Source organism: Massilia sp. GCM10023247 (genome assembly GCF_042653325.1).
In the GTDB taxonomy this organism is placed as follows: domain Bacteria; phylum Pseudomonadota; class Gammaproteobacteria; order Burkholderiales; family Burkholderiaceae_D; genus Telluria.
Genome location: NZ_JBHSIB010000009.1, coordinates 1 through 54,700 on the forward strand (window position 1 = coordinate 1; position 54,700 = coordinate 54,700).

Annotated in this window: 54 protein-coding genes and 1 tRNA gene (1 of these 55 cut by a window edge); 22 read left to right on the forward strand and 33 right to left on the reverse strand. The window is 66.7% G+C overall.

The features are described 5' to 3' along the window. The first annotated feature begins 196 nt into the window (after positions 1-196). Positions 197-583, forward strand: a complete 387-nt coding sequence (locus tag ACFPAH_RS07895) for a VOC family protein (protein WP_379743261.1) — start codon at positions 197-199, stop codon at positions 581-583. A 51-nt stretch (positions 584-634) separates the two neighbouring features. Here the strand turns inward: ACFPAH_RS07895 and ACFPAH_RS07900 are convergent, their stop codons facing one another. Continuing rightward, a complete protein-coding gene (locus ACFPAH_RS07900; protein ID WP_379743264.1) occupies positions 635-1,990 on the reverse strand; it encodes a hypothetical protein in 1,356 nt (451 codons plus the stop codon). Between the two features lie 195 nt (positions 1,991-2,185). Between ACFPAH_RS07900 and ACFPAH_RS07905 the strand changes: the two genes are divergently transcribed. Beyond that, positions 2,186-3,160 (forward strand): diguanylate cyclase domain-containing protein, encoded by a 975-nt coding sequence (locus ACFPAH_RS07905; RefSeq protein WP_379743267.1) that lies wholly within the window; start codon positions 2,186-2,188, stop codon positions 3,158-3,160. 13 nt (positions 3,161-3,173) lie between these two features. On the opposite strand, the gene ACFPAH_RS07910 is transcribed toward ACFPAH_RS07905, so the two are convergent. The 4 genes from ACFPAH_RS07910 to tssK form a co-directional block, all read right to left on the reverse strand. Next, on the reverse strand, positions 3,174-3,620 hold the full coding sequence (locus tag ACFPAH_RS07910) for a hypothetical protein (RefSeq protein WP_379743270.1): 447 nt from the start codon (positions 3,618-3,620) through the stop codon (positions 3,174-3,176). A gap of 108 nt (positions 3,621-3,728) precedes the next feature. Next, positions 3,729-5,156, reverse strand: coding sequence for a hypothetical protein (locus ACFPAH_RS07915; protein WP_379743273.1), 1,428 nt, complete (start codon positions 5,154-5,156; stop codon positions 3,729-3,731). A gap of 7 nt (positions 5,157-5,163) precedes the next feature. Then, complete coding sequence (locus ACFPAH_RS07920; RefSeq protein WP_379743275.1) at positions 5,164-5,427, reverse strand: PAAR domain-containing protein; 264 nt, start codon at positions 5,425-5,427, stop codon at positions 5,164-5,166. 92 nt (positions 5,428-5,519) lie between these two features. Beyond that, positions 5,520-6,860: a type VI secretion system baseplate subunit TssK gene (gene tssK, locus ACFPAH_RS07925; RefSeq protein ID WP_379743278.1), complete on the reverse strand. Its 1,341-nt coding sequence runs from the start codon at positions 6,858-6,860 to the stop codon at positions 5,520-5,522. Positions 6,861-7,069: 209 nt separating this feature from the next. Between tssK and tssE the strand changes: the two genes are divergently transcribed. From tssE to tssG, 3 genes are read left to right on the forward strand one after another with little or no spacing between them, the layout of a single operon-like run. Then, complete coding sequence (gene tssE / locus ACFPAH_RS07930) at positions 7,070-7,567, forward strand: type VI secretion system baseplate subunit TssE (RefSeq protein WP_379743281.1); 498 nt, start codon at positions 7,070-7,072, stop codon at positions 7,565-7,567. A gap of 1 nt (position 7,568) precedes the next feature. Continuing rightward, positions 7,569-9,413, forward strand: a complete 1,845-nt coding sequence (gene tssF, locus ACFPAH_RS07935; RefSeq protein ID WP_379743284.1) for a type VI secretion system baseplate subunit TssF — start codon at positions 7,569-7,571, stop codon at positions 9,411-9,413. Next, positions 9,377-10,462, forward strand: coding sequence for a type VI secretion system baseplate subunit TssG (gene tssG, locus ACFPAH_RS07940; protein WP_379743287.1), 1,086 nt, complete (start codon positions 9,377-9,379; stop codon positions 10,460-10,462). Before tssF ends, tssG begins: the two co-directional genes overlap by 37 nt. Positions 10,463-10,489: 27 nt before the next feature. Here the strand turns inward: tssG and ACFPAH_RS07945 are convergent, their stop codons facing one another. From ACFPAH_RS07945 to ACFPAH_RS07960, 4 genes are all read right to left on the reverse strand, one after another. Beyond that, positions 10,490-10,921 carry a DoxX family protein gene (locus tag ACFPAH_RS07945; protein WP_379743290.1) on the reverse strand — a complete coding sequence of 144 codons (432 nt, stop codon included), beginning with the start codon at positions 10,919-10,921 and terminating at the stop codon, positions 10,490-10,492. 92 nt (positions 10,922-11,013) lie between these two features. After that, on the reverse strand, positions 11,014-13,302 hold the full coding sequence (locus ACFPAH_RS07950) for a xanthine dehydrogenase family protein molybdopterin-binding subunit (protein ID WP_379743293.1): 2,289 nt from the start codon (positions 13,300-13,302) through the stop codon (positions 11,014-11,016). Continuing rightward, complete coding sequence (locus tag ACFPAH_RS07955) at positions 13,295-14,326, reverse strand: FAD binding domain-containing protein (protein WP_379743296.1); 1,032 nt, start codon at positions 14,324-14,326, stop codon at positions 13,295-13,297. Before ACFPAH_RS07955 ends, ACFPAH_RS07950 begins: the two co-directional genes overlap by 8 nt. After that, the gene (locus tag ACFPAH_RS07960) at positions 14,323-14,847 is read right to left on the reverse strand and encodes a (2Fe-2S)-binding protein (RefSeq protein WP_379743299.1); all 525 of its coding nucleotides are present in this window, start codon (positions 14,845-14,847) and stop codon (positions 14,323-14,325) included. Before ACFPAH_RS07960 ends, ACFPAH_RS07955 begins: the two co-directional genes overlap by 4 nt. Positions 14,848-15,133: 286 nt before the next feature. On the opposite strand from ACFPAH_RS07960, the gene ACFPAH_RS07965 reads away from it, so the two are divergent. The 5 genes from ACFPAH_RS07965 (at position 15,134) to ACFPAH_RS07985 (ending at position 18,682) form a co-directional block, all read left to right on the forward strand. Continuing rightward, a complete protein-coding gene (locus ACFPAH_RS07965; RefSeq protein ID WP_379743302.1) occupies positions 15,134-16,147 on the forward strand; it encodes a zinc-binding alcohol dehydrogenase family protein in 1,014 nt (337 codons plus the stop codon). Between the two features lie 210 nt (positions 16,148-16,357). Then, positions 16,358-16,924: a histidine phosphatase family protein gene (locus ACFPAH_RS07970; RefSeq protein ID WP_379743305.1), complete on the forward strand. Its 567-nt coding sequence runs from the start codon at positions 16,358-16,360 to the stop codon at positions 16,922-16,924. 78 nt (positions 16,925-17,002) lie between these two features. Further along, the gene (locus ACFPAH_RS07975) at positions 17,003-17,347 is read left to right on the forward strand and encodes a DUF6152 family protein (protein WP_379743308.1); all 345 of its coding nucleotides are present in this window, start codon (positions 17,003-17,005) and stop codon (positions 17,345-17,347) included. Next, positions 17,347-17,835 carry a hypothetical protein gene (locus tag ACFPAH_RS07980; protein ID WP_379743311.1) on the forward strand — a complete coding sequence of 163 codons (489 nt, stop codon included), beginning with the start codon at positions 17,347-17,349 and terminating at the stop codon, positions 17,833-17,835. Before ACFPAH_RS07975 ends, ACFPAH_RS07980 begins: the two co-directional genes overlap by 1 nt. A 67-nt stretch (positions 17,836-17,902) precedes the next feature. Then, on the forward strand, positions 17,903-18,682 hold the full coding sequence (locus tag ACFPAH_RS07985; RefSeq protein ID WP_379743314.1) for a glutaminyl-peptide cyclotransferase: 780 nt from the start codon (positions 17,903-17,905) through the stop codon (positions 18,680-18,682). Positions 18,683-18,686: 4 nt separating this feature from the next. Here the strand turns inward: ACFPAH_RS07985 and ACFPAH_RS07990 are convergent, their stop codons facing one another. The 3 genes from ACFPAH_RS07990 to ACFPAH_RS08000 all read right to left on the reverse strand — a co-directional run bounded on the left by ACFPAH_RS07990 (position 18,687) and on the right by ACFPAH_RS08000 (position 21,531). Next, complete coding sequence (locus ACFPAH_RS07990; protein ID WP_379743317.1) at positions 18,687-19,706, reverse strand: zinc-dependent alcohol dehydrogenase family protein; 1,020 nt, start codon at positions 19,704-19,706, stop codon at positions 18,687-18,689. A gap of 69 nt (positions 19,707-19,775) precedes the next feature. Beyond that, positions 19,776-20,240, reverse strand: a complete 465-nt coding sequence (locus ACFPAH_RS07995) for a DUF2269 family protein (RefSeq protein ID WP_379743320.1) — start codon at positions 20,238-20,240, stop codon at positions 19,776-19,778. A gap of 1 nt (position 20,241) precedes the next feature. Continuing rightward, positions 20,242-21,531: an SDR family oxidoreductase gene (locus ACFPAH_RS08000; protein WP_379743323.1), complete on the reverse strand. Its 1,290-nt coding sequence runs from the start codon at positions 21,529-21,531 to the stop codon at positions 20,242-20,244. Between the two features lie 59 nt (positions 21,532-21,590). Here ACFPAH_RS08000 and ACFPAH_RS08005 point away from each other — a divergent pair, with 59 nt between their 5' ends. After that, positions 21,591-22,037 carry a hypothetical protein gene (locus ACFPAH_RS08005; protein ID WP_379743325.1) on the forward strand — a complete coding sequence of 149 codons (447 nt, stop codon included), beginning with the start codon at positions 21,591-21,593 and terminating at the stop codon, positions 22,035-22,037. A 28-nt stretch (positions 22,038-22,065) separates the two neighbouring features. Beyond that, positions 22,066-22,575 carry a hypothetical protein gene (locus tag ACFPAH_RS08010; protein ID WP_379743328.1) on the forward strand — a complete coding sequence of 170 codons (510 nt, stop codon included), beginning with the start codon at positions 22,066-22,068 and terminating at the stop codon, positions 22,573-22,575. Position 22,576: 1 nt separating this feature from the next. Here the strand turns inward: ACFPAH_RS08010 and ACFPAH_RS08015 are convergent, their stop codons facing one another. Then, a complete protein-coding gene (locus ACFPAH_RS08015; protein ID WP_379743331.1) occupies positions 22,577-25,066 on the reverse strand; it encodes a TonB-dependent receptor plug domain-containing protein in 2,490 nt (829 codons plus the stop codon). A 161-nt stretch (positions 25,067-25,227) separates the two neighbouring features. Continuing rightward, positions 25,228-26,169: a DUF808 domain-containing protein gene (locus ACFPAH_RS08020; RefSeq protein ID WP_379743334.1), complete on the reverse strand. Its 942-nt coding sequence runs from the start codon at positions 26,167-26,169 to the stop codon at positions 25,228-25,230. Positions 26,170-26,370: 201 nt separating this feature from the next. On the opposite strand from ACFPAH_RS08020, the gene ACFPAH_RS08025 reads away from it, so the two are divergent. The 8 genes from ACFPAH_RS08025 to ACFPAH_RS08060 all read left to right on the forward strand — a co-directional run bounded on the left by ACFPAH_RS08025 (position 26,371) and on the right by ACFPAH_RS08060 (position 33,937). Then, positions 26,371-26,580, forward strand: a complete 210-nt coding sequence (locus ACFPAH_RS08025) for a BrnA antitoxin family protein (RefSeq protein WP_379743337.1) — start codon at positions 26,371-26,373, stop codon at positions 26,578-26,580. 84 nt (positions 26,581-26,664) lie between these two features. Beyond that, positions 26,665-26,949, forward strand: coding sequence for an HU family DNA-binding protein (locus tag ACFPAH_RS08030; RefSeq protein ID WP_379743340.1), 285 nt, complete (start codon positions 26,665-26,667; stop codon positions 26,947-26,949). A gap of 69 nt (positions 26,950-27,018) precedes the next feature. Then, positions 27,019-27,651: a LysE family transporter gene (locus tag ACFPAH_RS08035; protein ID WP_379743343.1), complete on the forward strand. Its 633-nt coding sequence runs from the start codon at positions 27,019-27,021 to the stop codon at positions 27,649-27,651. Between the two features lie 136 nt (positions 27,652-27,787). Continuing rightward, on the forward strand, positions 27,788-29,665 hold the full coding sequence (locus tag ACFPAH_RS08040) for a DUF6600 domain-containing protein (RefSeq protein WP_379743346.1): 1,878 nt from the start codon (positions 27,788-27,790) through the stop codon (positions 29,663-29,665). 114 nt (positions 29,666-29,779) lie between these two features. Next, a complete protein-coding gene (locus ACFPAH_RS08045; protein ID WP_379743349.1) occupies positions 29,780-30,046 on the forward strand; it encodes a DUF493 family protein in 267 nt (88 codons plus the stop codon). Between the two features lie 66 nt (positions 30,047-30,112). Then, the gene (lipB, locus tag ACFPAH_RS08050) at positions 30,113-30,826 is read left to right on the forward strand and encodes a lipoyl(octanoyl) transferase LipB (RefSeq protein ID WP_379743352.1); all 714 of its coding nucleotides are present in this window, start codon (positions 30,113-30,115) and stop codon (positions 30,824-30,826) included. A gap of 6 nt (positions 30,827-30,832) precedes the next feature. Further along, a complete protein-coding gene (lipA, locus tag ACFPAH_RS08055; RefSeq protein ID WP_379743355.1) occupies positions 30,833-31,819 on the forward strand; it encodes a lipoyl synthase in 987 nt (328 codons plus the stop codon). A 135-nt stretch (positions 31,820-31,954) separates the two neighbouring features. Next, positions 31,955-33,937: a helicase-related protein gene (locus ACFPAH_RS08060; protein WP_379743358.1), complete on the forward strand. Its 1,983-nt coding sequence runs from the start codon at positions 31,955-31,957 to the stop codon at positions 33,935-33,937. Between the two features lie 86 nt (positions 33,938-34,023). On the opposite strand, the gene ACFPAH_RS08065 is transcribed toward ACFPAH_RS08060, so the two are convergent. From ACFPAH_RS08065 to ACFPAH_RS08095, 7 genes are all read right to left on the reverse strand, one after another. Further along, positions 34,024-34,443, reverse strand: a complete 420-nt coding sequence (locus ACFPAH_RS08065) for a PaaI family thioesterase (protein ID WP_379743361.1) — start codon at positions 34,441-34,443, stop codon at positions 34,024-34,026. A gap of 166 nt (positions 34,444-34,609) precedes the next feature. Beyond that, the gene (locus tag ACFPAH_RS08070; protein ID WP_379743364.1) at positions 34,610-35,245 is read right to left on the reverse strand and encodes a hypothetical protein; all 636 of its coding nucleotides are present in this window, start codon (positions 35,243-35,245) and stop codon (positions 34,610-34,612) included. A gap of 236 nt (positions 35,246-35,481) precedes the next feature. Further along, positions 35,482-36,000: a peroxiredoxin family protein gene (locus ACFPAH_RS08075; RefSeq protein ID WP_379743367.1), complete on the reverse strand. Its 519-nt coding sequence runs from the start codon at positions 35,998-36,000 to the stop codon at positions 35,482-35,484. A 42-nt stretch (positions 36,001-36,042) separates the two neighbouring features. Next, positions 36,043-36,681: a BON domain-containing protein gene (locus ACFPAH_RS08080; RefSeq protein WP_379743370.1), complete on the reverse strand. Its 639-nt coding sequence runs from the start codon at positions 36,679-36,681 to the stop codon at positions 36,043-36,045. Continuing rightward, positions 36,674-37,270, reverse strand: a complete 597-nt coding sequence (locus ACFPAH_RS08085) for a phosphoheptose isomerase (protein ID WP_379743373.1) — start codon at positions 37,268-37,270, stop codon at positions 36,674-36,676. Before ACFPAH_RS08085 ends, ACFPAH_RS08080 begins: the two co-directional genes overlap by 8 nt. Positions 37,271-37,354: 84 nt before the next feature. Beyond that, a complete protein-coding gene (locus tag ACFPAH_RS08090; RefSeq protein WP_379743376.1) occupies positions 37,355-37,714 on the reverse strand; it encodes a YraN family protein in 360 nt (119 codons plus the stop codon). A gap of 1 nt (position 37,715) precedes the next feature. Beyond that, positions 37,716-38,975, reverse strand: a complete 1,260-nt coding sequence (locus tag ACFPAH_RS08095) for a penicillin-binding protein activator (RefSeq protein WP_379743379.1) — start codon at positions 38,973-38,975, stop codon at positions 37,716-37,718. Between the two features lie 12 nt (positions 38,976-38,987). On the opposite strand from ACFPAH_RS08095, the gene rsmI reads away from it, so the two are divergent. Continuing rightward, positions 38,988-39,905 carry a 16S rRNA (cytidine(1402)-2'-O)-methyltransferase gene (gene rsmI, locus ACFPAH_RS08100; protein WP_379743382.1) on the forward strand — a complete coding sequence of 306 codons (918 nt, stop codon included), beginning with the start codon at positions 38,988-38,990 and terminating at the stop codon, positions 39,903-39,905. A gap of 107 nt (positions 39,906-40,012) precedes the next feature. Continuing rightward, positions 40,013-40,089, forward strand: a tRNA-Pro gene (locus ACFPAH_RS08105). 126 nt (positions 40,090-40,215) lie between these two features. On the opposite strand, the gene ACFPAH_RS08110 is transcribed toward ACFPAH_RS08105, so the two are convergent. From ACFPAH_RS08110 to ACFPAH_RS08165, 12 genes are all read right to left on the reverse strand, one after another. After that, positions 40,216-41,124, reverse strand: coding sequence for a hydroxymethylglutaryl-CoA lyase (locus ACFPAH_RS08110; RefSeq protein WP_379743954.1), 909 nt, complete (start codon positions 41,122-41,124; stop codon positions 40,216-40,218). Positions 41,125-41,137: 13 nt separating this feature from the next. Continuing rightward, a complete protein-coding gene (locus tag ACFPAH_RS08115) occupies positions 41,138-42,067 on the reverse strand; it encodes a 2-hydroxyacid dehydrogenase (protein WP_379743956.1) in 930 nt (309 codons plus the stop codon). 16 nt (positions 42,068-42,083) lie between these two features. Next, the gene (locus ACFPAH_RS08120) at positions 42,084-44,126 is read right to left on the reverse strand and encodes an acetyl-CoA carboxylase biotin carboxylase subunit (protein ID WP_379743385.1); all 2,043 of its coding nucleotides are present in this window, start codon (positions 44,124-44,126) and stop codon (positions 42,084-42,086) included. A 66-nt stretch (positions 44,127-44,192) separates the two neighbouring features. Next, positions 44,193-45,227, reverse strand: coding sequence for a biotin synthase BioB (gene bioB, locus ACFPAH_RS08125; protein ID WP_379743388.1), 1,035 nt, complete (start codon positions 45,225-45,227; stop codon positions 44,193-44,195). A gap of 16 nt (positions 45,228-45,243) precedes the next feature. After that, positions 45,244-46,044: a dethiobiotin synthase gene (gene bioD, locus ACFPAH_RS08130; protein ID WP_379743958.1), complete on the reverse strand. Its 801-nt coding sequence runs from the start codon at positions 46,042-46,044 to the stop codon at positions 45,244-45,246. Positions 46,045-46,070: 26 nt separating this feature from the next. Further along, positions 46,071-47,255 carry an 8-amino-7-oxononanoate synthase gene (gene bioF / locus ACFPAH_RS08135; RefSeq protein ID WP_379743391.1) on the reverse strand — a complete coding sequence of 395 codons (1,185 nt, stop codon included), beginning with the start codon at positions 47,253-47,255 and terminating at the stop codon, positions 46,071-46,073. A 1-nt stretch (position 47,256) separates the two neighbouring features. Continuing rightward, on the reverse strand, positions 47,257-48,597 hold the full coding sequence (gene bioA / locus ACFPAH_RS08140) for an adenosylmethionine--8-amino-7-oxononanoate transaminase (protein WP_379743394.1): 1,341 nt from the start codon (positions 48,595-48,597) through the stop codon (positions 47,257-47,259). Between the two features lie 16 nt (positions 48,598-48,613). After that, a complete protein-coding gene (locus ACFPAH_RS08145; protein ID WP_379743397.1) occupies positions 48,614-49,399 on the reverse strand; it encodes an enoyl-CoA hydratase/isomerase family protein in 786 nt (261 codons plus the stop codon). Between the two features lie 11 nt (positions 49,400-49,410). Further along, positions 49,411-51,018 carry a carboxyl transferase domain-containing protein gene (locus tag ACFPAH_RS08150; protein ID WP_379743400.1) on the reverse strand — a complete coding sequence of 536 codons (1,608 nt, stop codon included), beginning with the start codon at positions 51,016-51,018 and terminating at the stop codon, positions 49,411-49,413. 20 nt (positions 51,019-51,038) lie between these two features. Further along, positions 51,039-51,485, reverse strand: a complete 447-nt coding sequence (locus ACFPAH_RS08155) for a YchJ family protein (protein ID WP_379743403.1) — start codon at positions 51,483-51,485, stop codon at positions 51,039-51,041. A gap of 80 nt (positions 51,486-51,565) precedes the next feature. Further along, positions 51,566-53,626, reverse strand: a complete 2,061-nt coding sequence (locus ACFPAH_RS08160; protein WP_379743406.1) for a PAS domain S-box protein — start codon at positions 53,624-53,626, stop codon at positions 51,566-51,568. A 114-nt stretch (positions 53,627-53,740) separates the two neighbouring features. Further along, a protein-coding gene (locus ACFPAH_RS08165; RefSeq protein ID WP_379743409.1) for an AI-2E family transporter crosses the window boundary here: on the reverse strand, positions 53,741-54,700 show its 3' portion. Its footprint extends 99 nt past the window's final position; only the last 960 of its 1,059 coding nucleotides appear in the window; the start codon falls outside the window, past its right edge — the gene reads right to left on this strand; the stop codon is at positions 53,741-53,743.

Consider the following 54,700-nt stretch of genomic DNA (forward strand, 5'->3'; position numbering starts at 1 on the left):
TGTCGCCGGCCGAATATGAAAAGCAGTATTTCCAGCGGCTCGCGAGTGTCTAGAAAACTCGTGGCGATTCATTCCGGCACAGCTGGAACGACAGGTATTCAATCATCGCTAAACGCTTTGGACAGGGAAATAACGGTAATATTTGCCGCTCAAGGCCAAACTGGCTGAAAACGACGATGAGCGCCCGAGGAAAACGATGGAAGACATTGCCGTCACGAGACTGATACCGAATATCTGTACAGACAGGATGGAGGAAACTCGGGACTTTTACATGAAGCTTCTCGATTTCGTCGTCGGTTTCGAGCATCAGGGGTGGTACATCCAGATGGCGTCGCCGACCAATCCCCAGCTTCAGGTCGGCATCATGCGCCGTGATCACGAGTTCACACCGAAGGCCTTCCAACATGCGGCACAGGGCGTCATCATCTCTGTTCAGGTCGACGATGCCGACGTCACTTACGCAGCGGTGCTAAAGCGCGGTTTCCGTATTACACAGGAACTGTGTGAGGAAGGCTTTGGCATGCGACGCTTTATGGTTGCCGACCCGAACGGGTTGCTTGTCAATATATTTTCGTTCCGATAAGGCCTTAGCTGGATCAGGCGCCAGCGCACTGCGCTCGCGCCCTGCCGCTCTTCAGAGCGATTTCAAATACTCCACCACATCCGCTTGTTCCCGTTCCGACAGGTTCAGGCGGAAGTGCGCATCGTAATGGGCCACGACCTGGCCCAGCGTCGCAAAGCGGCCGTCGTGATAAAAGCCCCCTTTGGTATGCGTCCACAGGCCCCTGAGCGGCGCGGTGCGATAGCGCCTGTCGGGAGCGCGGTTGGCCTGGAAATCGTCGATGCCGATCTCTGCCCCGGTGTGCATGTTCCAGCCCGGTTCGGTGAAGGTCGGCGGGACATGGCAGGTGGCGCAGGTCGCCTTGCCGTTGAAGATGCGCTGGCCGCGCAGGGCCGCGTTGCGATCGAAACTGCCGGCAGGGGGCTTGGGTGCGGCAAGCGCCAGTTGGTACATGTGCAGGGCCGGCAGTTTCGCGCTGACCAGGTCGGGGTCGTTGCGAACGTTGCCAAAGTTGTTGCGGGCAGCAACCGGAAACTGGGCCGGGTCATTCAGGCGCGGGTCGTAGAAGGTCCCCTTGCCGCGCATCGCCAGGTTGGCAACGAAGGCGTTCCAGTGGGGGACCGAGCCCCAGCCCGTCCAGGTATGCAAGTTGACGCCGGCCAGGCCAAATGCCGGGGGAAGCAAGACCGCGGCAGTTTTCCCGTCGGGACGGAATCCTTTTCCGTCGAGGAGCAATTCGGCGTCGAATTTTCCCGGGCCCCAGGCCGCCAGGACCGTGCGCACCTCGCTCTCGGTCACGTTGAGAATCCCGGCCACCGCGCTCAGGTCGGGCGCGAGGTTGATGAGCGCGCCCACGTTCAGGTCACGGTTGGCCCAGCCGTCGAGCCGGTGTCCAATGCCGCTTGCCAGCGCATTGTCGACGGTCGAGTGGCACAGGGCGCACTGCACGCCCACGGCGCGCAGCCTGCCGCTGCCGTCGAAGCGGCCCGTCACACCGACCACGGCATTTATTTTGAGTAGTGCCAGGGTGGTGGCGGGATCGTCGAGGTTGACCTTGCCCGCCTTCAGACTGTTGACCAGGGCCGGCGGCAATGCATCGACATCGACTTTCAAGCCGACCGCCAGCGCAGCCCTGGGGCTGACTCCCGGTCCGACACCACCGAAGCGCGCGCCCTGGATGGCCTGGTGCAGTTTGATCGTATCTCCCCAGAACGCCTCGTCGCCGAAGGTATCGAAGCGGAAGATTTGCCTGCCTTGTATGATGGCCTGCCTTGCGTCCCGCTCGACCTTGCGGTCAGCCCGAGTGAGCGCCTGCTCGCCCCTGTCCTCGTCGTTTGTCCTGGACTCGCCATTGCCTGCTGCGGACAGCAGAACCGCAAACGCCAATACTGACAGCGCCGGGATGGACAGCCATGTCGGATGTTTCATCGTTTCCTCCTGTTTTGGGATGAACCTTGCGTCCGCAATGGGACGAAGCTTGCAAGCTCATCATTAACAGTACCCCCCGGGCAGGCGGGCGATTTGACCCGACGCACGCCGTCACAGACGTCCAGGCAGGCAGCAGGCATCGGCCCGGCAGCCTGGATTGCAGTATGATGGGTAGTTTCCTTAGTAAAACTTTCCGTGATCAGCATCCCACCCGCTACCACGGCCGCCTTCGCCTCACAGGCGGTCAACCTCGTCAATTGCGGACTCATCGTTCTCGATGCCGGCGGTTGCATCGTCCTGTGGAACCGCTGGATGGTGACCCGCTCCGGCCGTTCGGCGGCGCGGGTGCACGGGCAATTGCTGCTCGATGTGTTTCCGGAGTTGCGCGGCTCGCGCGTCGACAGCGCGGTGCTGGCGGCGCTCGCCGAGGGCATCGCGACGAATGTTCCGCAATCGCAGAGCCGCGCACCCTTCCCCTTGCGTGAAGCCGGCAGTTTCGATGGCGAGCGGATCGACCAGGCGGTCTCGGTGACGCCGTTTAGTGAAGGCACGGCGCGCCTGTGCATGATCGAAATCCGCGACGTCAGCGGTGCGGCCGGGCGCGAGCGCCAACTGCTCGAGCATGCCGAATCGCTGCGCGCGCGTTCCTATGTCGATGCACTGACCGGGATTGCCAACCGGCGCGGTTTTGACGCGGCGCTGGAGCGCGAATTGCGGCGCGCGCAACGCCACGGCGGCGCGCTGGCGCTGCTGTTGATGGACATCGATTCCTTCAAGGCCTATAACGATCACTTCGGCCACCAGCAGGGCGATGCCTGCTTAAAAACGGTGGCGCAGGCTTTATCTGCCATGCTGAAACGGCCGGCCGACCTGGCGGCGCGCTATGGCGGCGAAGAGTTTGCCGCGATCCTGCCCGATACGGCGCCCGAACAGGCGCGCTGGCATGCGAACGCCATCCGCGCCCACGTGGCGTCGCTGGCGCTGGCGCATGCGCCGGCGGCCGTCTACCCGTACGTGACCATGAGTATCGGCGTCGCCAGTTTCGGCCCGGATGGCCTGCGCGATGCCGCCGCCCTGATCGCCGCGGCCGATCAAGCTTTATATGCGGCCAAGCGCGGCGGCCGCGACCGGGTGGTGGTCTACGACGCCGCCGCCTTGCCGCTCGACTAGCCGGGCTGTCCGCTCAGCGGGTGTCGCCGCCACCCGGCTTGTCCCGGCCTTCCTGCGCCAGGTCCTCGACTGCGGAGCCGGCAACGGAGGCATCGGTGGCGCCGCCCTGGCTGCCGGAATCCGGCCTGCCGGCCGACGTGCCTGGGGCTCCGCCCGCCGCCGCCGCGCCCATCCCGTGTTCTCCGCTTTCGCTGCCGGTCGTGCCTCCCGGAATCGGCTGGGTTGCGCTGCCGCGGCTGCTTTGCGGGGCGCCTGCGGGGCCGACGTTGCTCTCCGGCGGGGCACTGACGAAGCCGCCGTCGCGGCTGCCGCCGCCGGCGCTGCCCGTGTAATGGCCGCTGGTGGACGCCCCATCCTGCCCGGTTTGCTGGCGCTGGCCCGAATCGGCGCCGGTATCGACCCGGCCCGACAGCGGATCGGGCCCGGTGCCGCCTGCATTGTTTTGTTTATTTCCAACCATCTCAACCCTCCTTCGCATGCTGACTGGTAGCTTCGATGGTAGTCCTTTGCTGGCGCACTCCAATAGGAGGATGGGCTGAGGTGGTGTAGGCGGATTCGCAGGGCGTGTTCAGGAAGCCGGCGCAGCTGCCTCGGCCGGCGGACAGACGAGCGCCGCGCAGCAAGAGAGCGGATCCTGATTGCTGATGAACAGTACCGGCGCGCCGGCCGCGAGGGCCTGGTGGCGCGCCAGCGCCAGTGCGGCAAGGGCAGGAACGGCGCCGCAGGCACCGAAGGTGACGCCCACCGGCGCGACGTCGAGCGTGGCGTCAAGCCGGGGCAGCGCGGACGACGTAAAACCCATCAGTTCCAGCGTTCGGTTGGGGCGCTGGTCAGTATCCGCCGCAATCGCCGTCACGCTGGACAAGGCGACGCCGGCCGCGCGCGCGGCGCCTTCCGCCAGCCCGGCCATCAACCCGGAATCCACACGTTGACGTGTGTCGAGCGAAGCCTCCCTGCGCGCTTCGAGCACCGGGTGCAGCTGGGCAAACACCGCGTCCTCGACCAGGCGCGCGCTGTCCAGGCTGGCCAGCAGGAGGCCGGCCGCGCCTTCCCCGGGCACCAGTCCCTGGGGCCGGGTAGGCGTCATCAGGGTGCCCGTGGACGCCCATTGGTCGACAAGCTCCTGGTCGATGTGGGAATCGCAGGCAATAACGAGCACGGCGCGGGCCGTGTCGCCCGCGTGGCCGTCCGGCGCGAGTTGCCCGAGCAGTGTCGATATGTCGGTTTGGCCGGACGCGGGCGGCAGATCGGGCGTGTCGATGGCGGCGCTGGGCCAGCCGTATTCCGATACGGCATGCTGGATCCAGTTACGCGCCGCGCTGCGTTGTTCGGCCGTCCAGCTTGCCGGCAGGATGGGTACTAGGCGCAGCTTCGGGCTGGGCTTGTCCGGATCAACCAGTGCGGACACGGCCTGCGCGGCAAGCTCGCGCGCCACTGTGGTGCCGAGTACCAGCGCGCGCCACTGTCCCTCGCTGAAACGCGGCGCCGCCACGTCCTGCCCGGCCAGCCAGTCGCTGATTTCTTCCTGCACCGTTTCGTCCACGGCGTCGGGACTGCGCGCGCTGGTGACGGGAAAACCGTCGTCGTCGACCAGTTCCGGGTCAAGGTCCGGACGCGCCTTGTTGTCGGCGATGGCATCAGTAAGTTCCTCGGGCGATGCCCCATGCGGCGAGCGCAGCGCTGCCGCCAGGATCGCCACTGGCGGCGCCGAGGACGCGGCGGCGGCCTGGGACGCCGCGGCACCGGCAGAGTCTGCGCTGGCCGCAGCGGCGGGGCGCGCCATCACGAAGCGCTTGCCGAGCCCGAGCGCCAGCAGCAGGGCGCATGGCAGCGCCAGCAACACCAGCACCAGCTCGCCCGCGCCCGGCTCGCCGCCGCCCGCGCGCCACCAGGCAATCGCGGCGCCCCAGCAGAGCAGGAAGACGAGGACGGCCAGCAGGCCGGTCTTGAGCCAGCCCGGCAGCGCGCGGCCCGGCGTCACGGTGGTCGACGTCATCGGTGTATTACAGGTTGTCGATCGTGGCCTGCTGGCGGGCGATCAGGGAGGCGCCGCAGGCGGTCTTGTCGCCGTGGCGGGCGGCGGCTTTGCCGTCGACGATCAGGGTCGCGTCGCCGCTCACGATCGGGTTCGGTCCGTGTTTCGGGCAGACGGTTTTGTCGCCCATGCGGGCAATCGGCTTGCCGCCGGTGTCGCTGTGGGGCGAGCCTTCGATGACGGAGCCGCCGTGGGAGGTTTTGTCGCCGAGTACGATCAAGGGGCCGGACATGGTTTCTCCATTCGAGGCAAGGCCCTGTTTGTGGGGCTGTTGCCGGTTCTGTCAGTGGTGAATTGGATTCGCGTGGATACGGGGTGCCCACCCTACGCCGCCACCGCCAGCAGCTCGAGTTTTAATTCCTTCATCCCCGCCGGCACATAGATCGAGATCGATTGCGCCTTGAGCATGCGCTCGTACATCTGCCCTTTCGACTCGAGCATGAAATAGCAGGTGTCGGGCCGCACCGACAGCGCGGCCGGCGGTTGCGGCGTGTATTGCAGGCGCACGCCGGGCAGCGCGGACAGGACGAATTTCTCGACGTCGTCCGGCGCGCCGACCTTGAAACGCAGCGGCACCACGTCGACCAGCTGCACGGCCGGGATGTCGGCCGCCACCGCAATATAAAAGCTCGTCTTGTCGTCGATCTTGCCGGAGTCGAGGGCGCCGATGTGGTATGAGGGGCGCACTTCGCTCAGGGCAATCGCGAAATATTTCGACGAAATCACCGTGTCGAGCAGCTCGCGGATGATCGTGTGCAGCTTGGCAAAGGCGGGGCCCGGGTCGCTGTGCTGGTAGGACGGCAGGTCGGCCAGGGTCCAGCTTTTCGAGAAGGTCATCAGGCCGCCGGCGACGTCCAGCAATTGTTCGAACAAGCGCTCCGGATGCAGGGTCGGATGATGAAAATGGTGGGTCAGCGTCGCATAGGCCGAGCTGGCCGTGTGCAGCAGCCAGAACGAGGACATGTCGCCCGAGCGAAATTCGATCACGTTGCGGCTCGGCTCGCGGTGGTGGCCGTACAGGGCGCTGACCTTGGCCTGCAGGGCCTCGAGCAGGCGCCGCAGCTGCTGGAACAGCACCGGCGCGGCGGCCAGGGACAGGCTGGGCGGCACGAAGGCCGGATCCATCTCGAAGCCGCCGGTGGCCGCGCGGCGCAGGCGCAGCAGCGGGAAATGGATGTAGGCGTCGCGCGCCTCGAATTCGGAGACCAGGCGCACCGCTTTTTTCAGGTAGGCCAGCTGCACCGGCGCGGCGTGCGTGTACAGGTCGGCCGTTTCCTGGTTCGCCTGCATGAAGCGCACCGGCTGCGCAGGCTGGCCCGGCGGGGAAAAATTGCCGCTGAACGGTTTCAGGCCCGGCAGGGCGGCGTAATAGGTGACGGTTTGCTGCGCCTGCTGCAGCAGATTCAGGTCGACCGTGTCGGGCAGTTCGTCGGTGCCGGGGGCGTCGACCAATTCTCCGTCCTGGAAACGCAGCGCCAGCTCGTTGATGCGCAACTGGTTGTTGGCGAGCGCCTCGCGGTCGACCTGCAGCCGTTCCACGCCCCAGGCATATGGGTGCACCGCCTTGATCCCCTTTTGCAGGCAATGCTCGTGGTACTGGTCTTGCCGCTGGAAGTGCTGGGGGCGCAGGAGCAGGCCTTCGCCCCAGAGTACTTTGCTCGTCATGTCGGCGGTCATCCCTGAATGTGATCGGTATTGGGCGCAACTTTGCCAACGGAAACAGTAGCACTGCAGCCGACGGGGCCTGTTTGCGTTCGCTCAAACGTCGGTATTGCACAACGCCACGGCGGTCGATTGCCCTTCCTTATCTTTTTTCAAGGTTGGTTCGGTGATGCCCGGTAACACTATCGCGTGGTCAACAGTTAGGGAGCGCCATGAAAGGTTTTACGCCAGGCTTGTTCGACCGCCTGCTCGGGGTGCCTTCGCGCACGGCTGGCGGCACGCCGGCAGCGGGCGCGCGCATGTCGGTCGACGACATGAAGGACGCCGTGGCGCGCGACCTCGAGGCGCTGCTCAACACCCGCATGGTGCTGCCCGCAGGCTGGTTACAAGGGTATCCCGAGTGCAGCAAGTCGATCGTCAGCTATGGCATGAACGATTTCGCCGACCTGTCGCTGTCGAGCCCTGCCGACCGTGCGACGATCTGCGCCAGCATCGAAACCACAATTGCCTGCCACGAACCACGCCTGCGCAACGTCAAGGCGGCGCTGGAAATGCGCGCAGGCGCCGTCAATCGGCTCGACTTTTCGATCACTGCCCTGCTGGTGCTCAATAGCGCCCAGGAATCAGTGAATTTCGACGCCGTGCTCCAGCCGTCGACGCTGAGCTACAGCATCAACAAGGCGGGCCGTCCAGCGCCTGTGGGAGCCTGATTTGGAACAATTACTGCCGTATTACGAAAGCGAACTCGGTTACCTGCGCCGCAACCTGCGCGAGTTCGCCGAACGCTATCCGAAAATCGCCGGCCGGCTCTTGATCAGCGGCGAGGTGTGCGAAGACCCGCACACCGAACGCATGATCGAATCGTTCGCCCTGCTCAACGCGCGCATCGCCAAGCGGCTCGACGACGATTACCCGGAATTCACCGAAGCGCTGTTCGACGTGCTCTATCCGCACTACCTGCGCCCGTTTCCGTCGTGCTCGATTGCGCACCTGGATTTCGGCGGCGGCGCCAAGCAGCAGACCACGGCCGGCACCATTGCGCGCGGCACCCAGTTGACCACCCGTCCGGTGCGCGGCGGGGCCTGTACCTTCCGCACCGTCTATCCGGTCGCGGTGGTCCCGCTGGCGATCTCGGGCGCCTGCTTTTCCGATATCCTGCGCGCGCCGGAGGCGCTGCGCGTTCCGCTGGCTGCCAGTTCCGGCATCAGCCTGACGATCTCGAGCACCCTGGACCAGGTCGCGCCGGGCCAGTTGAACCTGTCGCGGCTGCGCGTCTTCATCGATGGCGAGCCCTCGTTCTGCGCGGCCTTGCGCGACGCCCTGTTCATGCGCCCGGTGGTGGCCTATGCCGAGGCCGACGGCAACGGGCGCTGGCTGGCCCTGCCCGGCATCCCGATCCAGGCGGCCGGCTTCGAGGACGAGGAGGCGCTGATCGACTTCCCGGCGCGTTCGCATGCCGCCTATCGCCTGCTGACCGAATATTTTTGTTTTCCAGAAAAATTCAATTTTTTCGATATCGACCTGGCGATGCTGGCGGCAGCCCTGCCGCCGGGCGCGAAATCGATCACCCTGCACCTGGGCCTGCAGGGCATCCGCAGCGACTCGAACACGGCGCGCATGCTCGGCACGCTGGCTACGCATCACCTGCTGCTGGGATGCACGCCGGTGGTGAACCTGTTCCGCCAGCGCGGCGAGCCGATCCGCCTGACCCATACGACGGCCAGTTATCCGGTGCTGGCCGATGCGCGCCGCGCCTTTGCCTTCGAGGTGCAGTCGATCGACGCCGTCAACCTGGTGCGCCAGACGCCGCAGGGCGAGGCGGTGATTGCGTTTCGCCCCTTCTATTCCCTGCAGCACGCCCAGACGCCCGACCAGAACGGCCATTACTGGGCGCTGCGGCGCGACGACAGCCTGCGCGAACGCAGCCCCGGTTTCGAAACCCAAATCACCATCGTCGATATCGATTTCGATCCGGCCGCGGTCGAGACCGATACCCTGAACCTGGAACTGACCTGCTCGAATCGCGACCTGCCGTCCCTGCTCGGCTACGGCCAGGCCGGAGGCGACCTGTTCCTCGAAGGCGGCTCCAGCCTGCGCGCCATCCGCTTCCTGCGCAAGCCGACCGCCACCTGCCGCTTCCCCAGCGGGCGCAGCGCGCACTGGCGCCTGATCTCGCACCTGGCGCTGAACCACCTGTCGCTCACCCAGGGCGGCGTCGATGCTTTCCGCGAGATGCTGGCCCTCTACGACCTGCCGCGCTCGCCGTCCTCGCAGCGCCAGATCGGCGGCATCCAGGCCATCGAACAGCGCGCCGCGACGGCCTGGCTCGCCGGCAACCCGTTCGCCTGCCTGGTGCGCGGGGTCGAGGTGCGCCTGACGATCGACGAGGAGGCATTCATCGGCAGCGGCATCCACGCTTTTGCCCACATCGTCGAGCGCTTTCTCGCGCTGTACGTGCATGCCAACAGCTTTACGCAACTGGTGATCGTCTCGGCCAAAACCGGAGAAGAGTTATACACATGCCTACCCAAAAGCGGCGCTTTGAGCCTGCTGTAATCGAGCGCCTGTTCCGCGAACCCTATCGGTTCGAGTACTTCCAGGCGGTGCGCATGCTCGAACTCTGGCTGCGCCGCCACGGCGTGCCCCAGCAGGGGCTGGTGGCCAATTTCCTGCGCTTCCAGAATTCGACCTCGTTGCGCTTTCCGGCCAGCCAGCTCGAGGCGATCCAGACCGAGCCGCGCGAGCTGCAGCACGATGCGCCTTCGCTCGCCGCGGCGCTGCAGGCGGGCACTCTGAAATGGATCCGGGTGACGCCGTCTTTCATGGGCTTGCTGGGCGGGCACGGCGTGCTGCCGCCGCATTACACGGAGCGCATTGCGGCGCAGCAGTTCAACGACAAGGACGAGGGCGCCCGCTCCTTCCTCGACACTTTTTCGAACCGCTCGCTGGCGCTGTTTTACGCGGCCTGGCGCAAGTACCGGCTGCACCTCAAATACGACCACCAAGGGCAGGACGGCTTCCTGCCCCTGCTGCTGGGATTGGCCGGTCTCGGTAGTCCCGCGCTGCGGCGGCGCCTGGCCCTGCCCGAACACGGCGCGGTGCTCGACGAATCGCTGGGGTATTTCGCCGCTTCGCTGCGCCAGCGGCCGCTGTCCGCGACCCAGATCGGGCGCGTCCTGTCCGAGTATTTCGGCCAGCCGGTGCAAGTGCGGCAATTCATCGGCTACTGGTACGCCATCCCGCCTGCCCAGCAAACCGTGCTGGGCAGCGCCAGCGCGACGCTCGGCAGCCGGGCGATCGCCGGCGCGCGCGTCTGGCAGCGCGACCTGCGCCTGCGCCTGGTCATCGGACCGCTCGACCAGGCCGGCTTTTCCGCCTTCCTGCCGGGCGGATCCGGGGCCAGGGCCTTGCACAGCCTGCTGGCGCTGCTGACCGGCGTGGCCTTCGAATACGAAGTGCAGCTGGTATTGCGCGCGGCCGACGTGCGCCCGGTCACGATGGCCGAGGGCAGCACCCTGGGGCGCCTCGGCTGGGACAGTTACCTGGTCGACGGCCCGCAGCAGCAGGACCGCAGCGATGTCCACTACGACCTGCACATGGGCTGAGCGCGACGGGCCCGGGCGCCGCCCTGCTCAATTCCACTTGCCGGCGCGTCCGCCGACGCTGTAGCGCCCGGCGCCAAGCAGGGCCACCGCCAGCGCAGCGAAGAAGAACATGCCCTGCAGCTCGAGCGCCCAGCCGCCGGTCTTCGACAGTGTGAAAAACTCCGCGGTATGCACCAGCAGCACCGCCACGATCATATTGCCGGCAATGACGAGCGCGGCGGCGCGGGTCCACACCCCGAACAGGACCAGCAGCGGTGCGATGACTTCGCCGACATACACCAGGTAGCCAATCGCGCCGGGCAAGCCCATCTTTCCGAGCATGTCGGTAATGAAACCGACCCCGCCGGCGAGCTTGGAGAGGCCGTGGAACAGCAGCAGCAAGGCCAGCACCACGCGCAGCAACAGCTTGCCCAGGTCGTCGTAGGAAGAAACGGATGCGGCAGGAAGATCGGTTCTCATCGGACACTCCTTGGTGGACTGGCGGTTGCGGGAACACAGGACCAGGGTGGAAGAGCCCGTCAACCGCTGGCCCACGGTTGACGGCTTGCCGTTCAAGGCCCGCCGGCCAGCACCTTGTCGGGCGTGATCGGCGTGCTGCGGATGCGTTTACCGGTGGCGTGGTAGATCGCATTGCTGACCGCCGCGGCCACCCCGACCTGGCCGATCTCGCCCACGCCCTTGGCGCCCAGGCGGCTGACGATGCGGTCGTCTTCTTCCACGAACAGGACGTCGATGTCGTGGATGTCGGCGTGCGCCGCCACGTGGTATTCCGACAGGTTGTGGTTCATGAAGCGCCCGAAGCGCTGGTCGAGCAGGCTTTCTTCGTGCAGCGCCTGGCTGATGCCCCAGACCACGCCGCCGACGATCTGGCTGGCCGCCGTTTTGACGTTCATGATGCGGCCGGCCGCCACCGCGTCGACCACCCGCGTCACGCGCACGATGCCGAGCTCCTCGTCGACCCGCACCTCGACGAACACGGCCGAGTGCACCAGGCGCCGGTATTTGCGCTGTTTCAGCATCTGCGGCAGCAGCAGGTATTTTTCCTCGATCCGGCCGCGGCCGCTGCGCTCGGCGATCAAGCCCAGAGCAACGAAGGTGCCCGGGTCATCCTTCAGGCGCAGCACGCCGCCCGTGAATTCCACGTCCCGCAAACGCTTGTCGCGGAACGGCGAGCCGGCGTCCGACTGCGCATGGCGCAGCAGGGACAGGCGCAGCTTGTCGCAGGCGCCTGCCACCGCCGAGCCCACGGTCGCCACATGCGAGGAACCGCCCTCGATCGGCGCCAGCGGCAGCGTCGAGTCGCCCAGCTGGAAGGTGACGCGCTCGAGCGGCAGGCCCATGCTTTCGGCGGCGATCATCGCCATCACGGTGTAGGTGCCGGTGCCGATGTCGGACGCCGCGCTCGACACCACCAGGCGCCCGTCGGCGTGCATCACGGCACTGGCGCGGGCGAACAACTGCATCGCATCCCAGACCCCGGTCGCCATGCCCCAGCCGACCAGTTCGGCGCCTTCGCGCATCGAGCGCGGTGCCGGCGGGCGGCGCGACCAGCCGAAGCGTTCGGCGCCCTGGGCGTAGCAGGCGCGCAGTTCCTTGCTCGAATACGGCTTGTCTTCGATCGGCACGCGCTCGGCATAGTTTTTCAGGCGCAGCGCCAGCGGGTCCATCCCGAGCGCGTACGACAGCTCGTCCATTCCTACTTCCAGCGCGTGCATGCCGATCGCTCCGCCGGGAGCGCGCATGTCGATCGGCGTGTGCTGGTCGAGGCTGACGAGCTTGTAGCCGAGGCGGATGTTGTCGCAGGCGTAGAGCAGGCCGGACCAGTTGACGACCACCTCCGCGTGGTCCTCGATCTGCGAGGTCTCGCCGATCGCCTCGTGCACGATGGCGCGCAGCGTGCCATCCCGTTCGGCCGCCAGTTTGATGGTCTGCACGGTTTCCGGACGGTGCCCGAAGCTGAACATCTGCTGGCGCGTGAGCGCCACGCGCACCGAGCGTTCCAGGTGCAGGCTGGCCATCACGGCCAGGGTCAGCTGGTACTGCGGGCGCAGGCCGGAACCGAAGGCGCCGCCCACGTAGGGGTTGCGCACCGTGACCTTCTCTTTCGGCAGTCCGAACACATGCGACACATACCAGCGGTTGTTCTGCGAGCTTTGCGTCTTTTCGTAGATCGTCAGGTGGCCGTCCTCGCCGCGGATCACGGTCGAGGCGAACATCTCGAGCGGGTTGTGGTGCTCGACGGCGTGGTAAAAATCGGCCTCGATCCGCACCGGCGCCGCCTGCCACGCCTGGTCGGCATGGCCCTTCTCCGGCGGCGGGGGCTCGAAACCGGATTTCGAGGTATTCGGCGTCCGCGCGCGGCCGAGGTTCGCTTCGAGCCGCGTGTCGTGCTCCTCGGCCTGGTAGCGCACCCGCACCAGCGCCGCCGCGCGCCGCGCCGCCTCGAAGGTCTCGGCCAGCACCAGCGCCACCGGCTGGCCGCTGTAGATGACACGGTCGTCGTAGAACGGCTTGAAGGGCGAACCGCCGGGCGCCGTCATGTCCTTCCAGGCGAGGTCGAAGCGGCGCATCTTCGGCCGGTTCAGGTGGCTCATCACCTCGACCACGCCGTCGAGCGCCAGCGCCTCTGCCGTGTCGATGTCGAGGATGCGGCCCTTGGCGATGCTGCCGCTGACCACCACGCCGTACAGCAGGCCGGGCGCGAAGTGTTCGGCGGCGTACTGGGCGGCGCCGGTCACCTTGGCGCGGCCGTCCACGCGCGAGACGGGGCTGCCGAGGGTGACACGGCCGGTGCCCGCTTCGGCCACCGGCGTGTTGAGGGCGGGGATCAGGTCAGTCATGCTGCGCTCCCAGGTTGGACACGGTGCCCGCGAGCGCCGTCTGCAATGCGCGCACGATCGCCTTGCGCGCCATGCCGATCTTGAAGTCGTTGTGGCCCTGGCCGCGCGCACCCTCGAGCAGGAGCTCGGCCACGCGCCCGAACAGGGCCGGGTCGGGCCGCTGCCCGGCCAGCAGCTGCTCCGCTTCCGGCTTGCGCCAGGGTTTATGGGCCACCGAGCCGAGCGCGATGCGCCCGCTGCGTATCACGCCGTCGCCCCCGATATCGAGGGCGGCCGCCACCGACACCAGGGCAAAGGCGTAGGACAGCCGTTCGCGCAGCTTGATGTAGGCCGAGTGGGCGGCGTAGCGGCGCGCATCGGGCAGCGTGATGTGGGTGATCAGTTCGTCCGCTTCGAGCACGGTGTCGTACTGCGGCGCGTCGTCCGGCAGGCGGTGGAATGCGGCGAAGGCGATGGCGCGCCGCCCGCGCTGCGATCGGACGTGTACCGTCGCTTCCAGCGCGGTCAGGGCCACGCACATGTCCGACGGATGGGTCGCGATGCAGTGCGGGCTGGCGCCGAGGATCGCGTGCTGGCGCGTGATGCCGCCGATGGCCGAGCAGCCGCTGCCGGGCGCGCGTTTGTTGCAGGGCGTGGCCAGATCGTAAAAGTAGTAGCAGCGCGTGCGCTGCAGCAGGTTGCCGCCGTTGCTCGCCATGTTGCGCAGCTGGGGAGAGGCGCCGGCCAGGATCGCGGCCGTGAGCAGCGGGTAGCGCTCGCGCACCAGAGGGTGATAGGCGGTATCGGCATTGCGCGCGGTCGCGCCCAGGCGCAGCCCCCCGTCTTCCTCCTCGATGGCGTCGAGCGGCAGGCGGTTGATGTCGACCAGGCGGCCGGCCGTCATGACGCCTTCCTTCATCAGGTCGAGCAGGTTGGTGCCCCCGGCGATGAAGCGCACGGCCTGGTCCGTAGTCCCCTGATTGGCGGCCACCTGGCCGATGGCGGCGTCCGCATCGAGGGCCTGGGCAAACGAGAACGGGTTCATGCCGGCACCGTGCCGGTGACGACCGGGCCCGTGGCGCTGTCGCCGCCGCCGATCCCGGCGACCGCGCACACGGCCTTGCGGATGCCCGGATAGGCGCCGCAGCGGCACAGGTTGCCGCTCATGAGTTCGCGCACGTCGGCCACCGTTTTGGCATGCCCTTCGTTGAGCAGGCCGATGGCCGAGCAGATCTGGCCCGGGGTGCAGTAGCCGCACTGGAAGGCGTCGTTGTCGACAAAGGCCTGCTGCATCGGATGCAGCGCATCGCCCTCGGCCAGGCCCTCGATGGTGGTGATGTCCCGGCCATTCTGCATCACGGCCAGGGTCATGCAGGCATTGATGCGCCGGCCGTCGACGAGGACGGTGCAGGCGCCGCACTGGCCGTGGTCGCAGCCCTTCTTCGAGCCGGTCAGGTGCAGGCGCTCGCGCAGCAGGTCGAGCAGCGTGACCCAGGCTTCGAGTTCCAGCTGGTGCGCGCGGCCGTTGATGCGCAGCGTCAGCGGATAACGCTCGGGAGCGGTCATGGCAAATCCTTTCGGGAGTATCGATCAGGCTTCCTGAAGCGCGGGCAGGCAGGGGGCACGGGCGCAGTCAGCGCGGAAGACGTGCAAGAGCTTGCCATTCCGATCATTCATCTTAGGCACAAGGCCAGTCGGCCGGCGCACGGTTAGCGGCCGCGGCGGGGCAGCTTGCCGAGGCGAACCGGTCGATAAATAGCGGCAATGAGCGCGCGCCGACGCACGCCGGGCGCCCGCTCGAATCCTGCGCGAAGGGCTACACTGTGTCGCATTACGTCATCATGAGGACACCATGAAAGCCATCGCCGCCTTTGCCTCGCTGCCCGCCGACAACGAGGCCGCCCTGCAGGACATCACCCTGCCCGACCCGGTCGCCAGCGGCCACGACCTGCTGGTCGAAGTGCACGCCGTCTCCGTCAATCCGGTCGATACCAAGGTCAGGCGCGGCCTGCCGTCCGAACCGCAAGCCGAGCCGCGCGTGCTGGGCTGGGACGCGAGCGGCATCGTGCGCGCGGTCGGCCCGCAAGTGACCCTGTTCAAGCCGGGCGACCGGGTCTGGTATGCCGGCGCCATCCACCGCGCCGGCAGCAACAGCCAATTGCAACTGGTCGACGAGCGCATCGTCGGCCGCATGCCCGCCACGCTCGGCTTTGCCGAAGCGGCGGCCCTGCCGCTGACGGCGATTACGGCCTGGGAACTCCTGTTCGACCGCCTCGGCCTGGCCTTTGGCGGCCACGCGGGCCAGAAGCTGCTGATCGTGGGTGCGGCCGGCGGCGTCGGCTCCATCTTGATCCAGCTCGCGCGCCAGTTGACGGGGCTGACCGTGATCGGCACCGCATCGCGCCCGCAGACCCGGGAATGGGTCCGCATCCTCGGCGCCCAGCATGTGATCGACCACAGCCGCCCGCTGGATACGGCGCTGCAGGAAGCGGGCCTGGGCGAAGTCGATTACGTCATCAGCCTCACCAACACCGATCAACATTTCGCCGCCCTCGTCAACGCCCTGAAACCGCAGGGCAAGCTGGCGCTGATCGACGACCCGGAGCCGATCGACGTGCGCCTGCTGAAACGCAAGAGCATCTCCCTGCACTGGGAGCTGATGTTTACCCGCTCGCTGTTCCAGACACCCGACATGCAGGAGCAGCACCTGCTGCTCAACGAGGTGGCGCAACTGGTCGAGGACGGGCGCATCCGCACTACGCTGGCCGAGCATTTCGGTCAGATCAACGCGGCCAACCTGCGCCGGGCGCACGCCTTTATCGAGCGCGGCGCGGCCAGCGGCAAGGTGGTGCTGGAGGGTTTTTAAAAAGGCGGATTGAGCGGAAATTTGTTTGTCTTTTGCCATTTTTAGGATGGCCAAAAAAACCCCTTTTCGCTCCAGAATAAACAGTACTATCGTTTATATGATTTAAATTAAATAAACGAAATAAATAGTATTTTTTGCAGAAATGCGGCTGGACTGGAAATTCGGATTTGGCATCGGGCTGGACGGGTAAAACCACTGTTGGAAGGCGCCATGAAGACCGCTTTGTTCGCCCTGCTGCTGGCATGCGGCGCGCCGCTCGCGCAGGCCGCCGAACTGGGCGACGACGCCCTGTGGCAGCGCCTGCGCAACGGCGGCGTCACGCTACTCATGCGCCATGCGCAAACGGATCCCGGCATCGGCGACCCGCCCGGCTTTGCGCTCGGCGAGTGTTCCACCCAGCGCAACCTGTCCGATGCCGGCCGCCGCGACGCGCGGGCGATCGGCGCCGCCTTCCGGCAACGCGGCGTGCTGCCCGGCGCCGTCTGGTCGAGCCGCTGGTGCCGCTGCCTGGAGACGGCGCGCCTCGCCTTCGGCCGGGTGCAGGCCGAACCGAGCCTCGATTCGATGTTCAACGACGACGCGGCCGCCTCCGGCGCCAAGCTGCGCGCCCTGCAGGCGCGGCTGGCGGCGCGCGCCGACGCCACGCCGCTGGTGCTGGTCACGCACGACGTCAACATCCGCGCGCTGACCGGGCAATCGGTGGCCCAGGGCGAGATGGTGTTGACGGTGCCGCGCGCCGGACGCCTGCACGTCATCGGCCGCCTGAAGGCGCATTGACGCCTTGCGCCGATGCGCGCCGCGCTTCTCCGCGAAAATCGGGCGTAGAATCGGCCTGTCCTCTCACGGGAGAAGCGCATGAAACGTCTGACCCTGCTTGCCGCCTCCGCTGTCCTCGCCGGCAGCGCCTTTGCCCACCACGGCTGGAGCGAATACCAGGCCGACAAGCCGCTCGAGCTGGCCGGCACGATCGAACAAGCCGGTTACGAACAGCCGCATGGCTATGTACGCCTGAAAACGGCGACTAAAACCTGGCTCGTGGTGCTGGCGCCGCCCTCGCGCATGGAAAGCCGCGGCTTGCCGTCGAATAAGCTGGTGGCGGGCCAGAAGGCGGCCGTGTACGGCTACCCGCACCGCAGCAAGGGCGACGAACTGCGCGCCGAACGCATCACGATCGAGGGCAAGACCACGGAGCTGCGCTGATGGCAGAGGCGCCCGGCCTGCTCGCCTGGCTGGCCGCCACGCCCCTGTCGGAAACGATGCGCACGGCCACCTGGGCCTATCCGGTCGTCGAGATCGTTCATATCGCCGGCTTTTCGGTGCTGGTCGGCAGCGTGGTGCTGTTCGACCTGCGCGTGCTTGGCTGGGGCCCGGCGCTGCCAGTGGCCGCGCTCGCGCAGCACCTGCTGCGCTGGGCCCTGGCAAGCGCGCTGCTGGCGGCCGCGGCCGGGCTATTGCTGTTCTCGGCGCACCCGCTCGAGTTGACCAGCAATCCGGTGTTCCTGCTGAAACTAGCGCTCATCGCGTTTGCCGGCCTGAATGCCCTGGTATTTCACCTGCTACCCTATCGCAGGGTAGCGCACTGGGAGCGGGAACGCGCGGTGCCGCTTGCGGCCCGCCTCGGCGCGGCCTTGTCGATCCTGCTGTGGCTGGGCGTGATCGCCTGCGGCCGCCTGCTGGCCTATGTATGACGCTGCCGCGGCGGCCGCGCCTGCCTCATGCTAGAGTGGCCGTTCTCCACCATACCGCCAGCCAGCCATGCTGAAACCTTTCACACTAGCCGCCCTCGCCCTCGCAGGCTGCGCCTGCACGACCGCCGTGGCAGCGATTCCCGTCTACGGTTTCGTTGTCAAGAACACCTATCCGCACGATCCGCAGGCGTTTACCCAGGGCCTGTTCTTCCGCGACGGCCAGCTGTTCGAGACCACCGGCATCGCCGGGCGCTCGATGCTGCGCAAGCTCGATCTCAAAACCGGGAAGGTGCTGCAAAAGGCCGACCTGCCGCAGGACGTGTTCGGGGAAGGCTCGACCGCCTATGGCGACACTATCCTCGGCCTGACCTGGCGCTCGAAGACCGGTTATGTGTTCGACGCCAAGACCTTCGCCCTGAAGGGACGTTTCAGTTACGAGGGCGAAGGCTGGGGCCTGGCCAGCGACGCCCGCCACCTGTACATGAGCGACGGCAGCGCCCAGATCCGCGTGCTCGATCCGAAAACGCTGAAGGAAGTACGGCGCGTGCAGGTGACGGCCGACGGCCAGCCGATCGACTCGCTCAACGAACTGGAAATGGTCGAAGGCGAGCTGTTTGCCAACGTCTGGGGCACCGACGTCATCGCGCGCATCGACCCGCTATCGGGCAAGGTGGTCGGATGGATCGACCTGAGAAACTTGCTGCCGCGCGAACAACGCGGCACCAGCTCGGTCGATGCGGTGCTCAACGGCATTGCCTACGACGGCAAGCGCCGCAAGCTGTATGTCACGGGCAAGCTCTGGCCGAAGTTGTTCGAGATCGAACTCGTTCGCTTCCAGGGACGTTAGTCCCTCAAGGGGTGACCGCGATCACCACTTTCCCGAAGTGCGAGCCCGATTCCATGTAGCGATACGCCTCCTTGACCTGGTCGAAGGTGAACACGCGGTCGACCACCGGTTCCAGGTTCGTCACGGCGGCAAAGCGCATGACGTCCTCGAGCATGGCACGGCTGCCCACGAAGATGCCGACCATGCGCTTGGCGCCGGCCAGCAGCGAGGCCGGGTTGACCTCGCCGCCAAAACCGCTGACGCCGCCGATGATGGCGACGCTGCCGCCCATCGCGCAGGCCGCGACCGAGCGGTTCACCGTGCCCTGCCCGCCCACTTCCAGCACCACGTCGGCGCCGCGGCCGTGGGTCAGGCGCAGCACTTCTTCCTGCCATTCGGGGATGGCGCGGTAGTTAATCGTGTGGTGGGCGCCCAGTTCGCGCGCGCGCTGCAGCTTTTCGTCGCTCGACGAGGTGATGATGGTGCGCAGCCCGGCCGCTTTCGCCAGTTGCAGGCCCAGCACCGAGACGCCGCCCGTGCCCAGCAGCAGCACGGTGTCGCCCGGCTGGATGTCGTTGCTCGACTTAAAGATCGCATTCCAGGCGGTGACGCCGGCGCAGGGCATGGTGGCGGCCTCGATATAGCTCAGTTGCGCCGGGATTTTCACCAGGGCTTCCTCGTGCAGGATGACCTCTTCGGCCAGCATGCCGTCGATGTCGCCGCCCAGCGCGTGGCGGATCTTCGCCGGCGCCGTGCGCCCGTCTTGCCAGTAGGGGAAGAACGAGGCGGCCACCCGGTCGCCGACCTGCAAGCCAGTCACGCCATGGCCCACCGCCAGCACCTCGCCGGCGCCGTCCGAGCAGGGAATGATGGGGTTATCCACATTCACCAGGTAGTTGCCGCTCGCTACCATCAGGTCGCGGTAGTTCAGCGACACGGCGTGCACGCGCACCCGCACCTCGCCCAGCGCCAATTCGCGCTCGGGAAAGTTCACGCACTGCAAGCCGTCGATGTTTTCGCCCGGCAAAATCTGATAAGCCCGCATGGTTTCCTCCTTAGGTCGCGGTCGTTCAGGGCCGCCGCGTCGCCCATGTCAGCAAGCGCTGCTCGCGCCCTACATCGGTTTGGCCACCATCAGCCAGAAGATGAAGACGAAGGCGCCAAACGCCGGCACGCCCAGCGCAATCCAGGTTTTAAACAGACGCCAGTATTGCGGCGGCAATGCGCTGTTGGTGCGCGCCGCTTCGGCCGACAGGTCGCGCAGGCGCATCTGGATCCAGACCACCGGCAGCCAGCAGGCGCCGGCCAGCACGTACAGGGCGACCGACCACATGATCCACTTGCTGTGCATGGGGTAGCCGGCCAGGTGGATCATATAAAAACCGGTCAACGGCTGGATCACGGCAGTGGTCGCCGTAAACACCCAGTCGGCGATGACGACGTTGCGGGCCACCACGGCGATCGCGCGCACGTCGCGGCTCAGGGTGACGAACAGCATGTACCAGGCCGAGCCGATGCCGGTGCCGAACAGGAAGGTCGACGACAGGATGTGCAGCCATTTGATTACCACGTAATCCATCTTATTGATCCTCTTCCAGTTCGTACAGCAGCCAGATGGCGGCCAGCATCGGCAGGTTCTTGGTTAGCGGACCATAGGGATGCAGCAAAAATTCCGGCAACTTGAACGCTATCACGACCGTGTAAAAACCGATCAGCGCCAATTGTGCGAGCCACAGCCAGCGCCGCTTCGGCAAGAAGGCGATGCCGAGGCCGAGCAGCAGGTCGAAGCTTGCCGCGCCGTACAGCATCAGCGGCTGCAAGTCCGCGGGGATGCCGGTGCGCGCCAGCAGCTCATAACTTTGCTGCACCGGATACAGGCCGAAGGAGACGATCGCGGTGGCGATCCACACCGCGACGATGCTCCAGCGCAGCGTCGGCAGCAGCCAGGTCAGCTTGGCCAGCGTGCGTTCGGCGCGCGGGTCGGTGACGAATGCGCCGATGGGGATTAAAGGGCGCCCCAGCAGGTGGGCGATGACGGCGGGGTCGCCGGTATTGCCGCGGTCGAGCATGCGCAGGGCTTCCTCGTCGAGCAGGCCGCCGGGCAGCCAGCGCCCCCCTTTCGCCAGCAGGCGCGCCAGGAAACCGGGCAGCGGCAGCACGCGCAGCGCGCCGAGCCCCATCGCGCCGCGCAGCCGCGCCAGGTACTCGGTGAAGGGCAAGGCTTCGGGGCCGACCAGCGGCACCCGCATCGAGGTCACGCCCGGCGGCATCGGCAGCCGGTGCCGCAACAGGGCGAGGATGGCGCCGACCACGTCGTCGATGTGCACCGGCTGCACCAGCTGCGGCGCGCTGCCGAAGCGCACGGCGAAGGGCATGCTGGCCAGGCCCTTGAACACGCGCGCGCTGGCGCCCTCTTTTCCGTACACCAGCGACGGCTGGACGATGTAGGCGCGCACCGGGAGCGTGGCCAGGTAGTCGTCGGCGGCGCGCTTGGACAGGTGGTAGCGGCTGTCGGCGCCCTCGTCGGCGCCGAGCGCCGAGAGCTGGATCACCATCGCCACGTGCTCGGACTCGGCGCAGGCGGCGAACAGGGCGCGCGGGGTCTGCGTGTGCAGGCGCTCGAAGGTCTGGCTGCCCGACTCGCGGAAGATGCCGACCGTGTTAATGACGGCGTCGACCCCGGAAAGGCGCGCCAGCCAAACCGATTTGTCGGTATCTTTTGCGAAGTCAGCATGAACGTAGCTCAAGCGCGGATCGACGCTGGTTTTCGGCGTGCGCGCGGCGCACATGACGTGGTGGCCTTCGGCCAGCAGCGCCTGCAGCAGGTGCTGCCCGATGAAACCACTGGCGCCCGTCAGCAAGATCCGCATGCGTTTTCCTTTCACCCGATTCGACGAGGATGATCAATATGACAGATTGGACAACATCGATGCAACGCGGCCTGGTCTCCGGCGCCGCTTCCAGTGTGGTGTCGACGGCCGCGCTGGCCCTGCTCGGGCGCTCCGAAACCGGCAGCGCCTATGCCCCGACCAACGCCGTGAGCCATTGGATCTGGGGCGACGAAGCGGCCGAGCACGACGAGTTTTCGCTGAAGTACACCATCACCGGCTATGCGATCCACCACCTCAGTGCGACGTTCTGGTCGGTGCTGTTCGAAAAACTGGCCGGCGAGAAGCTCGACCGGCGCGACCTGCGCGTGACCCTCGCCACCTCGGCCGCCACCTCGGCCATCGCCTGCTTCGTCGACTACAAAATGACCCCGCAGCGTTTGAACCCCGGCTACGAAAAGCGCTTGTCGAAGAAGTCGCTGGCCGGCGTGTATGCCGCTTTTGCCGTCGGCCTGGCCTTGGGCGCGATTGCCTTGCGCCGGGATTGACAGCTAGTCTAGAGCAGCAGGAAAAAACGTGCCGCTCTTTGTCTATGCGCTGCTGCTGCACGGCGTGCTCGGGGCGACCGACGTGCTCGTCAACCACGAGCTGCTGGCGAAACTGCCCGCGCGCCGCGACGCCGCCGAGGAAGAAGGTTTACATGCGGCGCGCGAGCTGATTTTCGCCTGCCTGTTCGCCTCGATCGCCTGGTGCGAGTGGCAAGGAGCGTGGGCGTGGTGGATCGCCGCCCTGCTGCTGGCCGAAGTGCTGGTCACGGCGCGCGACGTCGTCGTCGAAGGCGATATTCGCGTCCTGCCGGCCTCCGAGCGCGTGCTGCACCTGCTGCTGTTCATGAACCTGGGCGCCCTGGTGGTGCTGGGCGCGATCATGCTCGGCTGGTGGCACGCGGGCGAGACGGCGCTGGTGCGCGTCGATTACGGCTGGGCGAGCTGGGTGCTCACCGCGATGGCGGCCGGGGCCTTCACCTGGGCCGTGCGCGACGGCCTTGCCGCCGCGCGCCTGGCCCGCCCTGCCTTACCCCGTTAAGTTAAAACCCGTAGTTCGCGCGCGCGTACACGAAGCGGCCCGAACGTCCGAACGCCGAATAATTCGAGAACGGCGTGTTGCCGGTCGTATTCAGCGACGGCGGAAGGGTTTCCGGGTACTGGTCGAAGACGTTGTCCGCGCCCAGCGCCAGGGTCAGCTTCGGCGTCAGGGCAAAGCGGGTCTCGAGGTCGACCAGGGTGCGCGCGCCGAGCGGGAAATCGAAGGCCGGCGTGGTACCCGGCGTCATCACCTTGCCATAGCGGGTGGCGCGCGCGGTGACACCCCAGGCGCCCAGCTTCCAGTTCAGGTTGGCGCTGAGCTTGTTCTTCGGCTGGCCTTCCTCGAGCGCGATGATGTTGGCGCGGTCGAACAGCGCCGGCGCCGGGTTCAGGGCCGCCAGCTGCGCCGTCACCGGCACCTTGGTCACTTCGGTACGGTTGAGGTTGCCCGCCAGCGTGAAGTCGAAGCGCCCTGCCGCGCCGGCGTTGAGCGGCCAGTTGACGACGATGTCGAGGCCTTCGGTGGTGGTATCGACGCCATTGATGAAGAAGCGTCCGCCGCCGACGCCGACGAAACCCTGCGCGGCAATATAGTTGCGCACGTTGGTTTGCGTCAGGTTCTCCGACAGCACGATACGGTCGCGCATCTTGATGCGATAGGCGTCGATCGTGACGCTGACCGGGTCGAAGCGCAGCACCGCGCCCAGCGAGAGGTTGACCGATTTCTCGGCGTCGAGCGGCTTGGCGCCGAGGGCGACGGCGACCGGGTCGGTCGGTTTGAAGGTGGTGATCTCGAACGGGACGCCGTTGATGAAATTGGTCGAGGTCGAGGTGAAATTCTGCTGTTGCGGCGATGGCGCGCGGAAGCCGTTCTGCACCGAGCCGCGCAGGGCAAAGGCTTTGCTGAAATCGTAGCGGCCGGCCAGTTTCCCGGCCAGGCTGTTGCCGAAGTCGGAGTAATGCTCGGCGCGCACCGCGACCGAGGCCAGCAGTTGCGGCGTCAGGTTCGCTTCGAGGTCGACGAAGGCGCCGACCGCGGTGCGGTGGGTATCGATCTCGTTGGCGGGACGGAAACCCGGGAACACCTGGGCGCCGGGCGCGGCCGGGGTGCCGTTGGCCAGCACCTGGCCGCCGTAGCGGTAGGAGTCCGGTTCGCCGGCAAACAATTCGTAGCCTTCGCGCCGCACTTCGGTGCCCACCGCGATGTTGAGCGGCGAGGACAGGCCGGCCACGTCCAGCGAGCGCACGCCGGTCAGGTTCAGCACCAGCTGGTCATAGGCAAAGCCGCCGGCATCGAATTCGGTCTTGCTGGTCGGGCCGATCGAGCGGTTCAGCGTGTTCTGGATCTCGAACTCCATCCGGTTCTTGCCATAGCCGAGAGAGGTGTCCATGTCCCAGCTGCCCAGGCTCCAGGTCAGGCCGCCGGTCAGGCTGAAATCGTCCACCGTCGGGGCGATGATCGGCAGGAAGCCGTCCGGATAGATCGAGATGATGTTGCGCGCGTCCTGGGCCGGGCGGAAGTAGCCGGCGGAACGGGCCTGGCGGTTCTGGTAGCTGGCCCAGCCATACAATTTGACACCGTTGCCGAGGTCGTTGCCGGCGTTGGCAAACAGGGTGGTCTGCTCCATTTCCGGGTCGCCGTACCAGGCATTGAAACGGTCGATCGTGTTTTCGCGCGGATCAAAAGCGCCGTTCGGCAGGCGCGGGTATTGCTGGCGCATGTCGTAGCCGCCGCGCTCGGTGCGCGCCTGGTCCTTGTATTCCGCGGCGATGGTCAGATAACCCGATTCCCCCAGCGGCAAGCCCTTCCAGGCGCTGACCGTGGTGCTCTGGCCGTCGGTGCGTTCGCGCGAGGCCGGGCCGCTCCAGGTGCCGCCGGCCGGCGGGACGTCGTTGAACAAATCGTATTCGCTGATGCGCGCGCCATAGGTCACGCTCGCCTCGCCGCCCGTGCGGTCGGTGCGCAGGCGCAGGTTGATCACGCCGGCAATCGCGTCCGAGCCGTACTGGGCCGCGGCGCCGTCGCGCAGCACTTCGACGTTCTTCACGATCGCAGTCGGAATGGTGTTCATGTCCACCGCCGCCGAGCCGCGGCCGATGCTGCCGTTGACGTTGACGAGCGAGGAGGCGTGGCGCCGCTTGGAATTGACCAGCACCAGGCTGTGGTCGGGCGCCATGCCGCGCAGCGTGGCCGGACGGATGGTGTCGGTGCCGTCGGTCAGCGAGGGGCGGGGAAAATTCAGGGAAGGCAGCGCCACCGACAGCGCCTGGTTCATTTCCGTGGTGCCGGCATTCTTCAGGGTTTCGGCCGGAATGATGTCGACTGCCGAGGCGGTATCGAGCACGCTGCGGTTGGCGACGCGGGTGCCGGTGACGACGACGGTGGCGGCACTGCCTTCGGTCGCCGTGCTTTCCTGGGCGCCTGCCGTGCCGCCGAACATGGCAGCGATCGACAGGGCCAGCACCGTTTGCTTCGTGGTTCTTGTCTGCATATTCTTCCCTCATGTAATAGTCGGAGCGGCAAGCGCTCAAACCAGTCTGGAGGGCAGACCCAGGCATGTCAAATTGCAACGAATGCCCGAGTCAGAAATGCAACAATTGTCAATACGTCAGGATGGAGTAAGCAAAATCGGCATACTGCCCAGTTTGCTGATCAGTGCGCCGGGACGGGCTTCTTGCCGCGCATTTTATTGACCATCGTCACCACCAGCAGCACGATCACGCCGACCAGGATGCCGACCAGGGCGTCGAACAGGACCGGGCCGATGAAGTGCAGCACGCCGCCGATGCCGGGCACGGCGCCCAGGGTCTCGGCCATGCTTTCGGAGTAATGGTGCAGGAATTCCAGGTTGTGGCTGACGATGCCGCCGCCGACCATGAACATCGCGGCGGTGCCGACGATCGACAGCAATTTCATCAGGCGCGGCGCCAACGCCAGCAGCATGCGTCCCATACTGCGCGCGAAACCGCTGGTTTTCTTGCTCAGATACAGGCCGGCGTCGTCGATCTTGACGATGCCGGCGACCAGGCCGTAGACGCCGGCCGTGAACACCACGGAGAGCAGGATCAGCACCACCATTTGCTGCATGAAGGGCATTGCCGCAATCGTGCCCAGCGAAATGACGATGATCTCGGCCGACAGGATGAAGTCGGTGCGGATCGCACCCTTGATTTTGTCCTTCTCGACCGCGACCATGTCTTCCTTGCCGGCCACCGCCGCGGCCAGGCGTTCCTTGTGGGCAGCCTCTTCCTCGGGATCGTGCAGGAATTTGTGCGCCAGTTTTTCGGCGCCCTCGAAGCACAGGAAGGCGCCGCCGATCATCAGCAGCGGAATGATCAGCCAGGGCACGAAAGCCGAGATCAGCAGCGCCGCCGGCACCAGGATCGCCTTGTTCCATAACGAACCCTTGGCCACGGCCCAGACCACCGGCAGTTCGCGCGAGGAGTCGACGCCCGATACCTGCTGGGCGTTGAGCGCGAGGTCGTCGCCGAGCACGCCCGCGGTCTTCTTCGCCGCCACCTTGCTCATCACGGTGACGTCGTCGAGAACGGTGGCGATGTCGTCGAGTAATGCCAGCAAACTGCCTGCAGCCATGGACCTGCTCCTGTGATTGACAATATGGCAGCATCTTAACCGAGCGCAGGTCGCGCAGGCACACGGTTCAGCGCGATAAATTGCGTTTCATCCGCGTAAAACTGCAACTCGTCGCTTTCGGCACCGGGTTTGGCCGCGCATACGTATAGTCACGATCGAAGGCTGCGGTACGCCAGCCTCGCCAAGCCGAAGGAGACCAGGATGACCCCGACCATGAATCAAATGAGCCAAGCAAGCGCCCCAGCACGCCGCACCCGTCCGCCGAAACGCAAGACGCGCATCACCATCTACCTCGACGACGAGGTGCTGAGCGAATTTCGCAACCTGTCCGAGCGCAGCGGGACCGGTTACCAGACCCTGATCAACGCCGCCCTGCGCACGCGCCTGGCCGGCGCCGCCGAAGCCGCATAATCCGGCCCCCTGCCGGGAGCGGCGGTAGATTACAAGTGGCAACTACTTGTGCTACCCTTTCCGCTCTTTGAGTCCGGAGGCAGCATGAAAAAAGGCGAACTGATCGCGGAGTTGGCGAAGCGCGGCGGGATGAGCGGCAGCGCGGCCAACCGCGCGCTCAACACGATCATCGAGATCATCACCGAACGCCTGCAGCAGGGCGACACGGTCGGCATCACCGGTTTCGGCAGTTTTTCGGTCACCGAGCGCGCCGCGCGCAAGGGCCGCCTTCCGGCCACCGGCGAAGTGATCGACATCGCCTCCTCGAACACCCCGCGTTTTGCCGCCGGCGCAACGCTGAAGGCGGCCGTCAATCCGCACAAGAAGTAATCCCCACATTCGTCCTGTCCCGCATGCCGCCGCGGCATGCCTTCCTTTTTTCCGCTTGCTACTTTCCCCATGAGTTACGCCACCTGGATCGCCTTCGTCATCGCGGGCACCGTCATCGCCATCTCTCCCGGTTCCGGCGCCGTGCTGTCCATGTCGCACGGCCTCGCCTATGGCGTCAAAAAGGCCAGCGTCACCGTGTTCGGGCTGCAACTCGGCTTGATCCTGGTGCTGGCCATCGCCGGCGCCGGGGTCGGCTCGCTGCTGCTGGCCTCGCCCACGGCCTTCTTGATCGTCAAGGTGGTCGGCGCCCTGTACCTGATCTATCTCGACGTAGCGCAATGGCGTTCGAAGGCCGCAGCCGGGCCGACGGCGAGCAGTGCCGGGCTGGCCGCCCACCCGTCGGTGCGCAAGCGCGTGCTGACCGGCTTCCTGACGAATGCCACCAATCCGAAGGGCATCATCTTCATGGTCGCGGTCCTGCCGCAATTCATTTCGAAAGACGCGCCGCTGCTGCCGCAATTGTTGATCCTCGGCGTGACGATGGTCACCATCGACAGCCTGGTGATGCACGGCTATGCCACGCTGGCGGCCTCGATGCAGCGCCTGTTCCGCGATCCGCGCGCCATGCGCATCCAGAACCGATTTTTTGGCGCCGTGCTCGTCGTCGTCGGCTCCATGCTGTTTTTTGTAAAACGCGCCTGATCCTGCCGCCCTTGATGTGTCGGTCGGGCACGATTTGCAACCGTCTGTAACCCCGATTGTGCGCCATGCGCCGCTAGGGTGTAATCAGGTCGACGCATTCCGTTTCGTCCACCTTGGCGCACCGCCTGGAGCCCTCATGACACTTCGTTTACTGAAGACCGCGACGCTGCTGGCGCTGGCGGCATGTTCCACCCTGGCGCTGGCGGACGATCCTCCGGCCCGGGTCGGGCGCGTGGCGCTGGCTCAGGGCCAGGTCAACATCAGCGTTCCAGGGGCAGCGGCCAGCAGCGCCCTGGTCAACTGGCCGGTGACCTCCGGCAATACGATCTCCACCGGCGTCGGCGCGCGCAGCGAGCTGCGGGTCGGCTCGACCGCGATCCGGGTCGATGGCGATTCCGCGCTCGAGGTCGTCCAGCTCGACGACGGGCAGCTGCGCCTGCGCCTGCACTACGGCAGCGTGAACCTCCGCATCGCCAATCCCGAGGTCGCCGCCGGTTTCGAGCTCACCACGCCCGACGCCCGCGTCCAGCTGGAGGGACCGGGCCGGGTCCGGGTCGACGCCGGGCGCGTGGCCGATACCAGCACCGTCAACGTGTTCGACGGCGTCGCCATCGTCGAGGGCGGCGGCGAGCGCCTGACCGTGCGCGCCGGCCGCAGCGCCGAAATGCAGGGCAACGACCTGCGCACCCGGCAAGCCCTGGCGGACGCATTCGACGCGTGGTCGGCGGCGCGCGACCGCGAGACCGAGGCCGTGCGCGCCACCCGCTATGTGACGGCCGAGATGACGGGATACGAGGACCTCGACCGCTACGGCAATTGGCGCGACGACAGCGAATATGGCGCGCTCTGGCTGCCGAACGTGGCCTCGACCTGGGTGCCCTACCGCGACGGCCGCTGGACCTGGATCGCGCCCTGGGGCTGGACCTGGGTCGACAACGCCCCCTGGGGGTATGCGCCCTTCCACTATGGCCGCTGGGTCCATGTCCACAACCGCTGGGCCTGGGCGCCGGGGCGTATCGAGCGCCAGCCGGTCTGGGCGCCGGCGCTGGTCGGCTGGGTCGGCGGCGCCGGCTGGAACCTGAATTTCCACTCGACGCCCTTGATCGCGCAGGGCTGGTATCCGCTGTCGCCGTACGACCATTTCGTGCCGGGCTACCGCTTGTCGAACGAGCACCTGCGCCGGCTGAACGCGCAGCGCTGGCGCGACGGCAAGCGTGACCGGCACGACGGCAAGGCCGATTACCGCCAGCGCGGCCTGACCGTGGTGCCGCAGGAGCGCTTCGGCCAGCGCGGCGAAGTCGTCGTCGCGCGCGAGCCGCGCGTCACGCCGCCGCCGGCCTGGCGCACCGCCCCGGCGGCGCTGCCGCCGACCCCGCTCCTGATGCACGACGCCATCGCCCGTGCCGAGGCCGCGCGCCGCGCGGATGGGCGCGCGGACCACTGGGAGGACCGCCGCGAGGACAAGGACCGGCGCGACGGGCGCTGGGATGGGCGCCGCGACGGCGGCGACCACGAGCGCCGCTGGGATGGGCGCCGCGAAAACCGCCCTGCTCCGGCGCCCGTCATCACCACCAGCCCGCCGGCCGCCGTCGCCGGGCTGCCGCAGCCGGGATTCGCGCCCCAGCCGGGCACGATCACGACACTGCCGCCGGCCGGCATGCAGCGCGACGGGCGCGCGGTCACCCGCGACGCCTTCGAGGAGCGCCAGCGGCGCTTCCAGGAACGGCAGCGCGATCTCGACAACCGTGCGATGAGCGTCGAAGCGGCCGCGCAGCCCTTCCGCCACCGTGGCGGCGCCGCCGGCGCCATGGAAGCGGCTGCGGCGCGGGCGCAAGTCCAGATGCCGCGGCCGATCGCGACTGCCGTGGCGCCGCCGCCGCGCGCGATGCCGACGCCGCCCCCGGCGCCGATGGCGGCGCCCGCGCCGCCCCCGCCGCCGCCGGTCGTGGCGCCGCGCCGTGGCGGCGACGAGAACCCGCGCCAGCGCGACGGCGTGCGCCAGCTGGAACGTTGACCGAGTAGCGCTGCAACAGATGGCCGAAATACCGGCCATCTGCTGCTGTTATGGGTCCGGCGTACGGACCCTGCGCGCATTGGCTACAATGTACTTTTAGACTGGAATTGCACTATGGACCCGAAAGAATCCCTCATCGAATACCCGAGCGACTTCCCGATCAAGGTGATGGGCCCGACGCACGAGGCCTTCGCCACCACGATCGTCGAGGTGGTGCTGGATTTTGATCCGACCTTCCACCACGGCCGCATGGAAGTGCGGCCTTCGGGCAAAGGCAACTACACTGGCCTGACCTGCACCGTGCGCGCCACCAGCCGCGCCCAGCTCGACGACCTGTACCGCGCGCTGTCGGCCCACCCGATGGTCAAGATCGTCATGTAACACCGGGCAAGGGAAAAGGGGCTGGCTTATAATGTCGGGGCTGTCCACCTTCCCGACCGGATTTTCATGCACCCGATCCGCCCCGCCAGTCCCCTCATTCGCGAGCTGGGCCGCGCCGACTACGAACCCACGTTTGCCGCGATGCGCGCCTTCACCGACGCGCGCACCAGCGACACGCCAGACGAGCTCTGGATCGTCGAGCATCCGCCGGTGTTCACGCTGGGGCTGGGCGCCGACCGCGGCCACCTGCTGGCCGGTCCCGGCGTGCCGGCCCACGCCATTCCCGTGGTGCAGACCGACCGCGGCGGCGAAGTGACCTACCACGGCCCCGGCCAGGTCGTGATCTACCTGTTGATGGACCTGCGCCGCAACAAGCCGGGCGGCAAACTGTATGCCCGACAATTTGTGGCGAAAATCGAACAGGCAGTCATCGACGTGCTGGCGGCGTATAATCTTGACGGTGAACGCGTTGCCGGCGCGCCCGGCATCTATATTGCCGACGGCCCGCGCCGCGGCGCAAAAATCGCCGCCCTCGGCCTGAAAGTACGCGGCAACGGCTGCACCTACCACGGCGTGTCGCTGAACGTGGCGATGGACCTGGCGCCGTTCTCGTGGATCAACCCTTGCGGCTATTCCGGCCTGGCCACCGTCGACATGCGCACGATGGGCATCGAGGCGCCGCTGGCCGATGTGCAGGCAGCACTGGCGCGCGCCCTCGTGCACCACCTGGCCGACGCTGCCGAACCGAACAACCCCAACTGGAGCCCCGCCCGGGCCTGAAGCGACATGACTACCGAAACCGACACCGGTCTGACTCCCGCCTACAACGCCCTCGAGAAGCAAAAGGGTGCGAATAAAACCTCGCGCATTCCGATCAAGATCGTGCCGATCGCGGACACCGAGCGCCTGAAAAAGCCGGACTGGATTCGCGTCAAAGCCGCGACGGCCTCGTCGCGCTTCTACGAAATCAAGGACATCCTGCGCGCGAACAACCTGGTCACCGTCTGCGAAGAAGCGAGCTGCCCGAACATCGGCGAATGCTTCGGCAAGGGCACGGCGACCTTCATGATCATGGGCGACAAGTGCACCCGCCGCTGCCCGTTCTGCGACGTCGGCCACGGCCGTCCGGACCCGCTCGACGTGAACGAGCCGGGCAACCTGGCGAAAACCATCGCCGACCTGCGCCTGTCGTATGTCGTGATCACCTCGGTCGACCGCGACGATCTACGTGACGGCGGCGCCGGCCACTTCGTCGAGTGCATCACCAGGACGCGCGCGCTGTCGCCGAACACCAAGATCGAAGTGCTGGTGCCCGACTTCCGCGGCCGCCTGGAAAAAGCCTTGAACATCTTCGCCGACGGCCTGCCGGACGTGATGAACCACAATCTGGAAACCGTGCCGCGCCTGTACAAGGAAGCCCGTCCGGGCGCCGACTACAAGCACTCGCTGGTGCTGCTGCGCGATTTCAAAAAGATGTACCCGAACGCGGTCACCAAGTCGGGCATCATGGTCGGACTGGGCGAAACCGACGAAGAGATCCTGGAAGTGATGCGCGACATGCGCGAGCACGACATCGACATGCTGACCATCGGCCAGTACCTGGCGCCGTCGAACTCGCACCTGCCGGTGCGCCGCTACGTGCACCCGGACCAGTTTAAAAAGTTCGAGGAAGCCGCCTACGAAATGGGGTTTGTCCATGCCGCCGTCGGCGCCATGGTGCGCTCCTCGTACCACGCGGACCAGCAGGCGCACAACGCGGGCGTGGCAGCGTAAGCGCGCGGCCTGCAGTGCAAGCGAACGGCCTCCGCGGAGGCCGTTTTTTATTGGCTGGCGCTGCGGCCTTGCGGAACAGGACCTCGGCGCCATCCGCGCTATAGTGATGGCAAGCAGACATCATCTTGAGCACACATGAGCAATTCACGCTACGACGCAACTGACATGGATACCGGCGAGGACGCCTTGCTCGAACGCGAACTCGATCTACAGTCGCGCGGCATCGAACTGGTCAAGATGGAAGGGCGGGTGTTCCTGCGCTTTTCCGGAGAAGTGCGCTACGAAGGGCTGCGCGTGCGCTATGCGCTGGTGCCGGCGCGCGGCGTGCTGGCCAAGCCCAGCAAGTGGCGCAAGATGGACATGGGCGCGCGGCGCGCGCTGGTCGAGGAGCGCACCGGAGACAAGGCGCTGGCCGAGCTGCAGCTAGACACCGAAGAGTTCGTGCGCGAGATCGCGGAACTGGCCGACGATGCCGGTTTCGATCCGCGCGACTTCCTCGGCGTGCTCGATGAACTGGAAACCTCGGAGCCGGCCGACTATGTATTCGAGCGCATCCGCCAGCGCGTGGAACATGCCATCGAGCGCGACCAGGAAGAGCGCCACGCCGCCCGCACCAAGGAAAGCATCAACCTGGCCGAGTACCCGGAATCGTTCGAGGTGGCCAGCCGCATGCAGAGAAAGTTCATCGCGCTGCTGGGGCCCACGAATTCGGGTAAAACCCACCGCGCGATGGAAGCGCTGGCAAAGGCGAAAAGCGGCGCCTACCTGGCCCCGCTGCGTTTATTAGCCCTGGAAAACTACGAGCGCCTGCAGGCGGCGCGCCCGCACGGGGAGGCCTTGAAGGTCAGCCTGGTCACGGGAGAAGAGCGCCGGATTGCCGAAGGCAGCACCCACGTGGCCAGCACGGTCGAGATGCTCGATTCGACCACCCCGATCGAGGTGGCCGTGATCGACGAAATCCAGATGCTGGCCGACCGCGACCGCGGCGCGGCCTGGACCGCGGCCGTCTGCGGCGCGCCGGCCTCGACCGTCTACCTGGTGGGCGCGCCGGAAGCGCGGCGTGCGATCGAGGCGCTGGCCGAGCGCCTGGAAGTGCCGCTGGAAGTGCATGTATTGAAGCGCATGGCGCCGCTGGCGATGGAGCCGGCGCCGGTACGCAAGCTCACGAACCTGCGCCGCGGCGACGCCGTGATCGCCTTTTCGCGGCGCGAGGTGCTGATGTGGCGCGACCTGATCACCGAGAAGGGACTGTCGGTCGCCACCGTCTACGGCAACCTGTCGCCGGAAGTGCGGCGCGCCCAGGCCGAGCGTTTCCGGGAAGGGCAAGCCGACATCGTGGTCGGTACCGACGCCCTCGCCATGGGCCTGAACATGCCGATCGCGCGCATCGTGATGACCACCGCCGTCAAGTACAACGGCTATGAGGAAGAAGAGATCTCGGCGGCGCTGGCCAGGCAGATCGCCGGCCGGGCAGGGCGCTACGGGGTGCACGAGGAAGGCTTTGTCGCCGGCTACGACGACGACACCCATGAGGTGATGCGCTCGCTGATGAAGGAGAAAATCCCGCCGGTGCCGGCCAGCGGCTTTGCGGTGGCCCCCTCGCTCGAGCAGCTGCACCGGATCTCGTCGGTGACGGGGGAAACTTCGCTGGTCAAATTATTAAAACGCTTCGTGCACAACATCGACGTGCCGGACGGCTTTTTCTATCCGCGCATCACCGAGGAACAGAACGAACGCGCCGAATGGCTCGACACGCTGGACTTGTCGGTGGCCGAGAAATTCATGCTTTCCCTGGTGCCGATCTCGAGCCGGGTGCCGATGCTGCAAAGCGCCTGGGAGCACTGGGCCTTATCGCTGGCCAAGAAAAAGATCTGCAAGCTCACCCCGCATGCACAGGAACTGTTCTGGATGAATCTGCAGGAGGTCGAGGACACCTGCCGCATGTATTCGGCCTATGCCTGGCTCGGTTATCGGCAGCCGGACTTTTTCCCGAGCATCGAGGAAGCGCAGCGCCTGGCGCGCGAAGCGTCCGAGCGGGTCGACTCGCTGCTGCAGCAGCAGAATGCGGCCACGCGCAAGCGCCAGGGCCATGCGGGCAAGCAGAAGAGAAGGGCATGACGGGTAGGGTGGACTCGCAGGGTGGACTCCCGAGTCCACGCGTAAACGCTGCCCTTCGTTGGCACTACCCCGCGCTCACCCCGCGCCTACTCCGGATACAAGATCATCTGGGTACAACGGAACAAGGCCACCGTCTTGCCGTTGGCCGCATTCGTCACCGTCACATCCCATACCTGGGTGGTGCGGCCCAGGTGGGCCGCGGTGGCGACGCAGGTGATCATGCCTTCACGCGCGGTACTGAAATGGTTCGATTTCAGCTCGATCGTGGTGAAGTTGGTCGCGCCCTCGGGCAGGTGGGCGACGCAGGCATAGCCGGCGGCCGTGTCGGCCAGCGAAACGATGCTGCCCGCGTGCAGATAGCCGTTCGGCGCCAGCAGGTGCGGTTTGATCGGTAATTGCGCGGCCAGGCGGCGTTCGCCGACTTCCGTGATTTCGATGCCGAGGTAGCCGGGCAGGCTGTTCGCGCCGCGCTGCTTCAAATCTTCGAGGGTGTATTGGGTGCTCATGTGCTTGCCGTGGACGATGAAAGGAGCATCGTACACGGGCCGCGGCAGGCGTGCAGGACGTCGGTGTGAGGGAGGCAAGTGGCCTCGATCACGGGTTTCAACGCACAGCAGCCGGCGTCGCGGCCGCGCAGCTGCCGCGTGAACGCGTGGAGTCGGGGACTTCACCCTACGGCGGCACGCAGGCCGCGGCGACGCCGGCTGCGGTGCCGCCCACGGCGGGCAGGTCCGAGGGCGACCTGCCGTTGCCGACCAGGATCGCCGGCTGCCCCTTGTAGCTCAGCTTTAATTCCTCGCCCGCATACTTGGACAGCGCCTTCGGCACGAACACGGCGAAGCGGTAGTTCAGGTCCGGATAAAAGCCGCGCTGGAAGACCTGGTCGGGCGGGCCTTCCTGGATCTCGGCAGCCACGGCGTCGAGGATCGGCAGGGTGTCGCCGGCGTTGTTCAGGTCGACCTGGCCCTGGTAGCGCAGGGTGTAGGGCGGCAGCCCGCCAATCTCGCGGCCTTCGTAGCTGACCCGGAAGTTGTTGACGTTGTAGTGGAAACCGCGCTGCGCATGCCGGGTCACGTCGATATTGCACAGGACAAAAATGGCCCAGAAGCCGCCGGCATCGACCGGCGCCAGGTAGCCGACCCGGTACAGGGCGGCCGACAGCGCGATCGGGTTCGTAAAGCGGATCTGGTGCGCATTGGCGACGTGCTGGTAATGGAGGACGGCCACGGTCTGCGGCTTGGGCCCGGCGCACGCGCTCAAGCCTGCCAGCGCGGCAACGATGCCTATCCTGCGGAAAAAGTGAGCCATTGCATCTCCTTTGCAAGCATGACGGCAGGCCCGCGGTCAGCGGACGCATCAAGCTTGGCCGATTCCGGCACGGCAGGCTTGCGTTACCTCAGGCGTGCTGTGGTATGACTGCAGCGCCATGGCCGCCGCCTGCGCGCGCAATCCATGGCGCGACGCTGCGCCGTAAACCGTATGAACGAATCCAGTTTAATGTCAGATCGTCATCGCAGCAAGGCAAGCACGGCTGCCTCGGGCGCTTAACCGGCGGCCAGCGCCTTTTGAAGCAGGGCGTGCACTTGCGTAAAGTCGGGTTCGCCGACATAGCGCTTGAGGATGGTGCCGTCCTTGCCGATCACGAAGGTGGTCGGGGTCAGGGTCACGTCGCCAAAGGATCTGGCCAGGTCGCCGCCCGAATCGAGCGCGACGATAAACGGCAGCTTGCGCGTTTCCGTGAAATTCAGGACGTAGTTGGGCGGGTCGTACTGCATCGCCACGGCAACGAATTCCAGGCCCTGGCCCTTGAACTTGTTGTAGGTGTCGACCATCGCGGGCATTTCGCGCACGCAGCTGACACAGGAGGTTGCCCAAAAATTGACCATCACCACCTTGCCGCGCAGGTTTTGGGTGCTGACCTTGTCGCCGGCGATGCTGATGAAGGTGACGTCGGGCGCCTTTTCGCCCTTGGCCAGCGTGGCGTAGCCGACGCCGGCCAGCGCCAGCACGGTCGCGGCGATGGCGGCAGGTTTGATCCAGGAACGGTTAGTCGAGGCGGTCATGGCAGCTGACGTAAAAAAGGCGGAGCCGCAGCCCCGCCGGGATTACAGGGCGACCGTCGAAGTCCGCGGGAACTGCGTGCGCAGTTCTTCTTCGGTCATGTATTCGAACAGTTTGACGACGCGCTGGACGCCCGAGACGCTCTGCGCGATCTTCGCGCCCAAATCGCCTTCGCGCTGGGTCACGCGGCCCATCAGGTAGACGGTGCCGCGCTCGGTGACGACCTTGAACGAGGTGGCCGAAATCGTCTTCATCTCGACCAGGCTGCCCTTGACGTTGGCGGTGATCAGCGCGTCCGACGAGCGCGAGGTATAGCTCGATGGCCCGGCGATCACGAGTTCGTTGATGACGCCGGCAACGTGCTCGATGCCGCGCACTTCGCGCTCGACTGCCGCCTTCATGGCTTCGTCGCGCACTTCTCCGGTCAGCAGCACCCTGCGGTTGTAGGCGGCGATGTTGACGTGGCCGGCGCTGCCGACCAGTTTCGGCACCTGCACCTCGGCCTTCACCGTAATCGCCTTGTCCTCGGTCTGCGCACCCAGCGTGCGGCGGTCCATGGTTGCGGCGGCACCCATGGCCGCGCCGCCGATGACCAGCGGCACGCAGCCCTGCAGGCTCCCCAGCAGCGCAACAAGCAGGACGGCTTTCGCCAGCGGGCGGGCGTTCAGGCCGGGTTTAATCATTCTCGTCTCCTCCGAATAGCGCGACGTCGATACCGTCGCAGATGCAATGAATCGCGACCAGGTGCACTTCCTGGATGCGCGCGGTACGGCTGTGCGGCACGTTGATGTGCACGTCGGCGTCGGTCAGCAGCTTGGCCAGCGCGCCGCCGTCCTTGCCGGTAAACGCCACCACGCGCATTTCGCGCTCGAGCGCCGCTTCGACGGCTGCCAGCACATTGGCCGAGTTACCCGAGGTGGAAATCGCGAGCAGGATGTCGCCGGCCTGGCCGAAGGCCTGCACCTGCTTCGAGAAAATCTCGCGGTAACTATAGTCGTTGCCGACCGCCGTCAGGATCGAGGTATCGGTGGTCAGGGCAATCGCCGGCAGCGGGAAACGCTCGCGCTCGAAGCGGCCGACCAGCTCGGCAGCAAAGTGCTGGCAGTCGGCGGCCGAACCGCCGTTACCGCAGGCCAGGATCTTGTTGCCGTTGGACAGGGCGCCGAACATCAGTTCGATCGCCTGCGAAATGGGTTGCGACAGGGCCGCGGCCGACTTCAGTTTCAGGTCGGCGCTCTCCTGGAAGTGGGCAAGGATGCGTTGAGTATTCATAACCGACGATTATAGTGTAGTAGCCACAGGCGGCGGCAAAGGCTTTTAAGAATTGCTTACACTTAAGCCGGCGTTAAGGCGAGATTAAGCCTCGATGGCGTTGCGGATCCACTCGAGCCGGTCGCCGTCGATGGCGACCACGTCGAAGCGGCAGGGAGGGAGGGCGGAAAAGCGTTGCAGGTAGACCTGGGCGGCGCGCACCAGGCGCCGGATCTTGGCCGGGGTGATGCTGGCGGCGGCGCCGCCGTGGCGGGCGTCGGCGCGCTGGCGTACTTCCACGAACACGAGGGTGTCGGCGTCGCGCATGACGAGGTCGATCTCGCCGCCCTGGCAGGTGAAATTGGCCTCGACCAGCGCCAGGCCCTGGCGGCTCAGGTAGCGCAGCGCGGCTTGCTCCCCCGCGCGGCCTTGCGCCTGCTTCGCGGACAAGCGCGGCGGCCACATGTCAGCGTCCGGCGGCCACCGTCTCGAAGCCGAGGCCGTCGCGGTACACGGTGGCCGCCTCGGTGCGCTGGAAGGTCCAGGCGCCATTGCTCATGCGGGCCGACAGTCGGCCCGTCACCCCGTCGAGCTCGAAGTTCGAACCGGCGCGCTGCGCCAGTTCGCGCGCCACGCGAAAGGCGTCGATGCCGAGCGCGTAGAGGCGCTGCATGTCGAGCGAATTGTCGGGAAAGTTCGATTCGACCGGGCGCGGATAGACCATCACCTGCGGATGGTCCGCTTGCACGGTCCACGGCAGGTCGACCAGGCGCACGCCGTCCAGTTCCGGGACCGACAGGCCGGGCGCGCGGCCCGGGTTGGCGGCCGACACGCCATAGGTCGGGATCGAGGTGCCGAGCGCGCTGCGCACCTGGCGCAGCTGGCCGGCGTCGAGCGCGGCGAACAGCAGTTGGGTGCGGTCGCTATCGAAGCGCGCGCGCAGGTCGGACAAGGCATTCGGGTCGACATAGCCATCGGCCACCGGCAGTTCGACGGTGGCATAGTTGAGGCCCTGGCGCGACCAGCGCGCGGTGAAGGCGCCGACCACGCGCTGCTGCCAGGCGGCGCTGCCGCTCAGCACGAGGGCGCGCCCGCCCGGGTGTTCCTGCGCGGCCCAGTCGGCCGCCTGGCGCGCTTCGTCCTCGAGCGAGAGGCCGACGACCAGCATTTTCTGCGGCAGCGGGCGCTCGAGCTGGGGATGGTTCAGCGCGACCGTCGGCTTGGTCACCAGCGTGCTGGCGGCCACCGCGGCGACGGCGGAGCGCGACAGCGGGCCGACGACGATGTCGCTCTGCTCGACCGCCCGGGTATAGGCGTCCAGCGTGGACTCATCGGTATCGCCGCTGGAGATGAGCTTGACTTCGATCCCGGCGCGGTCGCGCTCGTGCCCGGCCTGGAAGCCGGCACGGACCGCCTCGGCGGCCTGGCCGAGCGTGCCCGATTGCAGGGGCAGCATCAGGGCGATCGTGGTCGTCCCCGTGGGCTGCGCATTCGCCCCCCGGTCGTCCGGATACAGTTCCACCGGCGAGGTCACCGTCTCCGACGGCCTGCGCTCGGGCTGCTGTTGCGGCGGCGGCGGTGGCGCACTTGTGTTTGGCTCGACGGGCGCGCACAATCCGCCCGGTACCCCGCATCCCAGATCGGGCGGCATCGGCGAGCTGCCGCAACCCGCCACCAGGCCGAGCACGGCAGTGGCGATCAGGCCTTTTAGATTTTTTTTGAGCATTGCATCCTCAACATGACCGATAACACGACTGATCAGCAGTCCATCGATATTGCCCAGCTCCCCGTGATGGCCGAGGCAGCCCAGCAGTCTTATCCAACGGCAACATTGTACGTGGTGGCCACGCCCATCGGCAACGCGACCGATATTACGCTGCGCGCGCTGCACCTGCTGGCGCTGGCCGACGTAGTTGCCTGTGAGGATACGCGGAAAACCGGCGCCCTGCTCACCCGTTACGGTTTGAACAAGCAGATGGTCGCCGCGCACCAGCACAACGAGCGCGAAGCGGCCGACAAGCTGGTGGCGCGCCTGCGCGCCGGCGAACGGGTGGCGCTGGTGTCGGACGCCGGCACCCCGGCCGTCTCCGATCCGGGCGCGCGCATCGTCGACGCGGTGCGCGCGGCAGGCCTGCGCGTGATCCCGCTGCCGGGCGCATCGGCGGCGGTGACGGCGCTCTCGGCCAGCGGACTAGTCAACGACCGTTTCAATTTTGTCGGCTTCCTGCCGGCCAAGGCCAAGCAGCGCGAAGCGGCCCTCGCCGAACTGGCGCGCGAGCCGGCCACCCTCGTCATCTACGAGGCGCCGCACCGCATCGTCGATTGCGTCGAGGCCTTGATGAACGTGTTCGAGCCGGCCCGGCAAGTCGTGTTCGCGCGCGAGCTGACCAAGCTGTTCGAGGAAGTGCACCGTTGCCCGCTCGGCGAGGCGCTGGCCTGGGTCAAGGCCGACCAGCACCGCGAGCGCGGCGAATTCGTGGTGCTGGTCGAAGGCGCGACGCTCGCGACCGACGCCCAGGATGCGGAAGCGGAGCGCATATTGCACATCCTGCTGGCCGAATGCAGCGTCAAGCAGGCGGCGAACTTGACCGCGCAGATCACCGGTCGCAAGAAGAACGCCTTGTACGAGCGCGCCTTGCAGATCAAGGGCGAGTGAAGATAAGGTAGGGTGGACTCCCGCCGCTGCAGCCAGTCCAAAAAAGATCCGCTATTTTTCTCGGCCGCCTTGACCGAATGCCGTCGAGCCGCTATCATTGCTGTCTTCGGAGTGTAGCGCAGCCCGGTAGCGCACCTGGTTTGGGACCAGGGGGTCCAAGGTTCGAATCCTTGTACTCCGACCAGTATGAAGAGAAAAGCCGACAGCGAAAGTTGTCGGCTTTTTTCGTTTACCTATTGTTTTTGTCGCGCCGCCGGCCCTGCACAGGGCGCGCCCCTGCCGATCTTCGACAGGGGACGAAGCGCCTGGTTCAAGCGGCGCGTTTGGCGGCGATCGCGTTCCCGGTACGGCTCGCGCTCTTGCGGCCCAGTACCTGCGAGATGAACTGCCCCGCATCGACCACCTGGTCGAGGTCGATCCCGGTCTCGATGCCCAGCCCGTGCAGCAGGTACAGCACGTCCTCGGTGGCGACGTTGCCGGTCGCCCCCTTCGCGTACGGGCAGCCGCCCAGGCCCGAGACCGACGAGTGGAAGATCTGCACGCCCACTTCCAGGCTGGCGTAGATGTTGGCCAGCGCCTGTCCGTAGGTGTCGTGGAAGTGGCCCGACAGGCGCTCGAGCGGGAATGCGCGGCTGGCCGCCAGCATCACCTCTTGCGTCTTGCGCGGGGTCGAGACGCCGATGGTGTCGGCGATGTCGATTTCGTCGCAGCCGAGGTCGCGCATGCGGCCCACCACGTCGGCCACCGCTTCCAATGGCACCTCTCCCTGGTAGGGGCAGCCAAAGGCCGTGCTGATGCTGCCGCGCAGGCGCAGGCCGTTGGCCTTGGCCGCTTGCGCCACTTGGGCGAAGCGCGCGATCGATTCCGCGATCGAGCAGTTGATGTTCTTTTGCGAGAAGGCTTCCGAAGCCGAGCCGAAGATCACGACTTCGTCGGCGCGGGCGGCCAGGGCCGCTTCGAAACCCTGCATGTTCGGCGTCAGCGCCGAATAGATCGTGCCGGGCAGGCGCGCGATCCCCGCCATCACCTCGGCGCTGGTGGCCATCTGCGGCACCCATTTCGGCGACACGAAGGACGCCGCCTCGACATTCGAAAAGCCGGCGCGCGCCAGGCGGTCGACCAGCTCGATCTTGACCGCCGCGCTGATGGTGTCCTTTTCGTTCTGCAGGCCGTCGCGCGGACCGACTTCGACGACCTTGACCTTCTTCGGCAGGCTCATTGGATTGCTCATGTCAGTATCCCAGTGTGCGGTCGACGAGGTCGTCGACCGGTTGACCCGCCTCGAGGGCGGAGATTTTAGCGGCGATCTGGCGCACCGCTTCGCCGCGCATGGTCAGCGCGGAGATGTGCGGCGTGATCGTGATGCGCGGCTCGTCCCAGAACGGATGCGGGGCCGGCAACGGCTCGTTGCGGAACACGTCGAGCGTGGCGCCGGCGATGTGGCCGGCGCGGATCAGGGCCAGCAAATCCGGCTCGGCCAGCTGGGCGCCGCGCGCGACGTTGATCAGGTAGGCGCCCCTGGGCAGCGTGGCCAGGCGCCGGCGGTCGAGCAGGTTGTTCGTTTCGCTCGTGAGCGGCAGCAGCGACACCAGCACCCGGGTGCCGCCTAAAAATGCGTCGAGCGCGTCCATGCCGGCGAAGCACGCCACGCCCGGCAGGTCCTTCGGCGTGCGGCTCCAGCCGCGCACCGGGAAACCGAAGGCGCGCATGGTTTCCACAACGCGCAGGCCCAGCTTGCCGAGTCCCATCACGCCAACCGCAAAATCTTCCCTGGCGTAGCTTGGGAGCGGCGACCACAGGCCGTGCCGCGCCTGTTCCTCGTATTCGTCGAAACGGCGGAAGTAGCGCAGGGTCGCGTAGGCCACATATTCCGCCATCTGCTGCGCCATGCCGGCGTCGCCCAGGCGCACGATCGGCACGTCGGGCAGGGCGTCGCCGAATTTCAGAATGGCGTCGACGCCGGCGCCCATCAGGAAGATCGCCTTCACGCTGCCCAGCTGTGCCAGCAGGGCAGGGGTCGGGTTCCACAGCACCGCATAGTCGCACCGCGCCAGCGCCTGGCCTTCCTGCCAGGCCACGGTCTCGACGCCCGGAATGGCGGTTGCCAGGTCCTGGGCCCAGGGTTCGATCAGGCCATCGCCGCGGTACAGCAGGATACGCATCATGCGGCCCCCGCCATCAGGCAGCCTTGAACGCCAGCAGCGGCGCCCCGTCGGCGACCTGGTCGCCGACCGCGTACAGCACCTCTTCGACCAGGCCGTCGCTCGGGGCCGCGATCGTGTGCTCCATCTTCATCGCTTCCATGATGACCAGCGCGTCTCCCTTTTTCACTTCCTGACCCGCCTCGGCCATCACGGCGACGACCTTGCCCGGCATCGGCGCCGTCAGGCGGCCGCCGGCGCTTTCCACCTCGCCGGCATGCGCCATCGGGTCGTTGTAGGCCAGGGTCACGTGCTCGCCATTGGTGAACACGTGGAACAAAGCGCCGTCGCGGCGCACGGTGCCGTGCATCGACTGCTCGCCGAGGCGGATCGACAGGGTCGCGCCGTCGTGGCCGGTGACGCTCAAGGGCTGCCTGATGCCGTCGAGGTCCAGCTCCCAGCCCTGCGGGTGGTAAGTGAGCCCGACCAGGTAGGCGCCGGACGCAAGCCCGGCCGCATACTCGTCCGCAAACGACAGCACGCGGCGGTAGTCTCCGTTCAGGCGCCAGCCCTGCGCTTGGCCCCAGGGGTCGGACGCCGCCAGCGAAGCGCCCGCCGACTGGCGTTTTTCCGCTTCGATCAGGGCGATGCTGGCGAGTGCCAGCGCGCCGGCCGGTGCCGCCTTCGACGGCGGGAACAGGGACGCGCCGTTACGCTCGATCAGGCCGGTGTCGAGGTCGGCCGTGGCGAAGGCCTCGCCTTCGACCAGGCGTTTCAGAAAGGCGATGTTGGTGGCCAGGCCGACGATCTGGAATTCGGACAGGGCCTGCGACAGGCGCGCCAGCGCCTGGGTACGGTCCGCGCCCCAAACGATCAATTTCGCGATCATCGGGTCGTAGAACGGAGAAATGGCGTCCCCTTCGCGCACCCCGGAATCGATACGCACGGCAGCCGGTTCCACGCCGGCGGTGCCGCCCAGCTCGAAGCTGACGGCGGCCGGCGTATCCATGTGGCGCAGGGTACCGATCGAGGGCAGAAAACCTTTTTCCGGGTTCTCGGCATAGATGCGCGCCTCGATTGCGTGGCCGTGGATGCCCAGCTCGCTCTGCTTCTTCGGCAGCGGCTCTCCGAAGGCCACGCGCAGCTGCCATTCGACGAGATCGGTCCCGGTGATCATTTCGGTGACCGGGTGTTCCACCTGCAGGCGGGTGTTCATCTCCATGAAGTAGAACGAGCCGTCCTGGTTGGCGATGAATTCGACCGTGCCGGCGCCGACATAGCCGACGGCGCGCGCCGCGTTCACGGCCGCTTCGCCCATGGCTGCGCGGCGGTCCGCCGGCATGCCGGGGGCCGGCGCTTCTTCCAGCACCTTCTGGTGGCGCCGCTGCACCGAGCAGTCGCGCTCGTGCAGGTAGACGCAGTTGCCGTGGGTGTCGGCAAACACCTGGATCTCGATGTGACGCGGGCGCAGCAGGTATTTTTCGACCAGCACCTTGTCGTCGCCGAAGGAGCTGATCGCCTCGCGCTTGCAGGAAGCCAGGGCAGCGACGAAATCCTCGCTGCGCTCGACCACGCGCATGCCCTTGCCGCCGCCGCCGGCACTGGCTTTGAGCAGCACGGGATAGCCGATGCGGTCGGCCTGCTGGCGCAAGAATTCCGGGTCCTGGTTCTCGCCGTGGTAGCCCGGCACCAGCGGCACGCGGGCAGCCTCCATCAGCTGTTTCGCGGCCGACTTCGAGCCCATCGCGCGCATCGAGGAGCCCGGCGGCCCGATGAAGACGAGACCGGCCGCGGCGCAGGCTTCCGCGAACTCGGCGTTCTCGGACAGGAAGCCGTAGGCGGGGTGGATCGCCTGGGCGCCGGTCGCTTTCGCCACCTCGATGATTTTTTCGCCGCGCAGGTAGCTTTCCTTGGCGGCGGCCGGTCCGATCCACACTGCCTCATCGCAGACCGCGACGTGTTTCGCGCCGGCGTCGGCGTCCGAATACACGGCAACGGTACGGATACCCATGCGGCGCGCAGTGGCGGCGACACGGCAGGCGATTTCGCCACGGTTGGCGATGAGGATTTTGGTGAACATGCGTTTGTCTCGCTTTATGTTTTCGTTAATCGGTGGTTACAGCCGGCTGGCGCGTCGGCGCGTGATTCAGCAGCCGCAGGCTTCCTTGGGCGCCGAATCGAGCGTGGCCGAACGGGTCTTCAGGCCCAGTTTCGCCAGCAGCGCGCGGTCGTCCTCGGCCTCCGGGTTGCCGGTGGTGAGCAGCTTGTCGCCATAGAAGATCGAATTGGCGCCGGCCATGAAGCACATCGCCTGCACCGCCTCGCCCAGCTGGCGCCGGCCGGCCGACAGGCGCACGCGCGCCTGCGGCATGGTGATGCGCGCCACCGCGATGGTGCGCACGAATTCGATCGGGTCGAGCGCTTCCAGGCCGTGCAGCGGGGTACCCTCGACCTGCACCAGGTGGTTCACCGGGACCGACTCCGGATACGGATTCAGGTTGGCCAGCTGGGCGATCAGGCCGGCGCGCTGCTCGCGCGTCTCTCCCATGCCGACGATGCCGCCGCAGCAGACTTTTAATCCGGCCTGGCGCACCCGGCCCAGGGTGTCGAGGCGGTCCTGGTATTCGCGGGTCGAGATCACGTTGTTATAGAAATCGGGCGCGGTGTCGATGTTGTGGTTGTAAAAATCGAGGCCGGCCGCCTTCAGCTGCTCGGCTTGTCCTTCTTCCAGCATGCCCAGCGTGGCGCAGGTTTCCATGCCCAGCGCCTTGACTTCGCGCACCATCTCTTCGACCTTGGCCATGTCGCGCTCTTTCGGGCTGCGCCAGGCGGCGCCCATGCAAAAGCGCGTCGCGCCGCTGGCTTTCGCCTGGCGCGCGGCGTCCAGCACGGTGTCGATGTCGAGGATTTTCTTGGCTTCGACGCCGGTGTCGTAGCGCGCCGCCTGCGGGCAGTAGCCGCAGTCTTCCTCGCAGCCGCCGGTTTTAATCGACAGCAGCGTGGCCAGCTCGACGTCGCCGTCGGGGAAGTGGGCGCGGTGCGCCTGCTGGGCACGGAACATCAGGTCGTTGAACGGCAGCTCGAACAGGGCCAGCACGTCGGCCAGCGGCCAGGTCGCGTCAGGACGCTCGGTGATCGGGGCGCCAGGACGGTGCAGGGCGACGGTGTGGGGTGCATTCATGGTGGTTCCTTGTGCGTTACAGAGCCCGCGCCGACGGCCAGCCCGGCAGTCCCGCGAGATCGATGAATCGGGCCGCGTTGGCGGCAGTAGGGTGTGCGAGGCGCGGCACGACGCCCAGCAGCGGGGCGGGGATGCGGGCGGCCAGCGCCTCGATGTTTTCCTGGAAAAAGCGCATGTCGGGGTCGGCCGTGTTGGCGACCCAGCCGGCCAGCACCAGGCCGCGCTGGATCAGCGCTTCCACGGTGAGCAGCGCATGGCTGATGCAGCCCAGGCGCATGCCGACCACCAGGATCACCGGCAGGTTCAGCTGGGCAGCCAGGTCGGCGCTGTCGAACTGGTCGTTGAACGGCACCCGGAAGCCGCCCACGCCTTCGACCACGACCGCGTCCGACGCCGCCAGGATCTCGGCATAGGCGGCAATGATCGGCACCGCCTCGATGGTCACGCCCTCGAGCGCGGCCGCGATGTGCGGCGCCGCCGGCTCGCGCAGCATGAAGGGGGTCGTGATGTTCGACGGCAGGTGGACGTTGCCGGCGGCTGCCAGCATGTCGGCGTCCTCGTTGTGCAGCTCGCCGTCGACCAGCTCGGCGCCGGCCGCGACCGGCTTCATGCCGCAGGCGCGCAGGCCGCGCTCGACCAGTTTATGGAGGATCGCGCTCGAGACCAGGGTCTTGCCGATCTCGGTGTCGGTGCCGGTCACGAAACAGCAAAAGCGCGACGGGATACCCTCGGCGGCGAGCGCCTCGAGCGGCGCCGGCGCCGGCTCTTCGACCGGCAGCGGGCGGGTCACGGGCGCGGCGACGCCGGTCTCGACCATCGGTTCCGGTGGCTCGTTCAGGTTCTTCATTGCGCTCCCTCCAGTTCGTTCAATGCAGCGGCCAGCCGCGCGACTTCGTCGTGGGTGTGGGCAGCCGACAGCGTCACGCGCAGGCGCGCCGTGTTGGCGGGCACCGTCGGCGGCCGGATCGCCGGCACCCACAGCCCCTTCGCATACAGGCCGGCAGCCACGCGCATGGCTTCGTCGTTGGCGCCGATCAGGATCGGCTGGATCGCCGTCGGCGAAGCAGGGCGCACCCAGCGCTGCAGTTGCAGTTCCACGCCCAGCTGGGTGATCAGCGATTCGAGGTGGGCGCGCAGGGCGTTGCCTTCTTCGCTGGTGATGATGTCCAGGCTGGTGAGCAGCGCGTGGGCCAGCGCCGGCGGCGCCGCCGTCGTGTAGATATAGGGCCGCGCGCGCTGGACCAGCAGTTCGACCACGGCGGCGTGCGCCGCGATGAAGGCGCCGCCGACGCCGGCCGCCTTGCCGAGCGTGCCGATATACACCAGGTTCGGCGAGCGCAGGCCGACATGCTCGAGCGCGCCGCGGCCATGGGCGCCGAGCACGCCGAAGCCGTGGGCATCGTCCACCACCAGCCAGGCGCCGTGCCGTTCGCACAGCGCCAGCAGTCCCGCCAGCGGGGCGAGGTCGCCATCCATACTGAAGACGCTGTCGGTGGCGACGATCCTGGTGGCGGCGTTGCTGGCCGCCAGCTGCGCCTCCAGGGTGGCGAGGTCGCCGTGGGGGTAGATGCTGACGCTTGCCTTGGCCAGGCGCGCGCCGTCGATCAGCGAGGCGTGGTTCAGCTGCTCGGAAAAGATGGTGGCGTCGGCGTCGCAGCCGAGGGCGCTGAGCACGGCAAGATTGGCCATGTAGCCGGTGCTCAGGTAGAGCGCGCGCGCCTCCACGATATGGGGCGCGGCGAACTCGGCCAGGCGTTCTTCCAGGATCGCGTGGGCGCGGCTATGGCCGCTGATCAGGTGCGAGGCGCCGCTGCCGGCGCCATACAATTGCGCGCCTTCGCGCAGCGCTTCCACCACCCGCGGGTGGGCTGCCAGTCCCAGGTAATCGTTGCTGCAAAAAGCGAGCATGGCGCGCCCGTCGACCACCTGCAGCGGCGCGCAGCGGGTGTCGGCCACCCGGCGGCGGCGGATCAGGCTGTGCGCATCGAGCGTGGCGAGTTTGCGGTGGACGTTCTCGATGAGGTCCATGTCAGCTCGCGATCACGGAGTCGAACACCGAGCGCACGCGCGTGCCGAGCAGGTCGATTTCTTCTTCGCCCAGCACGTACGGCGGCATCACGTACACGGTGCGGCCGATCGGGCGCAGCAGCAGTTCGTTTTCGACGGCGGCGGCGAAGAAGCGGCGCGCGAAATTCGAGGCGCGCGCCGCATCGGGCTCGATCGCATCGAACGCGAAGATCATGCCGCGCTGGCGGAAGTGGCGCACGCGCTCGTGCTCGGCCAGCGGGGCCAGCGCAATCGTGAGTTTGGTCGCCAGCTCGCGGTTGCGGGTCAGGACGTCGTCTTCCTCGAAGATCTGCAGGGTCGCCAGCGCCGCGCGGCAGGCCAGCGCATTGCCGGTGTAGGAGTGCGAGTGCAGGAAACCGCGCGTGATGTCTTCGCTGTAGAAGGATTGATAGACTTCGTCGCTGGTGAGCACCAGCGAGAGCGGCAGGTAGCCGCCGCTGATGCCTTTCGACAGGCACAGGAAATCCGGCCAGATCGCGGCCTGCTCGCAGGCGAAGAAGGTGCCGGTACGCCCGCAGCCGACCGCGATCTCGTCGGCGATCAGGTGCACGTGATGGCGGTCGCACAATTCGCGCAGCAGTTTCAGGTAGAGCGGGTCGTACATGGCCATGCCGGTGGCGCACTGCACCAGCGGTTCGACGATCATGGCGGCGATGCGGTCGGCGCGCTCCTCGAACAGTTTTTCGACATCCTGCAAGGCGCGGCGCGCCACGTCCTGGCTCGATTCGCCGTCGACCGCGTTGCGCGCGTCCGGGGATGCCACCACGTGGGCGGCGCGCAGCATCGGGCCGTAGGCGTCCTTGAACAGCGGGACGTCGGTGACGCCGAGCGCGCCGACGGTCTCGCCGTGGTAGCTGCCCTGCAGGCAGACGAATTCCTGCTTGTTCCCATGGCCGGCGTTGCGCCAGGCGTGAAAACTCATCTTCATCGCGATCTCGACCGCCGAAGCGCCGTCGGACGCATAGAAGGCGTGGCCGAGCGCGTGCTTGGTGAGGGCGGCCAGCTGTTCCGAGAGTTCGACCACCGGCTCGTGGGTAAAGCCGGCCAGCATCGCGTGCTCGAGTTTATCGAGCTGGTCCTTTAATGCCGCGTTGATGCGCGGATTGGCATGCCCGAACAGGTTGACCCACCACGAGCTGATGCCGTCGAGGTAGCGCCGGCCTTCGTGGTCGTACAGCCACGGCCCCTTGGCGTGGCTGACCGCGATCAGCGGCACCTCCTCGTGGTGCTGCATCTGCGTGCAGGGGTGCCACACGCTGCGCAGGCTGCGTGCGATCCAGTCGGACGATGTGTGTTGCTTCAAAATGCAGGATTCCTCTTTAATTCAGCCATGCCGGCTTGCGCTTCTCGAGGAAGGACGCGACGCCTTCGCGGCCTTCGCTCGATGCGCGGATGGCCGCGATGCGCCCGGCCGTATCGAGCAGCAGCGCTTCCGTGACCGGTTCGCCGCTCACTTCGCGCACCAGCTTTTTCGCTTCGACGACGGCGTGCGGGCTGTTCGACACCAGCGCCTTGACGATGCCGGCAACGGTGGCGTCGAGCGCATCTGGCGCCACCACTTCGTGCGCAAAACCGATGCGCAGCGCCGTCGCGGCGTCGAAACGCTCGGCCGTCAGGAAGTAGCGGCGCGCAGCCTGCTCGCCCATGGCCTTGATGACATAGGGTGAAATGGTCGCCGGGATCAGCCCCAGCTTCACTTCGGACAGGCAGAAGTTTACTCCAACGGCCGCCACCACGATGTCGCAGGCCGCCACCAGTCCCATGCCACCTGCATAGCAGTCGCCCTGCACCTTGGCCAGCGTCGGCTTCGGACACAGGTAAATCGTGCGCAGCATGTCGGCCAGGCGCGAGGCGTCGGCCAGGTTCTCGTCATGCGAGTAGCCGGCCATTTTCTTCATCCAGTTCAGGTCGGCGCCGGCGCAGAAGGCGGAGCCGTTCGCCGCCAGCACGATCGCGCGCACCAGTTCGTTGCGGCCGAGTTCGTCGAAGGCCAGCGCCAGCTCGGCAATCGCCTCTTCGTTGAAGGCGTTGCGCAGGTCGGGGCGGTTCAGGGTGACGGTGGCGACCTTGTCGGCGATGCCGATGGTGAGGGTGTGATAGTCCATGTTATTTACCCTTACATCCGGAACACGCCGAACTTGGTCTCTTCGATCGGCGCATTCAGCGCGCTCGAGAGGCCCAGCCCCAGCACCATCCGGGTGTCGGCCGGATCGATCACGCCGTCGTCCCACAGGCGCGCGCTGGCGTAATACGGGTGGCCCTGGTGCTCGTACTGTTCCTTGATCGGCTGCTTGAAGGCCGCTTCTTCATCCGGCGACCACTGGCCGCCTTTCGCTTCGATGCCGTCGCGTTTCACGGTGGCCAGCACCGAGGCGGCCTGGTCGCCGCCCATCACGGAAATCCGCGCGTTCGGCCACATCCACAGGAAGCGCGGAGAGAAGGCGCGACCGCACATGCCGTAGTTGCCGGCGCCAAAACTGCCGCCGATGATGACGGTGAATTTCGGTACAGACGCCGTGGCGACCGCGGTCACCATCTTGGCGCCGTTGCGGGCAATGCCCTCGTTTTCGTACTTGCGGCCGACCATGAAGCCGGTGATGTTCTGCAGGAACACCAAGGGGATCTTGCGCTGGCAGCACAGCTCGATGAAGTGGGTGCCTTTCAGGGCCGACTCGGAGAACAGGATGCCGTTATTCGCGATGATCCCGACTTTGACGCCGTAGATGTGGGCGAAGCCGCACACCAGGGTCGTGCCGTAACGCGCCTTGAACTCGTCGAATTCGCTGCCGTCGACCACGCGCGCGATCACTTCGCGCACATCGAAGGGTTTGCGGGTGTCGACGGGGATCACGCCGTACAGCTCTTGCGGCGCGTATTTTGGTTCCACTACCTCACGGGTCGCCCCTTGCACCGGCTTGGTACGATTCAGGTTCGAGACGATGGTGCGGGCCAGCGATAACGCGTGCAGATCGTTCTGGGCCAAGTGGTCGACCACGCCCGACAGGCGGGTGTGGACGTCGCCGCCGCCCAGGTCTTCGGCGGTGACGACTTCGCCGGTCGCCGCTTTCACCAGGGGCGGGCCGCCGAGGAAGATCGTGCCCTGCTCCTTGACGATGATCGACTCGTCGCTCATGGCCGGCACGTAGGCGCCGCCCGCCGTGCAGGAGCCCATCACGACGGCGATCTGCGGGATGCCCTTGGCGGACAAATTCGCCTGGTTATAGAAGATGCGGCCGAAGTGGTCGCGGTCCGGGAACACGTCGTCCTGGTTCGGCAGGTTGGCGCCGCCCGAATCGACCAGGTAAATGCACGGCAAATTGTTTTGCTCGGCGATTTCCTGGGCGCGCAGGTGTTTTTTGACCGTCATCGGGTAATAGGTGCCGCCCTTGACGGTGGCATCGTTGCAGACGATGACGCACTCCTGGCCGGCGACGCGCCCGATGCCGGTGATGATGCCGGCGCTTGGGGCGGCATTCTCGTACATGTCGTAGGCGGCAAGCTGGGAGAATTCCAGGAAGGGCGTGCCCGGGTCGAGCAGCATCTGCACGCGGTCGCGCGGCAGCAATTTGCCGCGTGCGACGTGCTTGGCGCGCGCGGCCTCGCCGCCGCCTTCGGCGATGGCCGCCACCTTGGCGCGCAGGTCGTCGACGATGGATTGCATGGCCGCCGCATTCGCCTTGAAGTCATCACTGCGCGGATTGAGTTTGCTCTCGATGTGGGGCATTGCCGTCCTCTGTTGAATGCTTATTTGGGAAATGTGCCGTCCAGGTAGAACCAGCGCGGCGTGCCGCCCAGGTCCGGATCAGGTTCGCGCAGGAAGCGGCTGGTCTCGTGCAGCCGGTGCGCGCGTCCCTGTACCTTGAAACGGGCGACGAATTCGACCGTATCGCTATCTGGATCATGCGGTGATTCTGCTTTACGTTGACGTAAACGTAAAGCAGATTTTATCTCAAGGCCGAGCCAGCGCAGGTTTTCGTCGGGGTCGATGATCGCGTCCTGCGGCCGGGTGCGCGGATGCCAGGTCGCGCGCAGGTAGGCTTCGTTGCGCTGGGTGTAGGCGGTGTAGCGCGAACGCATCAGGGCTTCGGCCGTCGGCGGCAGCGCTGCGCCGCTAATGAATGGGCCGCAACAGGTGGCGAGCGCGGGGCCGCCGCAGGGGCAGGCGCCGGGAGCAGGGGTGTGGGTAGGCATCCTGCGATTATCCGCGATTTCCCGGCCTGGCGAATTGCCGGGACGGCAAGGCACCGTTCCCGGCCGCCGATGGCGCCGCCTTACACCGTGTTCAATGTCACCGTAAACGTGCTGCCCGTGCCCGGCCCCTCGCTGTGGGCCGTGACCGTGCCGCCGTGCAGGGTCACCATGTTCTTGACCAGCGCCAGGCCGATACCGAGGCCGCCCTGGGAACGGTCCGGCGTGCGTTCGGCCTGGGTGAACAGGTCGAATACCTGGGGCAGCAGGTCGCTGCCGATGCCGATGCCGTTGTCGTGGATGCCGATGGCGACACTCCCCGGGCTGCGCGCGACCGATACCAGGATGCGGCCGCCGCGCGGCGTGTATTTCGCGGCATTGTTGAGCAGGTTGGCCAGCACCTGCACCAGGCGGTTGGGGTCGCCCATCACCTTGTCTCCGCCCGGATCGGGCGCCACCACCAGCGCGTGTTCGCGCGCCTCGATCAGTGGGCGCGCCTGCTCGACGGCGCCGTTGACGATGGCCGTCACCTCCAGCGGCACCGATTCGAGCTGAATCAGCCCGCGCGTGACGCGCGAAATGTCGAGCAGGTCGTCGACCAGCGAGGTCATGTGTTTTACCTGGCGGCTGATCACCTCGCTCGACTTGCGCACCCGTTCTTCGCTGGCGATGCCGATCTTCAGCAGCTCGGCGGCCGACGCGATCGGCGCCAGCGGGTTGCGCAGTTCGTGGGCCAGCATGGCGAGGAACTCGTCCTTGCGCCGGTCCTGTTCCCGCAGCGAACTGTAGAGGCGCGCGTTGTCGAAACCGTTGGCGGCGATCGCCGCCAGCTGCACCAGGATCGCCTCGTCCTGTTCGGTGAAGTCGCCGTCGATCTTGTCCGAGGCCTGGATCAGGCCGATATTCCTGCCGGTACGGTCGGCCAGGGGCACCGCCAGCCAGCCGCGCAGCGGCGGGTGCTGCGCGGCATGCGCACCAAAACCCTTCCAGGCCGGATGGGCCAGCAGCTCCTCCTGGGTCAGGCGCATCGGCCGGTTGCTGTCGCAGACCAGCGTATAAATGCCGCTGCCGTCGGGCGCCAGGTCGAAGCTGCGGTAGCCGGCGTACTTGTCGGACAGCGAGACCGCATTGATCGCTTGCGTGCCGTGCTCGCTGATCGAGGCCACCGCCTGGTGCACCTCGAGGATGGCACGCACTTCCTCGACCAGCGCGGCGGCAATGTCCTTGCTCGACAGGGCGCTGTTGAGGACGCGCGAAGCCTGCGCCACCTTGGCCAGCAGGGCCGAGTGGCGTTTTTCGCGCTCGAGCCGCTGCGACAGCTCGGCTTGCGCCATGACCATGTCGTGGATGTCCTTGTTGGAGCCGATCCATTCGCGCACGGAACCGTCCGCGTCCTCGATCGGCACGCCCTTGACGGCCGTCCAGCGGTAGCTGCCGTCGGCCTGGCGCAGGCGGTAGGCGGTCTCGTACACGCGGCGCTGGGTCGTGCAGTCGAGCCAGACCTGCCTGGCCTGCGCGCGGTCTTCGGGATGCAGGGCGTCGAGCCAGCCGTCCTCCTTCCACTCGTCGTAGGTCTGGCCGGTCACGCTGCGCCAGGAGGGCGAATCCTGGAGCACGCGGCCGTCGGGCGCGGTGCACCACACGGTCTGGGACGTGGCCATCACGAGCGAGCGCAAACGCTGCTCGCGGGTGCGCAAGGCCGATTCCGCCACGACCCGCTCGGTGATGTCCTCGTGCATCAGCATGACTTCGAGGGTGCGGCCCGCGCTGTCCTTGATCGGGTGGGCGCGCGCGGTGACCCAGCGCGCGCGCCCGCTGCCGGCCAGTTCGACGACGTCGTAGTGGATCGCGGGAATTTCGACCGATTCGCCGGCCAGCGCGCGCTGCAGGTAAGGCACGATGCCGTTGGCGATGAGCTGGGCATCGGTCAGCAGGCTGTACTCGGCGCTGAGGATGAAGGCGTGCAGCGCGGAGCCGGCGGGGACCTGCCACAGGGCTTCCCATGCGCGGTTGACGCGCACGGTGCGGCCATTCGGCGCCAGGATCTGGATGCTGGTCGGCGCCTGCTCGAACAATTCGCGAAAGCGTGTCTCGGGACTGGCGTGCTGGTCGGATCCTGGGGGCGGAAGGGTGGCAGGCGGCATGGCGTATGCGAGAAAATGCCCACATGACGGGCTGAGGCGTTTACGTGCGGCATGATGTCACAGTTTCACCCCGGCCGCAGGAAAATCCGCGCTGCGCAGCGGCCGACTTTGCGCCTATTTCGGGTGGAATTCGTCGCTCGACGCGAACAGGTCCCAGGAGGCGATGAACAAGGCCGCGATCAGCGGCCCGATCACGAAACCGTTCAGGCCGAACAGGGCCATGCCGCCGATCGTCGACAGCAGCACCAGGTAGTCCGGCATCTTGGTGTCCTTGCCGACCAGCAGCGGACGCAGCAGGTTGTCGACCAGGCCGATCACGAGCACGCCAAAGGCGATCAAGACCACCCCTTTCCAGATCGCACCGGTCGCCAGGAAATAGATGGCCACGGGCGCCCAGACGATGGCTGCGCCGACGGCCGGCAACAGCGACAGGAAGGCCATCACCACCGCCCACAGCAGCGCCGCCTGGACGCCGAGGAACCAGAAGATCAGGCCGCCGAGGGCGCCCTGGGCCATGGCAACGAGCACGTTGCCCTTGACGGTGGCGCGGATGACGGTGGTGAAATTGCTGAACAGGCGGCGCTTGTAGTGCGGACTCAGCGGGAACGCATCCTTGACGCGGTTCGACAGCGCCTGGCCGTCGCGCAGCAGGAAGAACAGCAAATACAGCATCACCACCAGGCCAACCAGGAAATCGAAGGTCATGCTGCCGACGTGCAGTGCCTGGCGCGCGACGACCTGGCTGGCCTGGGCCGCGCCTTCCTGCAGCTTGACCTGCAGCGAAGCGAAATCGGTCAGGTCGAAGCGCTCGAGCACCGTGAGCACCCATTGCGGCAGCGAGACCATGAAGCGCTGGAAATACTTGCCGACATCGATGCCGCCGGAACTGATCAGGCTATAGACGGCCGAGGCCTGGTCGACCAGCGAAGCGGCGATCAGCGACAGCGGCAGGATTACCATCACCACGATGGACGCCAGCGTGATCAGGGCAGCGAGCGTCGATTTGCCCTTGGTCGCACGCAGCAGCCGGCGGTTCAGGCTCGAGAACAGGATCGCCAGCACGATGCCCCAGAA

What these genes read in the sequence shown, in the direction of transcription:
- ACFPAH_RS08080 (WP_379743370.1), bottom strand. Translation starts at nt 36,681, where the DNA reads ATGATTAAACCCGGCCTGAACGCCCGCCCGCTGGCGAAAGCCGTCCTG.
- ACFPAH_RS07980 (WP_379743311.1), top strand. Translation starts at nt 17,347, where the DNA reads ATGGCAGAGGCGCCCGGCCTGCTCGCCTGGCTGGCCGCCACGCCCCTG.
- lipA (WP_379743355.1), top strand. Translation starts at nt 30,833, where the DNA reads ATGACTACCGAAACCGACACCGGTCTGACTCCCGCCTACAACGCCCTC.
- ACFPAH_RS08020 (WP_379743334.1), bottom strand. Translation starts at nt 26,169, where the DNA reads ATGGCTGCAGGCAGTTTGCTGGCATTACTCGACGACATCGCCACCGTT.
- lipB (WP_379743352.1), top strand. Translation starts at nt 30,113, where the DNA reads ATGCACCCGATCCGCCCCGCCAGTCCCCTCATTCGCGAGCTGGGCCGC.
- ACFPAH_RS08025 (WP_379743337.1), top strand. Translation starts at nt 26,371, where the DNA reads ATGACCCCGACCATGAATCAAATGAGCCAAGCAAGCGCCCCAGCACGC.
- ACFPAH_RS08145 (WP_379743397.1), bottom strand. Translation starts at nt 49,399, where the DNA reads ATGGACTATCACACCCTCACCATCGGCATCGCCGACAAGGTCGCCACC.
- ACFPAH_RS08065 (WP_379743361.1), bottom strand. Translation starts at nt 34,443, where the DNA reads ATGAGCACCCAATACACCCTCGAAGATTTGAAGCAGCGCGGCGCGAAC.
- ACFPAH_RS08085 (WP_379743373.1), bottom strand. Translation starts at nt 37,270, where the DNA reads ATGAATACTCAACGCATCCTTGCCCACTTCCAGGAGAGCGCCGACCTG.
- ACFPAH_RS08000 (WP_379743323.1), bottom strand. Translation starts at nt 21,531, where the DNA reads ATGCGGATCTTGCTGACGGGCGCCAGTGGTTTCATCGGGCAGCACCTG.
- ACFPAH_RS08090 (WP_379743376.1), bottom strand. Translation starts at nt 37,714, where the DNA reads ATGTGGCCGCCGCGCTTGTCCGCGAAGCAGGCGCAAGGCCGCGCGGGG.
- tssG (WP_379743287.1), top strand. Translation starts at nt 9,377, where the DNA reads ATGCCTACCCAAAAGCGGCGCTTTGAGCCTGCTGTAATCGAGCGCCTG.
- ACFPAH_RS07900 (WP_379743264.1), bottom strand. Translation starts at nt 1,990, where the DNA reads ATGAAACATCCGACATGGCTGTCCATCCCGGCGCTGTCAGTATTGGCG.
- ACFPAH_RS07950 (WP_379743293.1), bottom strand. Translation starts at nt 13,302, where the DNA reads ATGACTGACCTGATCCCCGCCCTCAACACGCCGGTGGCCGAAGCGGGC.
- bioB (WP_379743388.1), bottom strand. Translation starts at nt 45,227, where the DNA reads ATGAATGCACCCCACACCGTCGCCCTGCACCGTCCTGGCGCCCCGATC.
- ACFPAH_RS08115 (WP_379743956.1), bottom strand. Translation starts at nt 42,067, where the DNA reads ATGCGTATCCTGCTGTACCGCGGCGATGGCCTGATCGAACCCTGGGCC.
- ACFPAH_RS07975 (WP_379743308.1), top strand. Translation starts at nt 17,003, where the DNA reads ATGAAACGTCTGACCCTGCTTGCCGCCTCCGCTGTCCTCGCCGGCAGC.
- tssK (WP_379743278.1), bottom strand. Translation starts at nt 6,860, where the DNA reads ATGACGAGCAAAGTACTCTGGGGCGAAGGCCTGCTCCTGCGCCCCCAG.
- ACFPAH_RS07970 (WP_379743305.1), top strand. Translation starts at nt 16,358, where the DNA reads ATGAAGACCGCTTTGTTCGCCCTGCTGCTGGCATGCGGCGCGCCGCTC.
- ACFPAH_RS08045 (WP_379743349.1), top strand. Translation starts at nt 29,780, where the DNA reads ATGGACCCGAAAGAATCCCTCATCGAATACCCGAGCGACTTCCCGATC.
- ACFPAH_RS08075 (WP_379743367.1), bottom strand. Translation starts at nt 36,000, where the DNA reads ATGACCGCCTCGACTAACCGTTCCTGGATCAAACCTGCCGCCATCGCC.
- ACFPAH_RS07915 (WP_379743273.1), bottom strand. Translation starts at nt 5,156, where the DNA reads ATGACGTCGACCACCGTGACGCCGGGCCGCGCGCTGCCGGGCTGGCTC.
- ACFPAH_RS08030 (WP_379743340.1), top strand. Translation starts at nt 26,665, where the DNA reads ATGAAAAAAGGCGAACTGATCGCGGAGTTGGCGAAGCGCGGCGGGATG.
- ACFPAH_RS08060 (WP_379743358.1), top strand. Translation starts at nt 31,955, where the DNA reads ATGAGCAATTCACGCTACGACGCAACTGACATGGATACCGGCGAGGAC.
- ACFPAH_RS07920 (WP_379743275.1), bottom strand. Translation starts at nt 5,427, where the DNA reads ATGTCCGGCCCCTTGATCGTACTCGGCGACAAAACCTCCCACGGCGGC.
- ACFPAH_RS07985 (WP_379743314.1), top strand. Translation starts at nt 17,903, where the DNA reads ATGCTGAAACCTTTCACACTAGCCGCCCTCGCCCTCGCAGGCTGCGCC.
- ACFPAH_RS07960 (WP_379743299.1), bottom strand. Translation starts at nt 14,847, where the DNA reads ATGACCGCTCCCGAGCGTTATCCGCTGACGCTGCGCATCAACGGCCGC.
- ACFPAH_RS08035 (WP_379743343.1), top strand. Translation starts at nt 27,019, where the DNA reads ATGAGTTACGCCACCTGGATCGCCTTCGTCATCGCGGGCACCGTCATC.
- ACFPAH_RS07895 (WP_379743261.1), top strand. Translation starts at nt 197, where the DNA reads ATGGAAGACATTGCCGTCACGAGACTGATACCGAATATCTGTACAGAC.
- ACFPAH_RS07945 (WP_379743290.1), bottom strand. Translation starts at nt 10,921, where the DNA reads ATGAGAACCGATCTTCCTGCCGCATCCGTTTCTTCCTACGACGACCTG.
- ACFPAH_RS07990 (WP_379743317.1), bottom strand. Translation starts at nt 19,706, where the DNA reads ATGCGGGCTTATCAGATTTTGCCGGGCGAAAACATCGACGGCTTGCAG.
- ACFPAH_RS08150 (WP_379743400.1), bottom strand. Translation starts at nt 51,018, where the DNA reads ATGCCCCACATCGAGAGCAAACTCAATCCGCGCAGTGATGACTTCAAG.
- ACFPAH_RS07965 (WP_379743302.1), top strand. Translation starts at nt 15,134, where the DNA reads ATGAAAGCCATCGCCGCCTTTGCCTCGCTGCCCGCCGACAACGAGGCC.
- ACFPAH_RS07910 (WP_379743270.1), bottom strand. Translation starts at nt 3,620, where the DNA reads ATGGTTGGAAATAAACAAAACAATGCAGGCGGCACCGGGCCCGATCCG.
- tssE (WP_379743281.1), top strand. Translation starts at nt 7,070, where the DNA reads ATGAAAGGTTTTACGCCAGGCTTGTTCGACCGCCTGCTCGGGGTGCCT.
- ACFPAH_RS08120 (WP_379743385.1), bottom strand. Translation starts at nt 44,126, where the DNA reads ATGTTCACCAAAATCCTCATCGCCAACCGTGGCGAAATCGCCTGCCGT.
- bioF (WP_379743391.1), bottom strand. Translation starts at nt 47,255, where the DNA reads ATGGACCTCATCGAGAACGTCCACCGCAAACTCGCCACGCTCGATGCG.
- ACFPAH_RS08155 (WP_379743403.1), bottom strand. Translation starts at nt 51,485, where the DNA reads ATGCCTACCCACACCCCTGCTCCCGGCGCCTGCCCCTGCGGCGGCCCC.
- ACFPAH_RS08015 (WP_379743331.1), bottom strand. Translation starts at nt 25,066, where the DNA reads ATGCAGACAAGAACCACGAAGCAAACGGTGCTGGCCCTGTCGATCGCT.
- ACFPAH_RS08005 (WP_379743325.1), top strand. Translation starts at nt 21,591, where the DNA reads ATGCAACGCGGCCTGGTCTCCGGCGCCGCTTCCAGTGTGGTGTCGACG.
- ACFPAH_RS08040 (WP_379743346.1), top strand. Translation starts at nt 27,788, where the DNA reads ATGACACTTCGTTTACTGAAGACCGCGACGCTGCTGGCGCTGGCGGCA.
- ACFPAH_RS08110 (WP_379743954.1), bottom strand. Translation starts at nt 41,124, where the DNA reads ATGAGCCTGCCGAAGAAGGTCAAGGTCGTCGAAGTCGGTCCGCGCGAC.
- ACFPAH_RS07955 (WP_379743296.1), bottom strand. Translation starts at nt 14,326, where the DNA reads ATGAACCCGTTCTCGTTTGCCCAGGCCCTCGATGCGGACGCCGCCATC.
- bioD (WP_379743958.1), bottom strand. Translation starts at nt 46,044, where the DNA reads ATGGTCGAGACCGGCGTCGCCGCGCCCGTGACCCGCCCGCTGCCGGTC.
- ACFPAH_RS08160 (WP_379743406.1), bottom strand. Translation starts at nt 53,626, where the DNA reads ATGCCGCCTGCCACCCTTCCGCCCCCAGGATCCGACCAGCACGCCAGT.
- ACFPAH_RS07995 (WP_379743320.1), bottom strand. Translation starts at nt 20,240, where the DNA reads ATGGATTACGTGGTAATCAAATGGCTGCACATCCTGTCGTCGACCTTC.
- rsmI (WP_379743382.1), top strand. Translation starts at nt 38,988, where the DNA reads ATGACCGATAACACGACTGATCAGCAGTCCATCGATATTGCCCAGCTC.
- ACFPAH_RS08095 (WP_379743379.1), bottom strand. Translation starts at nt 38,975, where the DNA reads ATGCTCAAAAAAAATCTAAAAGGCCTGATCGCCACTGCCGTGCTCGGC.
- ACFPAH_RS08070 (WP_379743364.1), bottom strand. Translation starts at nt 35,245, where the DNA reads ATGGCTCACTTTTTCCGCAGGATAGGCATCGTTGCCGCGCTGGCAGGC.